Source organism: Priestia megaterium, from assembly GCF_041941685.1.
GTDB classification, from domain to species: Bacteria; Bacillota; Bacilli; order Bacillales; family Bacillaceae_H; genus Priestia; species Priestia megaterium_C.
Genome location: NZ_CP130958.1, coordinates 4,487,198 through 4,544,868, shown reverse-complemented (window position 1 = coordinate 4,544,868; position 57,671 = coordinate 4,487,198). Strand labels below are relative to the sequence as shown.

The 57,671-nt window shown below is 39.1% G+C and carries 56 protein-coding genes and 2 other annotated features (1 of these 58 cut by a window edge); of the genes, 51 read left to right on the top strand and 5 right to left on the bottom strand.

Annotated elements, in window-relative coordinates; all coding sequences use genetic code 11:
- Positions 1-9: 9 nt before the first annotated feature.
- From ilvC to yihA, 11 genes are all read left to right on the top strand, one after another.
- Positions 10-1,035, top strand: a complete 1,026-nt coding sequence (gene ilvC / locus Q5794_RS24085) for a ketol-acid reductoisomerase (RefSeq protein WP_013085141.1) — start codon at positions 10-12, stop codon at positions 1,033-1,035.
- On the top strand, positions 1,022-2,557 hold the full coding sequence (locus Q5794_RS24080) for a 2-isopropylmalate synthase (protein ID WP_374988487.1): 1,536 nt from the start codon (positions 1,022-1,024) through the stop codon (positions 2,555-2,557). Before ilvC ends, Q5794_RS24080 begins: the two co-directional genes overlap by 14 nt.
- 19 nt (positions 2,558-2,576) lie before the next feature.
- A complete protein-coding gene (gene leuB / locus Q5794_RS24075; protein WP_214984230.1) occupies positions 2,577-3,686 on the top strand; it encodes a 3-isopropylmalate dehydrogenase in 1,110 nt (369 codons plus the stop codon).
- Between the two features lie 58 nt (positions 3,687-3,744).
- Positions 3,745-5,160: a 3-isopropylmalate dehydratase large subunit gene (gene leuC, locus Q5794_RS24070; RefSeq protein WP_013059371.1), complete on the top strand. Its 1,416-nt coding sequence runs from the start codon at positions 3,745-3,747 to the stop codon at positions 5,158-5,160.
- Between the two features lie 14 nt (positions 5,161-5,174).
- The gene (leuD, locus tag Q5794_RS24065; RefSeq protein WP_013059370.1) at positions 5,175-5,765 is read left to right on the top strand and encodes a 3-isopropylmalate dehydratase small subunit; all 591 of its coding nucleotides are present in this window, start codon (positions 5,175-5,177) and stop codon (positions 5,763-5,765) included.
- Between the two features lie 101 nt (positions 5,766-5,866).
- Positions 5,867-6,868: a tetratricopeptide repeat protein gene (locus Q5794_RS24060; RefSeq protein ID WP_374988486.1), complete on the top strand. Its 1,002-nt coding sequence runs from the start codon at positions 5,867-5,869 to the stop codon at positions 6,866-6,868.
- 221 nt (positions 6,869-7,089) lie between these two features.
- Positions 7,090-8,376: a trigger factor gene (gene tig, locus Q5794_RS24055; protein ID WP_374988485.1), complete on the top strand. Its 1,287-nt coding sequence runs from the start codon at positions 7,090-7,092 to the stop codon at positions 8,374-8,376.
- Positions 8,377-8,760: 384 nt separating this feature from the next.
- A complete protein-coding gene (clpX, locus tag Q5794_RS24050) occupies positions 8,761-10,026 on the top strand; it encodes an ATP-dependent protease ATP-binding subunit ClpX (RefSeq protein WP_013059367.1) in 1,266 nt (421 codons plus the stop codon).
- Positions 10,027-10,178: 152 nt separating this feature from the next.
- Positions 10,179-11,846, top strand: coding sequence for an ATP-dependent protease LonB (gene lonB, locus Q5794_RS24045; protein ID WP_029320070.1), 1,668 nt, complete (start codon positions 10,179-10,181; stop codon positions 11,844-11,846).
- A 259-nt stretch (positions 11,847-12,105) separates the two neighbouring features.
- A complete protein-coding gene (gene lon / locus Q5794_RS24040) occupies positions 12,106-14,430 on the top strand; it encodes an endopeptidase La (RefSeq protein WP_192995683.1) in 2,325 nt (774 codons plus the stop codon).
- Positions 14,427-15,014 (top strand): ribosome biogenesis GTP-binding protein YihA/YsxC, encoded by a 588-nt coding sequence (yihA, locus tag Q5794_RS24035; RefSeq protein WP_013059364.1) that lies wholly within the window; start codon positions 14,427-14,429, stop codon positions 15,012-15,014. The genes lon and yihA overlap by 4 nt, the downstream gene beginning before the upstream one ends.
- Before the next feature lie 94 nt (positions 15,015-15,108).
- On the opposite strand, the gene Q5794_RS24030 is transcribed toward yihA, so the two are convergent.
- Positions 15,109-15,594 carry a LiaI-LiaF-like domain-containing protein gene (locus tag Q5794_RS24030; RefSeq protein ID WP_013059363.1) on the bottom strand — a complete coding sequence of 162 codons (486 nt, stop codon included), beginning with the start codon at positions 15,592-15,594 and terminating at the stop codon, positions 15,109-15,111.
- Positions 15,595-15,923: 329 nt separating this feature from the next.
- On the opposite strand from Q5794_RS24030, the gene hemA reads away from it, so the two are divergent.
- The 8 genes from hemA to ysxE all read left to right on the top strand — a co-directional run bounded on the left by hemA (position 15,924) and on the right by ysxE (position 24,534).
- Positions 15,924-17,264 (top strand): glutamyl-tRNA reductase, encoded by a 1,341-nt coding sequence (gene hemA, locus Q5794_RS24025; protein ID WP_192995685.1) that lies wholly within the window; start codon positions 15,924-15,926, stop codon positions 17,262-17,264.
- A gap of 14 nt (positions 17,265-17,278) precedes the next feature.
- Positions 17,279-18,112: an inner membrane protein YpjD gene (locus Q5794_RS24020; RefSeq protein ID WP_013059361.1), complete on the top strand. Its 834-nt coding sequence runs from the start codon at positions 17,279-17,281 to the stop codon at positions 18,110-18,112.
- A gap of 13 nt (positions 18,113-18,125) precedes the next feature.
- Positions 18,126-19,058 (top strand): hydroxymethylbilane synthase, encoded by a 933-nt coding sequence (gene hemC, locus Q5794_RS24015; protein WP_025750611.1) that lies wholly within the window; start codon positions 18,126-18,128, stop codon positions 19,056-19,058.
- A complete protein-coding gene (locus Q5794_RS24010; protein ID WP_192995687.1) occupies positions 19,058-19,831 on the top strand; it encodes a uroporphyrinogen-III synthase in 774 nt (257 codons plus the stop codon). The genes hemC and Q5794_RS24010 overlap by 1 nt, the downstream gene beginning before the upstream one ends.
- A gap of 17 nt (positions 19,832-19,848) precedes the next feature.
- A complete protein-coding gene (hemB, locus tag Q5794_RS24005) occupies positions 19,849-20,829 on the top strand; it encodes a porphobilinogen synthase (RefSeq protein ID WP_014458109.1) in 981 nt (326 codons plus the stop codon).
- 16 nt (positions 20,830-20,845) lie between these two features.
- Positions 20,846-22,135, top strand: coding sequence for a glutamate-1-semialdehyde 2,1-aminomutase (gene hemL / locus Q5794_RS24000; RefSeq protein WP_013059357.1), 1,290 nt, complete (start codon positions 20,846-20,848; stop codon positions 22,133-22,135).
- A 147-nt stretch (positions 22,136-22,282) separates the two neighbouring features.
- Complete coding sequence (gene spoVID / locus Q5794_RS23995) at positions 22,283-23,407, top strand: stage VI sporulation protein D (protein ID WP_328246073.1); 1,125 nt, start codon at positions 22,283-22,285, stop codon at positions 23,405-23,407.
- Between the two features lie 77 nt (positions 23,408-23,484).
- On the top strand, positions 23,485-24,534 hold the full coding sequence (gene ysxE, locus Q5794_RS23990; RefSeq protein WP_057245332.1) for a spore coat protein YsxE: 1,050 nt from the start codon (positions 23,485-23,487) through the stop codon (positions 24,532-24,534).
- A gap of 11 nt (positions 24,535-24,545) precedes the next feature.
- Here ysxE and Q5794_RS23985 read toward each other — a convergent pair whose 3' ends face one another.
- The gene (locus tag Q5794_RS23985; protein ID WP_013059354.1) at positions 24,546-24,743 is read right to left on the bottom strand and encodes a hypothetical protein; all 198 of its coding nucleotides are present in this window, start codon (positions 24,741-24,743) and stop codon (positions 24,546-24,548) included.
- 230 nt (positions 24,744-24,973) lie between these two features.
- Positions 24,974-25,218: a binding site (T-box leader), on the top strand.
- An 82-nt stretch (positions 25,219-25,300) separates the two neighbouring features.
- On the opposite strand from Q5794_RS23985, the gene Q5794_RS23980 reads away from it, so the two are divergent.
- From Q5794_RS23980 to pheA, 23 genes are all read left to right on the top strand, one after another.
- Complete coding sequence (locus tag Q5794_RS23980) at positions 25,301-27,943, top strand: valine--tRNA ligase (RefSeq protein WP_013059353.1); 2,643 nt, start codon at positions 25,301-25,303, stop codon at positions 27,941-27,943.
- A 96-nt stretch (positions 27,944-28,039) separates the two neighbouring features.
- Positions 28,040-29,338 carry a folylpolyglutamate synthase/dihydrofolate synthase family protein gene (locus Q5794_RS23975; RefSeq protein ID WP_214984234.1) on the top strand — a complete coding sequence of 433 codons (1,299 nt, stop codon included), beginning with the start codon at positions 28,040-28,042 and terminating at the stop codon, positions 29,336-29,338.
- 156 nt (positions 29,339-29,494) lie between these two features.
- Positions 29,495-30,052 carry a DUF420 domain-containing protein gene (locus Q5794_RS23970; RefSeq protein ID WP_013059351.1) on the top strand — a complete coding sequence of 186 codons (558 nt, stop codon included), beginning with the start codon at positions 29,495-29,497 and terminating at the stop codon, positions 30,050-30,052.
- A gap of 186 nt (positions 30,053-30,238) precedes the next feature.
- Positions 30,239-30,433 (top strand): hypothetical protein, encoded by a 195-nt coding sequence (locus tag Q5794_RS23965; protein WP_214984235.1) that lies wholly within the window; start codon positions 30,239-30,241, stop codon positions 30,431-30,433.
- Complete coding sequence (locus Q5794_RS23960) at positions 30,430-31,185, top strand: A24 family peptidase (RefSeq protein ID WP_214984236.1); 756 nt, start codon at positions 30,430-30,432, stop codon at positions 31,183-31,185. Before Q5794_RS23965 ends, Q5794_RS23960 begins: the two co-directional genes overlap by 4 nt.
- Before the next feature lie 187 nt (positions 31,186-31,372).
- Positions 31,373-32,377 (top strand): SPOR domain-containing protein, encoded by a 1,005-nt coding sequence (locus tag Q5794_RS23955; RefSeq protein WP_374988484.1) that lies wholly within the window; start codon positions 31,373-31,375, stop codon positions 32,375-32,377.
- Positions 32,378-32,487: 110 nt separating this feature from the next.
- Positions 32,488-33,057 (top strand): nucleoside triphosphate pyrophosphatase, encoded by a 570-nt coding sequence (locus Q5794_RS23950; RefSeq protein ID WP_214984237.1) that lies wholly within the window; start codon positions 32,488-32,490, stop codon positions 33,055-33,057.
- A 15-nt stretch (positions 33,058-33,072) separates the two neighbouring features.
- A complete protein-coding gene (radC, locus tag Q5794_RS23945) occupies positions 33,073-33,759 on the top strand; it encodes a DNA repair protein RadC (RefSeq protein WP_214984238.1) in 687 nt (228 codons plus the stop codon).
- A 229-nt stretch (positions 33,760-33,988) separates the two neighbouring features.
- Positions 33,989-35,014, top strand: coding sequence for a rod shape-determining protein (locus Q5794_RS23940; protein WP_013059345.1), 1,026 nt, complete (start codon positions 33,989-33,991; stop codon positions 35,012-35,014).
- A gap of 19 nt (positions 35,015-35,033) precedes the next feature.
- Positions 35,034-35,915 (top strand): rod shape-determining protein MreC, encoded by an 882-nt coding sequence (gene mreC, locus Q5794_RS23935; protein ID WP_013059344.1) that lies wholly within the window; start codon positions 35,034-35,036, stop codon positions 35,913-35,915.
- Positions 35,915-36,433 (top strand): rod shape-determining protein MreD, encoded by a 519-nt coding sequence (mreD, locus tag Q5794_RS23930; RefSeq protein ID WP_013059343.1) that lies wholly within the window; start codon positions 35,915-35,917, stop codon positions 36,431-36,433. Before mreC ends, mreD begins: the two co-directional genes overlap by 1 nt.
- Before the next feature lie 116 nt (positions 36,434-36,549).
- Positions 36,550-37,233 (top strand): septum site-determining protein MinC, encoded by a 684-nt coding sequence (minC, locus tag Q5794_RS23925; protein WP_013059342.1) that lies wholly within the window; start codon positions 36,550-36,552, stop codon positions 37,231-37,233.
- 2 nt (positions 37,234-37,235) lie between these two features.
- Positions 37,236-38,036: a septum site-determining protein MinD gene (gene minD, locus Q5794_RS23920; RefSeq protein ID WP_013059341.1), complete on the top strand. Its 801-nt coding sequence runs from the start codon at positions 37,236-37,238 to the stop codon at positions 38,034-38,036.
- 120 nt (positions 38,037-38,156) lie between these two features.
- Positions 38,157-38,939, top strand: a complete 783-nt coding sequence (locus tag Q5794_RS23915) for a peptidoglycan DD-metalloendopeptidase family protein (RefSeq protein ID WP_374988483.1) — start codon at positions 38,157-38,159, stop codon at positions 38,937-38,939.
- Positions 38,932-39,798 carry a M50 family metallopeptidase gene (locus tag Q5794_RS23910; RefSeq protein ID WP_050688563.1) on the top strand — a complete coding sequence of 289 codons (867 nt, stop codon included), beginning with the start codon at positions 38,932-38,934 and terminating at the stop codon, positions 39,796-39,798. Before Q5794_RS23915 ends, Q5794_RS23910 begins: the two co-directional genes overlap by 8 nt.
- Before the next feature lie 83 nt (positions 39,799-39,881).
- Positions 39,882-41,351, top strand: coding sequence for an Rne/Rng family ribonuclease (locus Q5794_RS23905; protein WP_214984240.1), 1,470 nt, complete (start codon positions 39,882-39,884; stop codon positions 41,349-41,351).
- Between the two features lie 78 nt (positions 41,352-41,429).
- Positions 41,430-41,501: a sequence feature (ribosomal protein L21 leader region), on the top strand.
- A 14-nt stretch (positions 41,502-41,515) separates the two neighbouring features.
- The gene (rplU, locus tag Q5794_RS23900) at positions 41,516-41,824 is read left to right on the top strand and encodes a 50S ribosomal protein L21 (protein WP_013059337.1); all 309 of its coding nucleotides are present in this window, start codon (positions 41,516-41,518) and stop codon (positions 41,822-41,824) included.
- Positions 41,825-41,833: 9 nt separating this feature from the next.
- The gene (locus Q5794_RS23895) at positions 41,834-42,166 is read left to right on the top strand and encodes a ribosomal-processing cysteine protease Prp (protein WP_214984241.1); all 333 of its coding nucleotides are present in this window, start codon (positions 41,834-41,836) and stop codon (positions 42,164-42,166) included.
- A 16-nt stretch (positions 42,167-42,182) separates the two neighbouring features.
- A complete protein-coding gene (gene rpmA, locus Q5794_RS23890; protein WP_013059335.1) occupies positions 42,183-42,476 on the top strand; it encodes a 50S ribosomal protein L27 in 294 nt (97 codons plus the stop codon).
- Positions 42,477-42,648: 172 nt separating this feature from the next.
- Positions 42,649-43,185 carry a Spo0B C-terminal domain-containing protein gene (locus Q5794_RS23885; protein ID WP_013085118.1) on the top strand — a complete coding sequence of 179 codons (537 nt, stop codon included), beginning with the start codon at positions 42,649-42,651 and terminating at the stop codon, positions 43,183-43,185.
- Positions 43,186-43,236: 51 nt separating this feature from the next.
- Positions 43,237-44,523, top strand: coding sequence for a GTPase ObgE (obgE, locus tag Q5794_RS23880; protein ID WP_214984242.1), 1,287 nt, complete (start codon positions 43,237-43,239; stop codon positions 44,521-44,523).
- A 33-nt stretch (positions 44,524-44,556) separates the two neighbouring features.
- On the top strand, positions 44,557-45,006 hold the full coding sequence (locus Q5794_RS23875; protein WP_013059332.1) for an ACT domain-containing protein: 450 nt from the start codon (positions 44,557-44,559) through the stop codon (positions 45,004-45,006).
- Positions 45,007-45,034: 28 nt separating this feature from the next.
- The gene (pheA, locus tag Q5794_RS23870) at positions 45,035-45,910 is read left to right on the top strand and encodes a prephenate dehydratase (RefSeq protein ID WP_214984243.1); all 876 of its coding nucleotides are present in this window, start codon (positions 45,035-45,037) and stop codon (positions 45,908-45,910) included.
- Positions 45,911-45,939: 29 nt separating this feature from the next.
- On the opposite strand, the gene Q5794_RS23865 is transcribed toward pheA, so the two are convergent.
- On the bottom strand, positions 45,940-46,485 hold the full coding sequence (locus Q5794_RS23865) for a transcription repressor NadR (protein ID WP_192995713.1): 546 nt from the start codon (positions 46,483-46,485) through the stop codon (positions 45,940-45,942).
- Between the two features lie 15 nt (positions 46,486-46,500).
- Positions 46,501-47,637, bottom strand: a complete 1,137-nt coding sequence (locus Q5794_RS23860) for an IscS subfamily cysteine desulfurase (protein WP_214984244.1) — start codon at positions 47,635-47,637, stop codon at positions 46,501-46,503.
- A gap of 89 nt (positions 47,638-47,726) precedes the next feature.
- Here Q5794_RS23860 and nadB point away from each other — a divergent pair, with 89 nt between their 5' ends.
- From nadB to Q5794_RS23830, 6 genes are all read left to right on the top strand, one after another.
- Positions 47,727-49,271, top strand: coding sequence for an L-aspartate oxidase (nadB, locus tag Q5794_RS23855; RefSeq protein ID WP_215054940.1), 1,545 nt, complete (start codon positions 47,727-47,729; stop codon positions 49,269-49,271).
- A 36-nt stretch (positions 49,272-49,307) separates the two neighbouring features.
- Positions 49,308-50,201 carry a carboxylating nicotinate-nucleotide diphosphorylase gene (nadC, locus tag Q5794_RS23850; protein WP_192995719.1) on the top strand — a complete coding sequence of 298 codons (894 nt, stop codon included), beginning with the start codon at positions 49,308-49,310 and terminating at the stop codon, positions 50,199-50,201.
- Positions 50,158-51,258 (top strand): quinolinate synthase NadA, encoded by a 1,101-nt coding sequence (gene nadA, locus Q5794_RS23845; RefSeq protein WP_129704900.1) that lies wholly within the window; start codon positions 50,158-50,160, stop codon positions 51,256-51,258. The genes nadC and nadA overlap by 44 nt, the downstream gene beginning before the upstream one ends.
- A gap of 214 nt (positions 51,259-51,472) precedes the next feature.
- Positions 51,473-52,753: a SafA/ExsA family spore coat assembly protein gene (safA, locus tag Q5794_RS23840; protein WP_214984246.1), complete on the top strand. Its 1,281-nt coding sequence runs from the start codon at positions 51,473-51,475 to the stop codon at positions 52,751-52,753.
- Positions 52,743-53,708, top strand: a complete 966-nt coding sequence (locus Q5794_RS23835) for a phosphotransferase (RefSeq protein WP_226897419.1) — start codon at positions 52,743-52,745, stop codon at positions 53,706-53,708. The genes safA and Q5794_RS23835 overlap by 11 nt, the downstream gene beginning before the upstream one ends.
- A 94-nt stretch (positions 53,709-53,802) precedes the next feature.
- Positions 53,803-54,462 carry a YhcN/YlaJ family sporulation lipoprotein gene (locus Q5794_RS23830; RefSeq protein ID WP_013059324.1) on the top strand — a complete coding sequence of 220 codons (660 nt, stop codon included), beginning with the start codon at positions 53,803-53,805 and terminating at the stop codon, positions 54,460-54,462.
- Between the two features lie 103 nt (positions 54,463-54,565).
- On the opposite strand, the gene Q5794_RS23825 is transcribed toward Q5794_RS23830, so the two are convergent.
- A complete protein-coding gene (locus tag Q5794_RS23825) occupies positions 54,566-55,645 on the bottom strand; it encodes a YsnF/AvaK domain-containing protein (RefSeq protein ID WP_374988482.1) in 1,080 nt (359 codons plus the stop codon).
- Between the two features lie 291 nt (positions 55,646-55,936).
- Here Q5794_RS23825 and Q5794_RS23820 point away from each other — a divergent pair, with 291 nt between their 5' ends.
- The 3 genes from Q5794_RS23820 to ruvB form a co-directional block, all read left to right on the top strand.
- Positions 55,937-56,473 (top strand): BofC C-terminal domain-containing protein, encoded by a 537-nt coding sequence (locus tag Q5794_RS23820; RefSeq protein WP_374988481.1) that lies wholly within the window; start codon positions 55,937-55,939, stop codon positions 56,471-56,473.
- 297 nt (positions 56,474-56,770) lie between these two features.
- Positions 56,771-57,382, top strand: coding sequence for a Holliday junction branch migration protein RuvA (gene ruvA, locus Q5794_RS23815; protein ID WP_013059321.1), 612 nt, complete (start codon positions 56,771-56,773; stop codon positions 57,380-57,382).
- Positions 57,383-57,398: 16 nt separating this feature from the next.
- Positions 57,399-57,671: the 5' end (the start) of a Holliday junction branch migration DNA helicase RuvB gene (gene ruvB, locus Q5794_RS23810; RefSeq protein WP_192995727.1), read on the top strand. 729 nt of this gene lie beyond the right edge of the window; only the first 273 of its 1,002 coding nucleotides appear in the window; it begins with the start codon at positions 57,399-57,401; its stop codon lies off the right edge, out of view.

Here is a 57,671-nt window from a genome sequence, read left to right as displayed (position 1 = left end):
AGATTTATTATGACAAAGGTATATTATAACGGAGATGCAAAGGATCAACTATTACAAGGTAAAACAGTAGCAATCGTAGGTTATGGTTCACAAGGTCACGCTCACGCACAAAACTTACGCGACAGCGGAGTAAACGTGGTAGTAGGATTACGTAAAGGTAAATCATGGGATCAAGCAGAGCAAGACGGTTTCACTGTATTATCTGTAAAAGATGCAGTTCAACAAGCAGAAGTAGTAATGGTATTACTTCCAGATGAGTATCAGCCAAAAGTTTATAACGAAGAAATTCTTCCAGGACTAAAACCAGGAAAATCTTTAGTATTTGCTCACGGTTTCAACATTCACTTTAACCAAATCGTAGCACCTGAATTCGTTGACGTATTCTTAGTAGCTCCAAAAGGCCCTGGTCACCTTGTAAGAAGAACGTATGAAGAAGGAGCTGGTGTACCGGCGTTATTCGCAGTATTCCAAGATGTAACTGGCGAAGCAAAAGACGTAGCGTTAGCTTATGCTAAAGCAATTGGTTCAGCTCGTGCGGGTGTGTTAGAAACAACATTTAAAGAAGAAACAGAAACAGATCTTTTCGGTGAGCAAGCAGTACTTTGCGGTGGTTTAACTTCATTAGTTAAAGCTGGTTTTGAAACGCTTGTAGAAGCTGGCTACCAACCGGAAGTTGCATATTTTGAGTGTTTACACGAATTAAAATTAATTGTTGACCTTATGTATGAAGGCGGAATGGAAGGCATGCGTTATTCAATCTCTGATACAGCTCAATGGGGTGACTTCGTTTCAGGACCACGCGTTGTAGATGAGCGTTCAAAAGAACAAATGAAAAAAGTGCTTGAAGATATCCAAACAGGTAAATTTGCAAAAGGCTGGATCCTAGAAAACCAAGCAAATCGTCCGGAATTTACTGCTATCAATAACCGTGAAAATGAACATTTAATTGAAAAAGTTGGCGCTCAATTACGTGAAATGATGCCATTTGTTAAAAAACAAAAGAAAGAAGCGGTGATCGCTAGTGCAAAAAATTAAACTATTTGACACGACGCTACGCGATGGTGAACAGTCACCTGGAGTCAATTTGAACCTACAAGAAAAGCTTGAAATTGCTAAGCAGTTAGAGCGATTAGGTATCGACATCATTGAAGCCGGATTTCCCGCTTCTTCAAAAGGTGATTTTCAATCCGTAAAAGAAATTGCGTCTATTGTCAAAAATTCTTCTGTAACAGGCCTTGCAAGGTCTGTTACAAAAGATATTGACATTGCATGGGAAGCGTTAAAAGAAAGTGCAGAACCAAGACTGCATGTTTTTATCGCTACTTCCGAAATTCATATGCAGCATAAATTGAAAAAAACACCTGATGAAGTACTTGAAACAGCAGTGGAAATGGTGAAGTACGCAAGTAAAAAATTCCCGGTTGTTCAATGGTCTGCTGAAGATGCATGTCGAACAGATTTACCGTTTTTAGCAAGAATTGTAGAAGCAGTTATTGATGCTGGTGCAAAAGTCGTTAATATTCCAGATACAGTAGGATTTATCACTCCTGGTGACTATCAATCAGTATTTAATTACTTAAAAGAACATGTGTCAAATATTCATAAAGTTGATTTGTCAGCTCACTGTCACGATGACTTAGGGCTAGCTGTGGCCAATTCAATGGCTGCTATTGAAGTAGGAGCTACTCAAATTGAAGGAACGATTAACGGAATCGGAGAACGTGCGGGTAACGCAGCTCTTGAAGAAGTAGCACTTGCGCTTCATGTCCGTCAAGATTTCTATCAAGCGAGTACAGGTCTTATCTTGCCTGAAATCAAGCGTACGAGTGACATTATCAGTAAGCTTACTGGTATGAACATCGCACCAAATAAAGCAATTGTCGGAAAAAATGCTTTTGCTCATGAATCAGGTATTCACCAAGATGGCGTCTTAAAAAATCCGTTAACATATGAGATTATTTCCCCAGAACTTGTGGGTGTTAAACAAAATCCAATTGTGCTTGGTAAACACTCAGGCCGTCATGCGTTCCGTACACGTTTAGTAGAGCTTGGATTCACATTGGAAGATACAGAAGCAAACGTGCTTTTTGAGAAGTTTAAAGACTTAGCAGATAAGAAAAAAGACATTACCGATGATGATTTATTGGCATTAGTCATTCAAAAGCAAGTTAGCAAAGACAGTGAATATAAGCTTGAAAGTCTGCAAGTTCAGTATGGTACGAACAATATTCCAACGGCTACGATTACGCTTCGCAAAGAAAACGGCGAAGAGATTCAAGAAGCAGCTACAGGATCTGGAAGCGTGGAAGCTATCTATAATACGCTGCAGCGCTGTGTTGAACAAGATGTAAAACTATTAGACTATCGTATTCAGTCTATTAACGGTGGGCCGGATGCACTGGCTGAAGTATTTGTGAAGGTTGAAAGCGAAGGAACTGAAGCAAGCGGACGCGGAGTAGCATTTGACGTATTAGAATCGTCAGCGAAAGCATATCTGAACGCCATTAATCGTTTAATCGCTATTCAGCAGCATCGTACAAAGCAAGAAGTAATGTGAACTGAAGGGAGAGACCACCATGACAAAAAAAGTCGCTGTATTACCGGGTGACGGCGTAGGAACAGAAGTAACCAAAGGCGCTGTTGCCGTTTTAAAAGCAGTTGGAGAGCGCTTTGATCATCAATTTGAGTTTACGTATGGACTAATTGGCGGAGCTGCAATTGATGAGGCGGGCACACCTCTTCCAGAAAGTACAATTGAGACTTGTAAGCAGGCAGATGCTGTATTACTTGGATCGGTTGGAGGGCCAAAATGGGATCGTAACCCTTCACATTTGCGACCGGAAAAAGGTTTGCTAGCTATTCGAAAAGAACTGGATTTATATGCTAATCTTCGTCCGGTGACGTTTTATGATAGCTTAGCGGATGCCTCTCCTCTGAAAAAAGAATACATTGAAGGTGTTGACTTCATTATCGTCCGTGAACTAACAGGAGGCTTATATTTTGGTAAGCCTAGCGAGCGCCGAACGGAAGGAAATGAAGAAACAGTTGTCGACACATTATTTTATAAGCGTACAGAAATAGAAAGAATTATTCGCCAAGCATTTGACACGGCTGTAAATCGACGTAAAAAAGTAACGTCTGTTGATAAAGCGAATGTGCTTGAGTCTAGTAGAGTGTGGCGTGAAGTAGCTGAAGAAGTAGCAAAAGACTACCCGGATGTAGAGCTTGAGCATATGCTTGTAGATTCAGCTGCTATGCAGTTAATTCGTAATCCGAAGTATTTTGATGTAGTGGTAACTGAAAATATGTTTGGTGATATTTTGAGTGATGAGGCTTCTATGCTCACAGGGTCGTTAGGAATGTTGCCATCTGCCAGCTTAACGGCTGATGGTCCGTCTTTATACGAACCGGTTCACGGTTCTGCACCAGATATTGCTGGTCAAAACAAAGCTAATCCGATTGCTGCTATTTTATCTGCAGCAATGTTGCTTAGACATTCGTTTGGATTAGAAAAAGAAGCAGCAGTGATTGAACAAGCGGTTGAAAGTGTATTACATGCAGGTCATCGAACAGCTGACTTAGCAGACGGTAATCATTATTTAGGTACCGATAAAATGGTGGAGGCGATAACTGCGGTAATTGCCAATGATTCTGCCATTTCAAGCATTATGACAGCTTACAGTTAATCATGCGTTTCTCACGTTTTGTGAGAAACGTTTTTCATAATCAGAAAGGAGGAGCAGTATGAAACCAAAAACAATTATTGATAAGCTTTGGGAACAACATGTTGTACGTCGAGAAGAGGGGAAGCCGGATTTATTATATATCGATCTTCATCTTATTCATGAAGTAACGTCTCCTCAAGCATTTGAAGGTCTTCGCGTGGCAAATCGCCAAGTGAAGCGTCCAGACTTAACGTTTGCTACAATGGATCACAACATTCCAACGGTTGACCGTTTTAATATTAAAGATCCGATTGCAAAGAAACAAGTAGACAAACTATCTGAAAACTGTCATGAGTTTGGTGTGAAGCTTTTAGATTTAACAAGTGAAGAGCAAGGAATTGTGCATATCATTGGACCGGAATTAGGATTAACTCAGCCTGGAAAAACCATTGTGTGCGGAGATAGTCATACATCTACTCACGGTGCATTTGGAGCGCTTGCTTTTGGGATAGGAACTAGTGAGGTAGAGCATGTTTTAGCAACACAAACGCTATGGCAAGCGAAACCAAAAACGCTACAAGTGAAAGTAAATGGCAAAAAGCAGCCTGGCGTTTATGCTAAGGACATTGTGTTAGCAATAATTCAAAAATTCGGCGTGAATTTTGGAACGGGTTCAATCGTGGAATTTACGGGCGAATGTATTCGCGATCTTTCAATGGAAGAGCGCATGACCATTTGTAATATGTCTATTGAAGCCGGTGCAAAAGCTGGTTTAATCAGTCCAGACGATGTCACGTTCTCTTATATTAAAGGGCGTCAGTATGCTCCTAAAGGAGAACAGTTTGAAAAAGCAGTGGAAGCTTGGGCAGCTTTAGCAACAGATGAAGGTGCAACGTACGATGAAACGCTGGAAATTGATGCAGATACAATTGAACCTGTTGTAACATGGGGAACAAACCCGGCGATGAGTTCTTATGTTAGCAAGCAAGTTCCTACATTAGAAGAGTGTAAAACAGAAGCTGAGAGAAAGTCTTTGTCACGAGCACTTGAGTATATGGGCTTACAGCCTGGCATGGCAATAGAAGAGATTCCAGTTCAGCATGTATTTATCGGTTCATGTACAAATGCTCGTTTGTCTGATCTTCGTGACGTGGCAGCCTTTATTAAAGGAAAGAAAGTGTCACCAGATGTGCGAGCGATCATTGTACCAGGTTCTCAAAAAGTAAAGCGAGTGGCTGAAGAAGAAGGGCTATCTGCTATTTTTATTGAAGCAGGTTTTGATTGGAGAGACTCAGGCTGCAGCATGTGTCTAGGCATGAACTCTGACTTAGTTCCACAAGGCGAACACTGTGCGTCCACTTCTAACCGGAATTTTGAAGGACGTCAAGGAAAAGGCGCCAGAACGCATTTAGTAAGCCCGGTAATGGCAGCAGCGGCAGCAGTATATGGACATTTTGTTGATGTACGCAAATTACAAGAACAAGCGGTGCGATAAGGAGGAGAACACAGATGAATGCTTTTACAATCCATACAGGGAAAGTAGCAGGTCTCGACCGAGCAAACGTAGATACTGATCAAATTATCCCAAAGCAATTTTTGAAAAGAATTGAGCGTACTGGCTTTGGCCAATTTCTATTTTTTGATTGGCGATATAATGAAGATGAGACGTTAAATGAAACGTTTGAATTAAATCAGCCTCAAAATCAAGGAGCAACAATTCTTGTAGCTGACGAGAACTTCGGATGTGGTTCGTCACGTGAACACGCTCCATGGGCGCTTTTAGACTACGGGTTTCGTGCTATTATCGCACCTTCATTTGCGGATATTTTTAAACAAAACTGTCTAAAAAATGGTATTTTACCTATTGTTTTACCGAAAGAAGATGTTTCCTATTTAATGAAAGAGTCTCAAAGTGCTTCTTACGCCTGTACAATCGATCTTCATCAGCAAAAAATTACCGATGAAGCAGGTTTTGAACGTACGTTTGATATCAATGGCCATTGGAAGTATATGCTTGTTAACGGATATGATGAAATTGGCTATACGCTTTCTTTTGAAGACGACATTTCTGCTTATGAAGCAAAAACGGTAAGATATTAACCAAAAATCGAGCAAAATTATGATTTTGCTCGATTTTTTTGCGTTCCGTTAATCGAATTGCTAAACTGTAAAGCAAATGGACCGCGAAGTGGGGAGAAAACATGTCGAATGAACAACAAAACAAAATTGTAGCTTTTCCTCTATTAAAAGAACGGTTGGTTGAAAAAGCTACAGATCATATGCAGCACAAGCAATTTCAAGAAGCACTTCCTTTATTTGAGCAGGCCTACGAACTTGATAATAAGCATCATGAAATTTTGCTTGGCCTTGTTATTTGTCACGTGGAGCTCGGTGATGCAGGCATAGCTAAGGAATTATGTGAGCAAATGCTGAAAGAAGATATTGGCGATTATTATCATAATTTGCAAATGTACCTCATGGTGTTAATTCAGCTTGGTCACTATCATGAAGGATATGTCACTCTACAAGCAGTTATTCAAGAACACAAACTCCCTTTTGAACATGCTGAACAGCTTTATCAGCTATTGGAGTTCTGCAAGAATAGAATGAATCAAGAACAAGTCATAGAAGAACAAACAGAAGAAGAACAGCTAGAGCAGTTTAAATCATTCACAGCTCTAGACAATATTCAAGATCAGCTTGAATGGGTTCATTCATTAAAAACAAAAAGAATTGAAAAGCAGCGCTTCTTTCTGGAACAGCTATTTTCATCTGAAGCTGTTCACCCTATCGTAAAAACAGTCGCTTTAAAAACAGTCATGGAAGAAGAAGTAGACATTGATTTTATGATTACTAAGTTTGGAGAGACGAAAAAAGTAAATGCGCTTCAGCTTCAACGAACAACACCGTATTTGTTTGCTGAGCAAGTAGAAGCGCAGCTGACGGAAAAGCTGGAGCATGAAAATCCTACATTGCTGCAGGTTGCCGTTGAGATATGGCAGCGTCATTTATTTATTACATTTCCGTTTTTACCGGGTGATAATGTAAAACTTTGGACAGAAGCGGTGTATGCTGTTAGTCTGATGATGCAAGGAGAAGAGTCAGATGCAGCTGTAGCAGAGGAAGACGGAAGTTTCTCCGCAGCTGAATTAAGAAAGGCAATTAAAGAGCTAAAAGAAATTGAAGAAATTTCTTTTATATAAAATGTGGTGTTTAGTTGAAACGTCATTGTTGTATGTTATAATATAATGGTTGTAAAATGCACTTAAATACGTATAGTAGAATTTCATCTTTACATTACATTCCTACTTACTTTAAAGTAATAGGGAGTTAAATAGATAATGATTGAGGGTTGAACTGATAGGCTATCTGCATTATCTAATTTAGAAATCACTACTTAAAATGATTTTGGAGGGAAACATTCATGTCTGCAAAATGGGAAAAACAAGAAGGAAATCAAGGCGTTTTAACAGTAGAAGTTGAAGCTGCTGAGTTTGATAAAGCCTTAGATAAAGCATTCACAAAAGTTGTAAAACAAGTAAACGTACCAGGGTTCCGTAAAGGTAAAATGCCTCGTCCACTTTTCGAAAAACGTTTTGGCGTAGAATCTTTATACCAAGATGCACTAGACATCTTATTACCTGAAGCTTACAGCAATGCAATTGTTGAAGCTGGTATCGAGCCGGTTGATCGTCCAGAAATCGATGTTGAAACAATCGAAAAAGGACAACCTCTAGTTTTCACTGCTAAAGTAACTGTTAAGCCTGAAGTTAAATTAGGCGAATACAAAAACTTAGAAGTAGAAAAAGTAGATACAACTGTAACAGATGAAGACGTTGAAGCTGAATTAAAAACACTTCAAGAGCGTCACGCTGAACTAGTTGTTAAAGAAGAAGGAACTGTAGCTGAAGGTGATACAGCTGTAATCGACTTTGAAGGTTTCGTTGATGGCGAAGCATTCGAAGGCGGAAAAGGTGAAAATTATTCTTTAGAAATCGGTTCTAACACATTCATCCCTGGCTTTGAAGAGCAACTAGTTGGTCTTGAAGTAGGCGCTGAAAAAGAAGTGGAAGTAACATTCCCTGAAGAGTATCACGCTGAAGAGCTAGCTGGTAAAGCTGCTAAATTCAAAGTGAAATTACACGAAATCAAATCTAAAGAGCTTCCAGCTTTAGACGATGAGTTTGCAAAAGACGTAGATGAAGAAGTAGAAACTTTAGAAGCGTTAAAAGCAAAAACAAAAGAAAAATTACAAAGCGATAAAGAGAATCAAGCGGAATCAGCTCTTCGCGACACTTTAGTAGAAAAAGCTGCTGAAAATGCTGAAGTAGAAATTCCAGAAGCAATGTTCAACACTGAAATGGATCGTATGATGCAAGAGTTTGAACAACGTTTACAAATGCAAGGTCTTAACCTTGAACTTTACTTCCAATTCTCAGGTCAAGATGAAAAAGCTCTTCGCGACCAAATGCGTCCGGATGCTGAAAAGCGTGTGAAAATCAACTTAACGCTAGAAGCAATTTCAAAAGCTGAAAATCTTGAAGTAAGCGAAGAAGAAGTAGAAAAAGAATTAGAAAACATGGCAGGAATGTACAACATGCCTGTCGAAGAAATTAAGAAAGTGCTTGGCAATCTTGATAGCATTAAAGAAGACATGAAAGTACGTAAAGCAGTTGAATTTCTTGTAGAAAACAGCAAAGCTGTTGCATAATAGTAATTAAGAAACAAGGCGCGACTTGATCGTGCCTTGTTTTATAAACTTCAATAGTTTTTTTATATCATAACCAACACCGTAGAAGCAGCTTTAACCCATTGTTTGAAATCCGTGGTTATGAAATAGGCCCAATAAGAGGACACTATATAATAGCAGATCTCCATTCTGTTATGCTCATCAACAACATATACATAAAACGTTTTAGTATCTATTCAAGAAAATGTATGGTAAAATGCAATACAAATCTTTTCATAGCGCTTTTACTATGTGATAAAGAGGGGCATTTACCTACAAATAGATGAGTTGTTCATGTTGTTGGGCTATAGCGCGGATAGAAATCAGCTTCGAGCACTTTAGTAAATACTACAAGGGGTGAAAATTATGTTTAAATTTAACGATGAAAAAGGGCAGTTAAAATGCTCATTTTGTGGTAAAACACAAGAACAAGTACGCAAGTTAGTTGCGGGTCCAGGTGTTTACATATGCGATGAATGTATTGAACTTTGCACGGAAATCGTAGAAGAAGAGTTAGGTACAGAAGAAGAAGTAGAATTTAAAGATGTACCAAAACCAAAAGAAATTCGTGACATTTTAGATGAGTATGTAATTGGTCAAGAGGATGCGAAAAAATCGTTATCCGTTGCGGTATACAACCATTACAAACGAATCAATTCAAACAGTAAAATTGATGACGTTGAGTTATCAAAAAGTAATATTGCATTAATTGGACCTACAGGAAGCGGTAAAACTTTACTAGCTCAAACATTGGCTCGTATTTTAAACGTACCGTTTGCGATTGCAGATGCAACATCTCTAACAGAAGCGGGTTATGTAGGAGAAGATGTTGAAAACATCTTATTAAAATTAATTCAATCAGCTGATTACGATGTGGAGAAAGCTGAAAAAGGTATCATCTACATCGATGAAATTGATAAAGTAGCGCGTAAGTCTGAAAACCCATCTATTACACGTGATGTATCAGGTGAAGGTGTGCAGCAGGCTCTTCTTAAAATCTTAGAAGGTACTGTAGCAAGTGTTCCTCCTCAAGGTGGACGTAAACACCCTCATCAAGAATTTATTCAAATTGATACAACAAATATCTTATTTATTTGCGGTGGTGCATTTGACGGAATCGAACCTATTATTAAGCGTCGTCTAGGTAAAAAAGTAATTGGTTTCGGTTCAGAAACAAAACAACAAGACTTTACAGAAAAAGAGTTACTAGCAAAAGTATTACCGGAAGATTTATTAAAATTTGGTTTAATTCCAGAGTTTATCGGTCGTTTACCGGTTACTGCTAGCTTAGTGCCTCTTGATGAAGAAGCGCTAGTTGAGATTTTAACAAAACCGAAAAATGCACTAGTGAAACAATATCAAAAAATGCTTGAACTTGATGACGTTGAACTTGAGTTCGAAGACGAGGCTTTAGTAGAAATTTCTAAAAAAGCAATCGAGCGTAAAACAGGTGCTCGTGGTCTACGTTCAATCATTGAAGGTATTATGTTAGATGTAATGTTTGATCTTCCTTCACGTGATGATATTACAAAATGTATTATCACAGGTGAAACTGTTCGTGATCAAGCGGCTCCTAAGTTCGTATTAGAAGACGGATCTACTATTCAAGAAGGCAGCAAAACATCAGCATAAAAAAAGCCGGGTACTCAAATTGAGTACCCGGCTTTTTTCTGGTGATGAAGCATAACTAAATTTTACTTTTTACTAGAATCTTGTTTATTCCTACTGCTGCAGGGAGATAATAACTGATAATTATCTTACTAAACTGCGCAGGAGGTTTATCTATGAACTGGACGAATATTGCCTTAATGGTCCAACTCTTTTTTGGTATCATCATTGGCTTATATTTTTGGAATTTATTACGCAATCAGCGTACGCAAAAAGTCTCAATTGACCGGGATTCAAAGAAAGAAATGGAGCAATTGCAGAAAATGAGAGCCATCTCTTTGACTGAGCCGCTTGCCGAACGTGTGAGGCCGTCTAGCTTCTCCGATATTGTCGGACAAGAGGATGGAATTCGGTCACTAAAGGCTGCCCTTTGCGGTCCTAATCCACAGCACGTGATTGTATACGGGCCGCCTGGAGTAGGAAAAACCGCAGCAGCACGTTTAGTGTTAGAAGAAGCAAAAAAAAATAAAAAATCACCTTTCAAACAATCGGCTGTATTTGTAGAGTTAGATGCAACTACGGCGCGTTTTGATGAGCGAGGCATTGCTGATCCTTTGATTGGGTCTGTTCATGATCCTATTTACCAAGGAGCGGGTGCCATGGGCCAAGCTGGAATTCCGCAGCCAAAACAAGGAGCGGTTACAGATGCACACGGGGGAATTTTATTTATTGATGAAATTGGAGAGCTCCATCCTATTCAGATGAATAAGCTGTTAAAGGTTCTAGAAGATCGAAAAGTGTTTATGGAAAGCGCCTATTACAGCGAAGAAAACACACAAATCCCGACACATATTCACGATATTTTTCAAAATGGTTTGCCAGCAGACTTTCGTTTGATTGGTGCGACGACTAGAACGCCTAATGAAATTCCGCCTGCCATTCGTTCCAGATGCGTAGAGGTATTTTTCCGTGAGCTTGATCGCGACGAAATTATTACAGTTGCAAAAAAAGCAGCAAATAAAGTAAGAATGGATATATCAGAAGAAGGTTTATCTCTGTTTTCTACATATGCACGCAATGGACGTGAAACGGTTAATATGATGCAAATTGCGGCTGGATTAGCGATATCAGAGGAACGAACGGACATTAAAAATGAAGATATTGAATGGATTGTTCATTCTAGTCAACTATCTCCAAGACACGATCCGAAAATTGCAGATGAGGAAAAAGTGGGACTTATTAATGGATTAGCAGTGTACGGGCCTAACTCTGGAGCACTTTTAGAAATTGAAGTCAAAGCGATTCCTGCAAAGGAGAAAGGGAACATTATTATTACAGGTATCGTTGAAGAGGAAAGTATAGGGACTCAAGGGAAGTCTATTCGCCGTAAAAGTATGGCTAAAAGCTCAATTGAAAATGTCATAACGGTTCTTCGTTCAATGGATGTTCCAGCCGATGAGTATGATATTCATGTAAACTTTCCGGGAGGCGTGCCAATTGATGGACCTTCTGCTGGTATTGCTATGGCAACAGGTATCTACTCAGCGATTTATGAAGTTCCAATCAAACATACGGTAGCAATGACAGGAGAAATTGGTCTGCACGGCAACGTAAAGCCAATTGGCGGTGTGATTCCAAAAATCAAGGCAGCAAAACAAGCAGGCGTTCAGACGGTGATTGTGCCAAAGGAAAATATGAATGCAATGGTAGAAAAGGTAAAAGGTATCGATATTATTCCTGTCCATCATTTAACAGAGGTGTTCGAACAAGCACTATTGTCTGTACATGAGCATGTTGCACATTTGTCGGTAGATCCAGCTATTTCAAATAGAGAATCTAGCTAATTCTATCATGATAATTAAAAATTAATGGTCAGATGAATATTCATCGCCTTTTTCGCGTATAAAACCTTTATACACAGCCAACGAAAAAGGCGTTTTTTTATGAAAAGAGCTTAAAAAGATATATTTTGCCTTTTAATTCTTTCTCATGGTACAATTAGTAATTACTATTGTTAGACATGTGTATACAAATGAGATAAAATTGTTAAAAGAATTCACACTTTACATACTTTAATTGACGAGCATTGGAGGTGTTCATTGCATGGCAGAAAAAGAAAAATTGACAATGCCGCTATTGCCTTTACGAGGTTTGATCGTCTATCCGACAATGGTGCTTCATTTAGATGTTGGGCGAGATAAATCTGTGCAAGCATTAGAAAAAGCAATGATGGATGATCACTTAGTTTGTTTAGTATCACAAAAAGACATGGGTATCGATGAACCAACAAAAGAGGATTTATATAGAACCGGTACGTTAGCAAAAATTAAACAAATGCTAAAGCTGCCGAATGGAACGATGCGCGTCTTAGTAGAAGGACTAAATCGCGTAACCGTTACAGAATTTGAAGACAGCGAAGAATATTTTGTTGTGCAAGTGGAAAAGCAAAACGAAGAACATCAGGTTGATGTAGAAGATAAAGCGCTGATGCGCACGCTTTTAGACTATTTCGAACAATACATAAAACTTTCCAAAAAGGTGTCCGTTGAAACCCTTTCAACCGTAAGCGACATTGAAGAACCAGGAAGATTAGCGGATATTGTAGCCTCTCATTTACCAATAAAAATTCAGCTTAAACAAGAAATTTTAGAAATAACTGATGTGAAAGAAAGATTAAATACGATCATTTCTCATATTCAAGACGAGCAAGAAGTTTTGCAACTGGAGAAAAAAATTGGACAGCGTGTAAAGAAATCAATGGAACGCACTCAGAAAGAGTATTATCTTCGTGAGCAAATGAAGGCGATTCAAAAAGAGCTTGGAGACAAAGAAGGAAAGACGGGAGAAGTAGCAACACTTCGCGAAAAAATTGAAGCAAGTGGGATGACGGACCATGTCAAACAAGTGGCGTTTAAAGAATTGGATCGCTATGAAAAAATTCCTGCTACCTCCGCTGAAAGCTCAGTCATTCGAAATTATATCGAGTGGTTGATTGCGCTACCTTGGACAAATGAAACGGAAGATACGCTCAATATTCATAATGCTGAACAAGTGCTGAACGATGAGCACTATGGCCTTGAAAAAGTGAAGGAACGCGTATTAGAATATCTAGCTGTGCAGCAGTTGACAAAATCTCTTAAAGGCCCTATTTTATGTTTAGCAGGACCTCCTGGCGTAGGGAAAACATCCCTAGCCCGTTCAATTGCTACGTCTCTAGATCGTCATTTTGTACGAGTGTCTCTAGGCGGCGTGAGAGATGAGTCAGAAATCCGCGGTCATCGTCGCACGTACGTGGGAGCTATGCCTGGACGCATTATTCAAGGAATGAAAAAAGCAGGAACGATTAATCCGGTATTTCTGCTTGATGAAATCGATAAAATGTCAAATGATTTCCGTGGAGACCCGTCTTCTGCTTTGTTAGAAGTATTGGATCCTGAACAAAATCATAATTTCAGCGATCACTATATAGAAGAAACGTATGATTTATCAAAAGTGATGTTCGTGGCTACAGCTAATAACTTAGCTACGATTCCGGGGCCGCTGCGCGATCGAATGGAAATTATTCAAATTGCTGGTTACACGGAGCTGGAAAAGCTTGAAATCGCGAAGCGTCACCTATTGCTGCGCCAGCTAGAAAATCACGGATTGCAAAAGGGCAATTTGCAGATTCGCGATGACGCGTTAACAGCAATCATCCGTTTATATACGAGAGAAGCTGGTGTTCGTAACCTTGAACGCGAAATTGCTTCAATTTGTCGAAAAGCAGCTCGTATCGTAGTCTCTGGCGAGAAAAAACGCGTGGTGGTGACGGCCAAAACGCTTGAAGAATTCCTTGGTAAGCCTAGGTTCCGTTACGGACAGGCTGAGACGGAAGATCAAGTCGGCGTTGCTACAGGTCTTGCTTACACAACTGTAGGAGGAGACACGCTAGCCATTGAAGTAAGCTTATCCCCTGGTAAAGGAAGACTAGTGCTAACTGGAAAGCTTGGAGACGTGATGAAAGAATCAGCTCAGGCAGCATTTAGCTACGTGCGTTCAAATGCAGAGAAACTAGGAATTGATGAAAAGTTTTATGAAAAACATGATATTCATATCCATGTTCCAGAAGGAGCTGTACCAAAGGATGGACCTTCTGCAGGAATTACCATTGCCACTGCTCTAGTATCAGCACTAACGGGTAAACCAGTGCGTAGAGAAGTAGGAATGACAGGAGAAATTACACTAAGAGGTCGCGTATTACCAATCGGCGGTTTAAAAGAAAAGTCACTTAGTGCACATCGTGCCGGATTAACTAAAATATTAATCCCTCATGATAATGAACGTGATATTGAAGATATCCCTGACAGTGTACAAGAGGAATTAGACATCGTTCTTGTGTCACATGTGGACCAAGTATTGGAACATGCGCTAGTAGGAGAGGTAAAATGAAAGTAACTCAAGCCGATATTGTCATCAGTGCGGTACGCCCTGAACAATATCCTAAAGAAAACCTGCCAGAGTTTGCGTTAGCAGGCCGTTCAAATGTAGGAAAATCATCTTTTATTAACAAGATGCTCAATCGCAAAAGCTTAGCGCGTACGTCGTCTAAGCCGGGAAAAACTCAAACGCTTAACTTCTTTTTAATTAATGAAATCCTTCACTTTGTAGACGTACCTGGCTACGGATTTGCAAAAGTGTCTAAAAAAGAGCGTGAAGCATGGGGGAAAATGATTGAAACGTATTTAACAAATCGTGAGCAGCTTAAAGCTGTGTTAATGATTGTTGATCTACGCCATGCCCCTTCAAAGGATGACGTTATGATGTATGAGTTTTTGAAGCACCATGACCTTCCCGTTATGGTTATTGCGACGAAAGCTGATAAAATTCCTAAAGGAAAATGGCAAAAGCACTTAAAAGTAGTGAGAGAAACGCTGGACTTAGATCCAAATGATGAATTAATTCATTTCTCATCTGAAACAGGTGAAGGAAAAGATAAGGCGTGGAAATCTTTGCAGTATCGCATGACTCACTAAACAAAGGAATAGAATCTGAAAAAAATGGAACGTTTATCATCACTCTAACAGGAAGTGAGTCAAACGTTCCATTTTTTTAACTTGTTTACATAGATTACTTTCGTTTGAAAAATAATAAATATAGCCCAACTAGTAACAATAAAATAGGCCAGAAGGTTGTTAAATAATTTACGCCGTCTTCAACTTTTGGCAAAAATAGTTTAAGACGGTCTGAAAACATCATTAAAATGGCAATAATTAAAAGGGTGCCGCCTTGGAAAAAGCCTGATTTGGCTTTTCTAGCACTGAGTAAAAAGCTAATGGCCACCATAAAAACGACCATGCTAATATTCGTAGGCCAAAAGGGAATTTGTTCACTTACATAGAAATGAATACCTAAAGTGATTAATATGTAGCTTGCAAGCAAGTTTGAATGATCTTGAGATAAAGCAGACTCAGTTAACAGGGCTGCTCCTATTAAAATTAACAGTACAGGCCACGTGTATACCTTTGCTGCAATGCTCATATGTAGTTCATTCAGTAAGAAAAAGATTCCAAATCCAACTAGTAAGACACCAAAAAACATTGATTGCTTTTTCATAGTAACCTCCAGGTGTTTCAAAACAGAAAACGTGATAAAACGCTGCTTTTTTGATACAATTTATTACGGAATAACAGTTAATATCTTAACACATGTTTTCAAAGACTGTTCACATTTTTTTTTCGAATGACTTATAGAACATGTTATAATAGTTAGAGATAAGGCGAAGCTTACACCTGTGTAATGTCCGCCGCTTTTTACGAATAGTAGAATGAAGAACGCCGGATTTTACGGGCAGTTATCTCACTGTAGCTCTTTGGGAATTTAGGGGTTACTGCCCGTCAAATTCGGATAAATAAGCACATTTCAATTATAGGGGGTATGTACAAATGCATATTATAGCAGTCGGCTTAAACTTTCGAACAGCCCCTGTTGAAATAAGAGAAAAGCTTAGTTTTAATGAGCAAGAACTAACATCTGCCATGAAAACGTTAAGCGGCCAAAAAAGTATTTTGGAAAACATCATTGTTTCAACATGCAATCGTACGGAAATTTATGCTGTTGTTGATCAATTACACACGGGCCGTTATTATGTAAAAGCATTTTTAGCTGAATGGTTCGGAATAGATAAAGAAGAGTTTTCGCCTTATTTAACCATCTATGAAAATGATGGAGCCATCGAACATTTATACCGAGTAGCATGTGGATTAGATTCAATGGTAATTGGTGAAACACAAATTCTTGGACAAGTGCGTTCAAGCTTTTTGCTTGCTCAAGAAGAAGAAACAATTGGAACGGTTTTTAATCAGCTGTTTAAACAAGCTGTGACATTAGCCAAAAAAGCTCATCATGAAACAGAAATTGGTGCGAACGCAGTTTCTGTCAGCTATGCAGCTGTAGAGCTTGCTAAAAAGATTTTTGGAGACTTATCATCCAAACATGTGTTGATTCTTGGTGCGGGAAAAATGGGTCAGCTTGCCGTACAGAATTTATATGGCAGCGGAGCTAAAAAAGTAACGGTAGTGAATCGAACATTTGAAAAGGCACAAGAGCTAGCAAACCGTTTTTCTGGAGAAGCCAAACCATTTGCTGATCTTCAACATGCTTTAAGCGAAGCAGATATTTTAATTAGTTCAACAGGGGCTAATGACTATGTAGTAACGAAACAAATGATGAGTGAAGCCGAGCGTACGCGTAAAGGTCGTCCATTGTTTATGGTAGACATCGCCGTTCCGCGTGACTTAGATCCAGAACTAGATGAGCTAGAGACGGTCTTTTTATATGATATCGACGATTTAAACGGGATTGTAGAATCCAATTTGCAAGAACGTCAAAAAGCTGCGGATGAAATTGAAATTATGCTTGAAGCTGAAATTGTTGCTTTCAAGTCTTGGCTTGGTACATTAGGCGTTGTGCCTGTTATTTCTGCGCTTCGTCAAAAGGCACTTACCATTCAAGCTGAAACGATGAAAAGCATTGATCGTAAGCTCCCAGATTTATCTGAGCGTGAGCGCAAAGTTTTAAATAAACATACAAAAAGTATAATTAATCAACTTCTTCGCGATCCAATTTTACACGCGAAAGAATTGGCTGGAGAGAAACATGCTGAAGAGTCTTTAGAGCTGTTCATGAAGATTTTTAATATTGAACAGGAAGTTGCTTTGCAAAAAGAAAAAGAAGAGCAGCTTCATACATCGATTACGTCTCATTCAGTAGCTTATCAGTCTTAAGTGAGGATTGAATAATGGTTGATATGGAATTAACCAGAATCTATGAATTGATTGTGATTTTATACGCGGTGAGCGTTTTATTATATTTTATTGATTTTGTACAAAATAACCGGAAGGCAAACTCGATAGCCTTCTGGTTACTTTCTATTGTGTGGGTTTTGCAAACAGCCTTTTTAATTTTACGAATGTTTGAGACGGGAAGGTTTCCTATTCTTACCGTTTCTGAAGGGCTGTATTTTTACGCGTGGGTCTTAATTACTCTTTCACTTGTGATTAATCGCCTGTTCCGCGTTGATTTTATGGTGTTTTTTACAAATGTGATTGGTTTCTTAATTATGGCTATTCATACGTTTGCTCCACTTGAAACATACACTGCTGTCCAGTCGGAGCGCCTTGTGTCAGAATTATTAATCATTCATATTACCATGGCTATTTTATCTTACGGCGCTTTTTCAGTTTCTTTTGTTTTTTCCGCTCTGTATCTTGTTCAGTATAATTTATTGAAAAAGAAGAAATGGGGCAAGCGCTTGCTAAGAATTGAAGATTTAACAAAGCTAGATTACATGTCCTATGTATTAATTTTAATTGGTGTACCGCTGTTATTGCTTTCGTTAATCTTAGGAATCATATGGGCTTATATTAAATACGTAGATTTTCATTGGTACGATACAAAAGTGTTAGGTTCATTTTTAATGTTTGTTGCATACAGCGCTTACTTGTATGCTAGACTGCGTAGAGGTATTCAAGGAAAGGCAATCGCAATGTGGAATATTGGATTGTTCTTAGTCTTACTTATTAATTTCTTTTTATTTGGCAGTTTATCGAATTTTCACTTTTGGGGTTCGTAATTAGGAGGACAACATGCGAAAAATTATTGTCGGCTCTCGTCGAAGCAAACTTGCGTTAACACAGACCAAGTGGGTCATTGAACAGTTAAAAAAACAAGGTCTTCCTTTTGAGTTTGAAATTAAAGAAATGGTTACAAAAGGGGACCAAATTTTAAATGTAACGCTGTCCAAAGTAGGCGGTAAAGGTCTCTTTGTAAAAGAAATTGAACAAGCCATGTTAGATAAAGAAATTGATATGGCCGTTCATAGTATGAAAGATATGCCGGCTGTTTTGCCAGAAGGATTAACGATTGGATGTATTCCTTTACGAGAAGATCATCGTGATGCGCTTATTTCAAAAAATGGTGAGCGATTTGAGGAGCTACCAAGCGGTGCTGTGATTGGGACAAGCAGCTTGCGTCGAGGGGCACAGCTTCTATCTATGCGTTCAGATATCGAAATTAAATGGATTCGAGGAAATATCGACACACGCCTAGAGAAATTAAAAAATGAAGATTACGATGCGATTATCTTGGCAGCTGCAGGGTTATCTCGTATGGGCTGGTCGAGAGATACGGTCACTCAGTACCTAGAGCCGGAAATAAGCGTTCCCGCTGTAGGACAGGGAGCTTTAGCTATCGAATGCCGAGAAAATGACCATGAATTATTATCGCTTCTTCAAGCTCTAAATCATGATGAAACCGCTCGTGCTGTTAGAGCTGAACGCGTATTTTTAAAAGAGATGGAAGGCGGATGCCAAGTGCCGATTGCGGGTTATGGGCGTATATTGGACGGCGGAAACATTGAGCTAACGTCGCTAGTCGCGTCTCCTGATGGCAAAACGATTTACAAAGAGCAAATTACGGGAAAAGACCCTGTTGCTATTGGTTCAGAAGCTGCTGAGCGCTTAACATCTCAAGGAGCTAAGCTTTTAATTGACCGTGTAAAAGAGGAGCTGGACAAATAATGAGTCATGAGGCTCCTCTTTTTTTAAAAAAAGTTTTGATTACAAGAGAAGCGAAGCAGGCTCATCCATTTGCAGCACAGATTAAAAAGCTTGGAGGCATACCTTTAAGCTTACCAGTCCTCACGTTCGCACGTTCTAACAATGAAAAAGAAGTGGAAGATGTCCTGCTGTCGATTGACTGTTTTGATTGGATTGTTTTTACAAGTCAAAACGGCATTTCTTTTTTCTTTGAATGGCTAAAAGAGTTAAATATCAGTTGGAGTGCTTTAAAAAGATTAAAAGTGGCTGCGGTTGGAGAAAAAACCGCAAAATTGCTAGAAAAACATGATGTTAATGTGCAACTTGTTCCAAAAGAATACGTTGCGGAATCACTTCTTGAGTCGTTAAAAGCAAATGTGTCACATCACGAGCGAGTTCTCCTTGTACGAGGACAATTAGCCCGCTCTGTTTTAAAAGATGGGTTAAAAGAGTGTGAGGTAACGGATTTAGTTGTATATCAGACCATTCGAAATCAAGACTCTGAACGCTTGGTTAAGCAACATTTAGAAATAGGAATTGATGCCATTACTTTTACAAGTTCTTCTACAGTGAGATTTTTTGTCGAGTCAGTTAAAGATATTCCGAATTGGCTTGAGCTTATAAATAGAACCAAAGTTGTTTGTATCGGTCCTATTACGAGTCAGACAGCGAGCGAATATGGAATTAAGCATCTTGTTCCTAACACATACACAATAAATGGTATGATAGATATGTTGGTTAGTTGTTTTGAATAATAAAGGAGGATTTTAACATGAAAGATTTACAATTTACACGTCATCGTCGTCTTCGTAATTCTGTAAATATGCGTGCGCTTGTACGCGAAACACATTTACATCCTGAAGACTTTATATATCCTATTTTTATTGTAGAAGGTGAACAAAAAAGAAATGCTGTAAAATCAATGCCAGGTGTGGATCAAATTTCTTTAGACTACTTGAATGATGAAATCCAAGAGTTAGTCGATTTAGGAATCAAGTCAGCTATGGTATTTGGTGTTCCCGCTGAAAAAGATGCGGTCGGCTCACAGGCATACCATGACCACGGAATTGTCCAAAAAGGTATTCGTCAAATTAAAGAAAATTTTCCAGACTTTGTTGTTATCGCAGATACATGCTTATGTCAATACACAGATCATGGCCACTGTGGTGTAATTGAAGACGGAAAAATCTTAAACGATCCTAGCCTTGACTTATTAGCGCGTACAGCGGTTAGTCAAGCTAAAGCAGGAGCGGATATTATTGCGCCTTCAAACATGATGGACGGTTTCGTGGCAGCTATTCGCCACGGTCTAGACGAAGCTGGATTTGAAGATGTGCCCGTGATGTCTTATGCTGTTAAATATGCATCTGCTTTTTACGGACCATTCCGCGATGCAGCGCATTCTTCTCCTCAATTTGGAGACCGTAAAACATATCAAATGGACCCAGCCAATCGCTTAGAAGCACTTCGAGAAGCAGAATCTGATGTCGAAGAAGGAGCAGATTTCTTAATTGTAAAACCAGCTCTATCTTATTTAGATATTATGCGCGATGTGAAAAATACGTTTAATTTACCGGTAGTGGCTTATAATGTGAGCGGTGAATATTCGATGATTAAAGCGGCAGCTCAAAACGGCTGGGTAAATGAAAAAGAGATTGTTCTTGAAAAATTAATTAGCATGAAGCGTGCAGGAGCGGATTTAATTGTAACGTATCATGCTAAAGACGCAGCACGCTGGTTATCTGACAAGTAATTAAGGAGGCTTACACATGAGAAGTTATGAAAAGTCAAAAGCAGCTTTTTTAGAAGCGCAGCAATTAATGCCGGGTGGAGTAAATAGTCCTGTTCGTGCATTTAAATCAGTAGATATGGATCCTATTTTTATGGAACGAGGAAAAGGCGCTACGATTTACGATATTGACGGCAACAAATATATTGACTACGTCTTATCATGGGGACCTTTAATTCACGGACATTCCAACGATCAAGTAGTTGAAGCAGTAAAAAAAGTAACGGAATCTGGTACAAGCTTTGGTGCGCCAACATTAATTGAAAATGAGCTTGCTAAGGTTGTTATTGAGCGCGTTCCTTCAATCGAAATCGTCCGTATGGTGAGTTCAGGTACGGAAGCAACGATGAGCGCACTGCGTTTAGCACGTGGCTATACGGGCCGCAACAAAATTTTAAAATTTGAAGGCTGTTACCATGGACACGGTGACTCTCTTCTAATTAAAGCTGGCTCAGGCGTTGCAACGTTAGGCCTACCAGATAGCCCGGGAGTGCCTGAAGGAATCGCTAAAAACACGATTACAGTGCCGTACAATGATTTAGAAAGCGTACAATATGCTTTTAAAGAATTCGGAGATGACATTGCCGGAGTAATTGTTGAACCGGTAGCAGGAAATATGGGTGTGGTACCGCCTCAGCCAGGTTTCTTACAAGGGCTTCGTGATATCACATCAGAATATGGCTCACTGCTCATTTTTGATGAAGTAATGACAGGGTTCCGCGTAGCGTACAACTGTGCACAGGGCTACTATAACATTACTCCTGACTTAACTTGCTTAGGAAAAGTAATCGGTGGTGGTTTACCAGTAGGTGCTTACGGTGGTAAAGCTGAAATTATGGAGCGAGTTGCACCAAGCGGCCCGATTTATCAAGCAGGTACATTATCAGGTAATCCGCTTGCGATGACAGCTGGATACGAGACGTTAACGCAGCTGACACCTCAATCCTACGATGAGTTCATTCGTAAAGCAGATCGATTAGAAGAAGGATTGATGGCAGCAGCTGAAAAATATGATGTACCGTTTACGGTAAACCGAGCTGGTTCAATGATCGGTTTCTTCTTTACCAACGAACAGGTAATAAATTACGAAACAGCGAAAACATCGAATTTAGATTATTTTGCAGCTTACTATCGTGAAATGGCTAATGAAGGCGTGTTTTTACCTCCTTCTCAATTCGAAGGAATGTTTTTATCAACTTCTCATACAGATGCAGACATTGAACATACAATTGCAGCAGCTGAAAAAGCTTTTTCGAAGTTACGTGGATAAACAGATAAATAAGATTGACTTTTATATCAAAGCTTACGGAGGATTCCGTAAGCTTTTTTAGTTTTAAAGACATATTTTAATTTATTTGTTCATACATCTTTAATGACCGCGCTATTACCTGGCGGGTGTTGGAAGGGGGAGAACAATTTGTCGCAGGATAATTTATCATGTCTGCGTTTTTCCGTAGAAGAATCAGTATGGTTTCAAAAAGGACAGGAAGTCTCACAACTTTTGTCTATCTCCTTAGAGCCTCAAGTATCTATTCAAGAATATGACCAATACGTGTCTATTCGAGGAGCATTACAATTAACAGGTGAATACGAAACGTACGAGGGAGAGCACTCGTTACGCGAATATACAAATGAGAATCAAGTGCAATCTATCTCTGTCCGTGAAGACGGAACGGCTGAATTATCACATCAATTTCCTGTTGATATTACCATTCCTAAAAATCGTATTCAAAGTATTGAAGACGTATATGTATCTATTGATTTATTTGATTATGAATTGCCAGGCACAAATCAGCTGCAGCTAATGGCTGACTTGTCCATCACAGGATTGTACGGAGAACAGGATGAAGAACGAGAAGAAGAGGAAGAGTTTTCAGAGGAACAGCACATCGTCTCCTATGAAGAAGTGGACGATGCTGAAGAGGTATATACTGAAAACTTTGCTCAAGAAGAAGAGGAACAAGAGTTTGACGTAAGCTATCGTGAAGCTCCCGCACTTTTAGAGGCAGAGGCTATTGAAGAAGATCATTCAGAAGAGCCCCCTAGTTATTTTTCATCTGTATTTAAAAAAGAATCTCGTGCTGAGCAGGTCGTGGAATATGAAGAGGAAGCATATGAACCATTTGAAGTTGAAGTGAAAAAAGAAGCGCAAATCGAGGAAGAAAGAGAAGACAACGTGATTGAGCTCTTTCAGCTTCGTCAAGAGCAAGAAAGTTTCGAAGAATCGCAAGCTAGTGAATTGAATACGTATGCTGACGTTCAACAAGAGGCTGAGCAAGAAGAGGAAAAGATTATTGTTGAATTTCGGAAAGAAGAAAATGAAAGCGGCCGAAATGAAAACGCCCTTTATTTAACAAAGCTCTTTTCGCGGGAAGAAGAAGCTTTTTCAACGTGGAAGCTTTGTATTGTTCAAGACGGAGATTCGCTTGATACGATAGCAAACCGCTATAATACGAATGTACAAAACATTTTACGAGTGAATAATTTAGAAGATGAATATGAGCTGGAAGAAGGAAGCATCTTAAATATCCCCGTTCGTTAAAGTCGGAAAGAAAACAGTTTTGACGCATATAATGTCTTAACTGTTTTCTTTATTTTTTACGAGGAAGGAGAATGCAGATGCAGCGGACAGTAGCAGACTACAAAGTATTGTTAAAAGAATATGACTTAGATGTTGACTTTATCGAAGACTACGGAAAAGTAAAAAAAGTCTATACGAAAACCGGCGTGTTTGCGCTTAAAGAAATGGCGAATCATCAAGAGCGAAATCAAAACTTTATTCAAAAGCTGCAGAACGTGTATCAAAAAGGATGGATGGGATTTGTCCCTATTTATCAAACGAAGCGTTCTCAGCCCATTGTTTCAGATGAAAGCGGCTCGTATTACTTAATGCCGTGGCTCCCAAATAACCCGACCGAAGAGCGTGATATTCGATATCATAAATTATTTCAAGAGCTTGCTAAGCTTCACGGCGCTTCGGCGCAGGAAGTAGAAGTGAAAAAAGAAGATATAGAAAATCATTATACATCGATGAAAGAAACGTGGGAAAAACGTCAGGAAGAGATGAAGCAGTATGTAGTAGAATGCGAGAAGAAAGTTTATATGTCCCCGTTTGAATTGCATTACTGTACATTTTATTATGAAATGACAAGAGCGCTTGAATTTGGTTTTGGAAAGCTCGATCAGTGGAACGATGAAATGGAAGAAAAAGAAAAGATCCGGCTGGTTACGTCTCATGGAAAGCTATCGGCTAAACATTTTATCTATGACGAACGGGGAAATGGTTTTTTTATTAATTTTGAACATGCAAAAGATGCTTCACCGATTTATGATTTGGTCTCATTTTATTTCCGTACTCTTCGCACATACCCAGTAACTACCTATGACAGCTATGAGTGGTTTAGTACGTATGAAAAACATTTTGCTCTCAGAGAAGAGGAACGGCTGCTTTTACACAGTTATTTGGCGTTTCCAGAACCCTTGTATCAGTGTATCGTTCAATATAGACAGCATAAAGAAAGTAAAACAGAACTTGAACATATGCAGTCATTTATTCGAGCATACTGGCTGACGAAAAACATTGAACAGCTCAATATTAAAATATTTGAAGTAGATCAGCAAAAAAAAATGGCAGCGGAAGCAGCTGCACAAGCCCAAGCGAACGAATAGCGCTTGGGTTTTTAAATCCAGTCGGAATATAAAGCAACCGCTAGTATGGCAAGCAGTGCCAACAACAGTACATCAAAGGTTGTAGGGAAAAATAGTGTACGTATACCTTGAAAAATTGTTAAAGGAACAATAAACTGTCCACAAGCCGCTCCTGCTGTTTTGAGCCACCGCTGCAGCTGATACGAATTTACATTTATTCGTTTCTTCATTTGTACATGCCCCTTTCAATCCACGTGCCCAGGTTAAAGTCAGTATATGAAAAAAGAAAGAAATGGTGCCATTTTTTTGAGTGGGCTCTTCATTTTATTTCCAAAATCAGCGAGTGAATGAAAAAATAAAGAGCAGAACAAAAAAATTATGAATATAATCATAAAAAAGTGGAGAAGATTATTGACGATTCAACATTTTTTCATATAGTATAATTAAGAGAAATTCATACATAAATACAGTGAATAGGAAGAGTACGGGATGTTCGTCTTTCAGAGAGAGAAATCAGCTGCTGTGAGATTTCTTAAGAATGTGCACTCGGAATGTCGCCTATGAGTAGCTTTTTTGAACAGCTGCATAGCTCAGTAGAAAAAGCCGGTTAATCAACCGTTATGAAATGAAGTGTATAGGCTTATCAAACGGGATACGTCTATAAAAAAAGGTGGTACCGCGAAATCAACTCCTTTCGTCCTTTTATTAGGAAAGGAGTTTTTTTATGTTTATAAAAGCTTTACACAGTTTCTAAAGACTGAAACTTTATATTATGGAGGTATACATTATGTCTGAAAAAGAAGTGACTCTTCCAACGAAGTATGATCCAAAAGCCGTTGAAGAAAATCGTTATCAGTATTGGTTAGACGGGAAGTTTTTTGAAGCAACAAATGACCCTGAAAAAGAGCCATATACAATTGTAATTCCACCCCCAAACGTAACGGGCAAGCTGCATTTAGGCCACGCTTGGGATACAACGTTACAAGACATTTTAACGCGTATGAAGCGCATGCAAGGCTATGACGTTTTATGGCTTCCTGGCATGGACCATGCGGGGATTGCAACGCAGGCAAAAGTAGAAGAAAAGCTTCGCAGCGAAGGAAAAAGCCGCTACGATCTAGGCCGCGAAAATTTTGTAGCCGAAACGTGGAAATGGAAAGAAGAATATGCAAGCTTTATTCGCCAGCAGTGGTCGAAGCTAGGACTTGGCTTAGACTATTCACGCGAGCGCTTCACGCTTGATGAAGGCCTTTCTAAAGCGGTGCGCGAAGTATTCGTAACGCTTTACAAAAAAGGGTTAATCTATCGCGGAGAATATATTATTAACTGGGATCCTGCTACAAAAACAGCTCTTTCAGACATCGAGGTTATTTACAAAGATGTACAAGGTGCGTTTTATCATATGCGCTATCCGTTGGCAGATGGTTCTGGACATATTGAAATCGCAACAACTCGTCCTGAAACAATGCTAGGAGATACGGCTGTAGCTGTTCACCCTGAAGATGATCGTTATAAGCACTTAATCGGCAAAAAGGTTGTCCTTCCGATTGTAGGTCGTGAAATTCCAATCGTAGGCGATGATTATGTAGATATGGAATTCGGTTCTGGTGCGGTGAAAATTACGCCTGCTCATGACCCGAACGATTTTGAAATTGGAAACCGCCATAATTTAGAGCGTATTTTAGTGATGAATCAAGACGGTACGATGAATGACAAAGCAGGTAAATATGAAGGAATGGATCGTTTTGCTTGCCGTAAGCAAATTGTTAAAGACCTTCAAGAAGACGGTGTATTGTTCAACATTGAAGACCACATGCATTCAGTAGGTCACAGTGAACGAAGCGGTGCCGTTGTTGAACCTTATTTATCAACTCAATGGTTTGTAAAAATGCAGCCGTTAGCAGATAAAGCAGTAGATCTTCAAAAACAAGAAGAAAAAGTAAACTTTGTGCCTGATCGTTTTGAAAAGACATACTTACACTGGATGGAAAATATTCGCGACTGGTGTATTTCGCGTCAGCTTTGGTGGGGACATCGCATTCCAGCTTGGTATCATAAAGAAACTGGAGAAGTATACGTAGATCATGAGGCTCCAGCAGATATCGAAAACTGGGAACAAGATTCAGATGTATTAGACACATGGTTCAGTTCAGCGCTATGGCCATTCTCAACAATGGGCTGGCCCGATGTGGATGCAGCTGATTTCAAACGCTACTACCCAACGAACGTGCTTGTAACAGGCTACGATATTATTTTCTTCTGGGTATCTCGTATGATTTTCCAAGGTCTTGAATTTACGGGTAAACGTCCGTTTGACGATGTACTCATTCACGGTCTTGTACGAGATGCTGAAGGTCGTAAAATGAGTAAATCACTTGGTAACGGTGTAGATCCAATGGAAGTAATCGAGAAATACGGTGCAGATTCTCTTCGCTACTTCTTATCTACAGGAAGCTCACCAGGACAAGATTTACGCTTCAGCTTTGAAAAAGTCGAAGCGACATGGAACTTTGCAAATAAAATTTGGAATGCTTCTCGTTTTGCATTAATGAACATGGACGGCATCACATTTGAAGAGCTTGATTTATCAGGCGAAAAGTCAGTTGCTGATAAATGGATTTTAACGCGCTTAAATGAAACGATTGAGCACGTAACAAAATTAGCTGACAAATATGAATTCGGTGAAGTTGGACGTATTCTTTATAACTTTATTTGGGATGATTTCTGCGATTGGTACATTGAAATGGCTAAACTTCCTCTTTACGGAGAAGATGAAGCAGCTAAAAAGACAACTCGCTCAATTTTAGCTTATGTACTTGATAATACAATGCGACTTTTACATCCATTCATGCCGTTTATTACCGAAGAAATTTGGCAAAGCTTGCCGCATGAAGGCGAATCGATTACAGTAGCTAAATGGCCGGAAGTACGCCCTGAGCTTTCTGATAAAGAAGCTGCTAACGATATGCGTTTACTTGTAGATATTATCCGCGCTGTTCGTAATATTCGTGCTGAAGTGAACACGCCGATGAGCAAACAAGTAAAATTATTTATCAAAGCTAAAGATGAAAATATTCAAAGCCAGCTCGAAAAGAACCGTGCGTATGTAGAACGTTTCTGTAATCCAAGTGAGCTTGTGATTTCAACAGATGTTTCATTAGATGAAAAAGCGATGACTGCTGTTGTAACAGGCGCAGAATTAATTTTACCTCTTGAAGGTTTAATTAATATCGAAGAAGAAATCGCGCGTTTAGAAAAAGAATACGACAAGTTAAACAAAGAAGTAGAACGTGTACAAAAGAAGTTAAACAACCAAGGCTTTATTGCAAAAGCGCCTGCTAAAGTAGTAGAAGAAGAGCGTGCAAAAGAGCAGGATTATGTTGAAAAACGTGAAGCTGTTCAGTCTCGTATTGCTGAATTACGCGGATAATCAATGGGTTAATGAACCAACAGAAAAAGCGTGGCTTGTATAGCGACGCTTTTTCTTTACATAATAATAGCGATGGAAAAGAAAGGTGAATAAAAGATGATAACGACATATGAAGAAGCGCTTGATTGGATTCATAACAGACTTCGCTTTGGAATCAAGCCGGGGTTAGAACGAATGGAATGGATGCTAGAGCAGCTTGATTTTCCCCAGCAAAATCTAAATGCTATTCATGTTGCTGGGACGAATGGTAAAGGTTCTACCGTTTCTTATTTGCGAAACATGTTAGAAGAAGCAGGGTATAAAGTTGGAACGTTTACTTCTCCTTATATCGAAACATTTAATGAGCGGATCAGCGTGAATGGACAGCCTATTTCAAATGAAGCAATGACCGCTCTTGTTCAGGAAATAAAGCCTGTTGTGGAGCGACTAGAACATACAAGCTTAGGATCAGCAACGGAATTTGAAGTGATTACAGTCATGGCTTTTCTTTATTTCGGCTATCATGAGTCAGTTGACTATGCTGTGTTTGAAACAGGTCTTGGAGGACGGTATGACTCAACAAACGTTGTGAATCCTATGGTGAGTATTATTACAAACATTGGATTTGATCACATGGCAATACTAGGTGATACGGTAGAAGAAATTGCAGCAGAAAAAGCGGGGATTATTAAAAGAGAAGTCCCTATTATTACTGGTGCAGAGCAAGTAAAGGCGCTTGATGTCATTACTGAAGAAGCACAGTCAAAGCAGGCTTCGTTATTTGTGTTAGGAAAAGATTTTGACATTAAAAACTATGAGCCCTTAGCAAATGGGGAAAGCTTTGCGTTAAACACGCCGTATGGCATATTTGAAGACTTGAAATTAAATATGCTTGGCTATCATCAAGTGAAAAATGCAGCTTTGGCTCTCATGGCCGTTGGTTATTTAAAAGAAAAGAAAAAGCTTTCTATCTCCAATGAGCAAATGATAAAAGGGATTCAGCATACAAAGTGGAACGGCCGCTTTGAGATAGTAAATGAGCATCCTTTAACGATTATTGATGGGGCTCATAATGCAGAAGGCATTGATAGCTTGTTATCTACTTTACGCCTTCATTATGAAGATCGAAACATTCATTTAGTTTTCAGCTGCTTAAATGATAAAAGCGCTGATCGAATGGTCCAAGAACTTGAAACAATCGCTGCAAGTATTACATTTACGTCGTTTGACTTTCCTCGTGCTCGCGCAGCTCAAGAGCTTTATGAGATGAGTACTCATCATAATAAGCATATGGACGAGGAGTGGAAAAAAGCAATTGCTTACGTAAAGGAAAAGGCGACAGGTGAACAAGACATGGTCGTGATTACAGGGTCTCTGTATTTTATATCAGAAGTGCGGGCTTTTCTTCTAAAATGAGCAAAAGCAGCAAGTGAAATCTTGCTGCTTTTAACATAATGTGAGGAAAGGATACGGATAATAAGGAAGCATTAAGTTCAAAGTATTGTCACTTTAACCCCCTAGGTAAGTGATATATAATAAACAAGTACATCACTAAATAAGGAGATTGTTAACATGAGTAAGAATAATGAAAAAATTGTACCGAAAAGTAATAAAAACTTTACCGGTATTATTCTTACCTTTTCAGTGATAGCAAATGTCATTATTTTACTGCTATTCTTTTCGAATATCGGCTATCAAGGAAAAGTAAGTTTTGATTTGACTATCTTTCCACGGTTAAATGCTATTTTGAATAGTTTTACGTTTATTTTTTTAGTTGCAGCGTTAATTTCAATTTTCAGGAAAAATATTAATGCTCATAAAGGTTTTATTTTAGCAGCATTCACTTCCACACTGCTCTTTTTAGTTTCATATTTAACGTTCCATTACATTTCCACAGAAACAGCTACGTTTGGTGGAGAAGGAATCGTTCGTCCCATTTACTTCTTTATTTTGATCACACACAGTTTCTTAGCAGCGATTATTGTTCCGCTGGCACTGTTTGCACTTGTGTGGGGCTGGACAATGCAAGTTGAAAAACACAAAAAAATTGTGCGATGGACAATGCCAATCTGGCTTTATGTAAGTCTTACAGGTGTAATTGTCTACTTATTTATGGCTCCTTACTATTAAAAGACGTCTGATTTTGCAGACGTTTTTTTTATGCTGTTTTTGTTTTTTAGTGGTATAATCCTTATTACCTATAAAAAGTGTGTTTTAAGGAAGGAGGCATACAAAATATGACTTTTATGGGTATTATGATTCAGTTTATTAATGAAGAAGCTGTTTGATACTAATCAATAAAGGAGAGATATTGAAATGAATAAACTGTCAACGAGGAATAAAGGAATTTCTCTAATGAAAGTGATCATACTGGTTATCGTAATAGGTCTTCTAGCAGCTTTTCTCATTCCGTTTATTGGCAGCTATTTAAGAGAAAGAGATACACTTCTTCACTCAAAAGAAAACCTACAATTAGTAAGCAGCACGCCTGAGATGGAAGAAATATTATGAGTTTAATTTCCCTCTATGCATTTGTTTCAGGTATCACGTTAGGTTCATTTTATAACGTAGCAGGCCTTAGAATTCCTCAGAAAAAATCTATTTTATCTCCAAGATCTCATTGTCCACACTGTTTATACGTTCTTTCTCCAGAACAATTAATTCCGATAGTCTCCTACATTAAAAATGCAGGAAAATGTAGTATATGTCGCAAAAAAATCTCCTTCATCTACCCATTCATAGAATTTTCGACAGGAAGTTTATTTGTATATGCTTTTTTTAGATTGAATATGACGTTAGAACTGATTGTCATATTAACCTTTGTTTCTTTTTTAACAATTATAGTTGTCTCAGATATAGCCTATATGATTGTCCCAAATAAGGTGCTGCTTTTCTTTTTGCCTATCTTTCTACTTGAGCGTCTTTTCATTCCATTAACTTCGTGGAGTGATTCATTAATGGGAGGAGGAATCGCATTTTTTCTCCTCTTTCTAATCGCATTTCTCAGCAGAGGAGGGCTTGGAGAAGGAGATATTAAATTGTATGGTTTGATTGGTATTGTGCTTGGAGTAAAGCTTGTTTTGCTATCGCTTTTTTTATCTATATTAATAGGCGGAACCGTTAGTATAGGAGCGTTATTAATGAAAAAGGCAAAGGTAGGTGAACCAATTCCGTTCGTTCCATTTATTTTTATAGGCACAATCGCTGCTTATTTTCATGGAAACGAATTGATAGATTGGTATGTTAGCAACTATTTTTATTGAGCTTCACGTCTTCGACAAATTTAAAATTTCTGTAACTAAATAGCGAAAACCTTTTGTAACAAGACGACAAATGTCTTGTTATTTTTTTTTTCTTCTATGATAGCATGGAAAAAAGTGTATGTTTTATGTCGGTTGACCTCAGCTTGCAACCGATACTAAGACTACGTTAACTAAAGGCGGTGGGGCAGTGGACAAGCAGGAACGAAAAATTTCAATTAAAATCAACGGTGAATCCAAGGAAGAACAAGCGCCAGAAAAAGACGAATTTACGTGGGTTCTTCCGGAACCGGCATCCACAGATTCTCATGTGGAAGAAAATAAAGTGGTGTTTATTGAAGATGTAAGAAATGAAAAAAAGAAAAAGCCGCGATTACATCCTAAAAATGTTTCGATTAAAACGGTAAACGGCGGTGTGATCAAACGAACAGCTGTGATTGTACTGCTAGCAGTCGGAATAGGCAGCGGCATCGGTATGGTTGGTGTGAAAATGATGACAGGAAGCGAACAGCCTGTCGGCAAAGCACAAACAAGTGAGCAAACGAAAGAAGAAAAAGCTGCTCAAACAGCGTCTACCACTGAAAGTGTTGGTAAAGCTGAAAAGAAAAGCGAACAGGAATCGAAGGGGACATCAGCTGCTGCTTCTACTTTAGAACCTTTTTCCTTTTACATTGTTCAAGCAGGTGCTTTTTCATCAAAAACTGCTGCAAATAAAGCAATGGATAAATGGAAAGAAGAGAACGAAGCAGGCGAGATCTTTTCACCTAAAAGCTATTCTCTTGTCGTTGGTGCTGCCACTGAAGAAGAAAAAGCGAACGCACTTAGTAAAACGTATAAACAACAAGGTAAAGATGTATATGTAAAGTCTTATGAAATTAAACCCACTAGCGAATTAGGGAAAAAAGATCAAACGGTTATAACAACAGCGCAGCCGTTTATGGCTAATCTCTTAGATCAATCTGTTAAAGCGATTGAAGGACAGCGGGTAGCCGATATCAAATCTCTGAAAAAAGAGCTGACAAAAGTTCAGAAAGAAGCGTCAAATGAAGACATTAAAACCATATTGAGCACCCTTCAAAAAGCTGCGGCTTCTCTGTCTTCATATGAAGACAATAAACGCAGTAAAGATGCTTGGCTTGCTCAGCGATACGTGTTAAAAGCTCTTCAGCAGTATGAAAGCCTTGTAACGTCTTAACAAGTGAGGTAGTGTAATGCTGCCTCACTTGTTTATTGTCATTTGGAGATGAAATTGCTAAAATAACGGTGTGTCCTTCTTTTTTAAATCAAAATGCAAAGGTGAGATGTATGAAACAAACATTAATTTTAGCCTCAGGCTCTCCTCGTCGAAAAGAATTACTTCAGCAGCTTCACATTCCCTTTACCGTTCACGTTAGTACAATTGAAGAAATCGTCAATCCATCATACACTCCGTCCGAGGTAGTAATGGATTTAGCTAGGCAAAAAGCAGTGGACGTCGCTTCGCATCATAAAGAGGATATTGTCCTAGGTGCCGATACAGTTGTCGTATATGGCAATCGTATTTTAGGAAAGCCAAAAACGAAACAAGAAGCGATTGAAACACTTATGATGCTATCAGGTCAAAAGCATCAGGTATTAACTGGAGTAGCGTTCGTATCAAATGCAAAAGTTCATACGTTTTATGAACAAACAGATGTAGAGTTTTGGCCGATTGAACAAGATGAAATCGTACAGTACGTAGAGTCAGGAGAGCCTATGGATAAGGCTGGTTCTTATGGAATTCAAGGTCTCGGTGCTGCGCTAGTTAAAAAAATTGAAGGAGACTATTTCTCCGTGGTGGGGTTGCCGCTCTCCCGAACAATACGTGAGCTAAAACAATACGGTTTCGTCTACTAAAAAGGAGTGACGCAATTGGATCAATCATTGTTAATTAAAGATTTTCCTCAAGATGAAAGACCTCGAGAGCGCCTTGTTTCAATGGGTGCTTCTAGTCTTTCTAACCACGAGCTTATTGCTATTTTGCTGCGCACTGGAACCAAAGATGAATCTGTTCTTCAGCTGTCCAATCGCATATTAACGCATTTTGAAGGTCTTCAACTTTTGCAGCATGCATCGCTTGATGAAATGATGAATATTAAAGGTATCGGACCTGCAAAAGCAATTCAAATTATAGGGGCTATTGAAATAGGTAAGAGGATTGTACAGGGGAAATCTAGTCAGCGATATACCATTCATGGCCCTGAAGATGGAGCTAATTATGTGATGGAAGAAATGCGCGTGCTGTCTCAAGAGCATTTCGTCTGTTTATACCTCAACACAAAAAATCAAGTTCTCCACAAGCAAACCATTTTTATCGGAAGCCTCAATTCATCTATTGTCCATCCAAGAGAAGTATTTAAAGAAGCCTTTCGTCGTTCAGCTGCATCCCTTATTTGTATTCATAATCATCCCTCCGGCGACCCTACTCCCAGCAGAGAAGATATAGAGGTAACGAAGCGCTTAAAAGAGTGCGGATTTATTATAGGAATTGAATTGTTAGATCATTTAATTATCGGAGATCGAAAATATATTAGTTTAAAAGAAAAAGGATACATGTAAGGCTATGCTTTTTAAAATCCTTGGGTTATAATAGTAGTCATGATTTTAAATGACAAGTTCTTTACAATCATTCGTTATTAATAGACAAAGTATGACTTTTTATCATACAATATTTGGCGTTGACATCTATGAAAAAAGTATAGAAAATAAAAAATGTTACTTATGAAATGAAGAAATTGAATTATGGAATTTTTACCTTTGCATTTTGGTAAGAGAAAGGAAGAGACACATGTTTGGAATCGGTACTAGAGACCTTGGAATAGATTTGGGTACTGCAAATACGCTCGTTTATGTAAAAGGAAAAGGAATTGTTGTGCGTGAGCCGTCTGTTGTGGCTTTGCAAACTGATACAAAACAAATCGTTGCGGTAGGTAACGATGCAAAAAATATGATTGGTCGTACACCTGGGAACGTAGTAGCCCTTCGTCCAATGAAAGATGGAGTTATTGCAGATTACGAAACAACTGCGACGATGATGAAATATTACATCAATCAAGCTCAAAAAACAAAAAGTTTGTTTGCGGGTAAGCCGTATGTAATGGTTTGTGTACCTTCTGGCATTACAGCTGTTGAGAAACGTGCCGTTATTGATGCGACTCGTCAGGCTGGAGCGCGTGATGCGTATACAATTGAAGAACCGTTTGCTGCAGCAATCGGCGCCAATCTACCGGTTTGGGAGCCAACGGGAAGTATGGTAGTAGATATTGGCGGAGGAACAACAGAAGTTGCGATTATTTCTTTAGGAGGAATCGTAACATGTCAGTCAATCCGTATCGCTGGGGACGAGATGGATGAAGCGATTATTCAATATATTCGCAAGAATTACAATTTAATGATCGGTGAGCGTACGTCAGAAGCATTAAAAGTAGAAGTCGGTTCTGCCGGAATTCCAGAAGGTATTGAAAACATGGAAATTCGCGGACGTGATTTACTAACAGGTCTACCGAAAACAATCGAAATTTCAGCAGAAGAAATTGCAGAAGCGCTAAAAGATACAGTGGCTTCTATTGTAGATTCAGTAAAAAGTACATTAGAAAAAACACCACCTGAACTTGCGGCAGATATTATGGATCGCGGTATTGTATTAACAGGCGGTGGCGCATTGCTACGTAATTTAGATAAAGTTATTAGTGAAGAAACAAATATGCCGGTTGTCATCGCAGAAGATCCGCTTGACTGTGTTGCAATTGGAACTGGTAAAGCGTTAGAACACATTGATTTATTTAAAAATCGTACAAGCGATTCATATCGCTAAATATTAAGAGGTGTAGATCGTGCCACAATTTTTCTTAAATAAACGTTTAGTTATTTTATTAGTCAGTATTATTGTATTAGTGGCATTGATTGGTTTTTCGTTAAATGGTCGTAAAAATGTAACGTGGCCTGAACAGTTTGTCAAAGATACGGTTGGTCTTGTTCAGGCTACCTTTAATGAACCCGCACAATTTGTAGCGGGTTTCTTTCAGAATGTAGGTGACTTAAAGCGTACATACGAAGAAAACGAGGTATTAAAAGCCCGTTTAGACGAACGCATGCAATTAGAAACGAAAGCCAACGCTTTGCAGCAAGAAAATAAAAAATTAAGAGCACAGCTCGACAAAAAAACGGATTTAAGTCAATACAACCCAATCGAAGCAACAGTTATTGCTCGTAATCCAGACCGTTGGCATGAGGTAATTGCCATTGATAAAGGGACGGTTCATAATGTGCAGGAAAATATGGCTGTTATGACTCCTGAAGGGCTGATTGGTAAAGTGAAGCATGCATCTAAGTTCACATCTACTGTGCAGTTAATTAGTTCATCAGATCGTACAAACCGTGTATCTGCTAAAATTCAGGCTAAAAAAGAAGTGTTTGGTTTAATTGAAGGCTATGATGATAAAGAACAGGCGCTTGTTATGCGTCGTATTCCATTTGATGCTGATATTAAAGAAAAGCAAAAAGTAGTAACGTCTGGTCTAGGACAAGAAGACGGCATTTTCCCTAGCAATCTTCCAATTGGCGTTATCACAAAAATTGAGCCTGATGAATATGGATTAACGAAAAAAGCTTATATCAAACCTGCTGCTGACTTGTATGACTTAGATAACGTAGTTGTAGCTAAAAGAAGTGCGCCCGCTGCTGAAGACGATTTAGGGGCGGAGGAGGCTAACTGATGAAGCGGTTTGTCCTTCCTATTCTCGTGCTTGTCGTTTTTATGTTTGAAAGTATCTTTGTTAATTTTGTCGCCATGGCATCACCATGGCGAGACTGGATTCTATCGCCTCACTTTGTTGTAGTGGTACTGGCTTTTATGTCAGTGTATTATCACCCAAAGCAAGCGATGCTATATGGGGTAATCCTTGGATTCATGTACGATATTGCCTTTACGGATGTCTTGGGAGTATACGCGCTTGGGTTACCGGCCGTATGCTATATCGTATCAAAACTAATGAAGATTTTTCAGCAAAATACGCTTATCGTAATCTGCATGTCGCTATTAGCTGTAGCCATTATTGAGTTTTATGTATATGGAATTAATAGCATTATTAATATATCCGATATGACCATTGGTCGCTTCTTGCAAGAGCGATTTTACGCAACCATCATTTTAAATGCCATATTTGCACTCATTTTTGCATTTCCGCTTCAAAGATGTTTTCAATATTTCGCTAAATTTATCGATGAACGCTGATCGGAACATATATTACGCTTCTCGTTCATGATAGGATAAAAATGCTGATTGAAGAAACGAAAAAAAGGAATTGAGTAAGTCTCTGTCGAAATTATATATTCGTTGAGGTGAGCGTCTTGAATAAACAAAAGCAACAAAATGTGACAATTAAAGGAACAAAAGATGGATTAACGTTGCATCTCAATGATACATGTTCATTTGCAGAGCTTTTGACGGAACTTAAGACGAAGCTTTTGACAAATAAGCATGGCGATGCCGATCAGATCGTCACAGTGTATGTCAAAATCGGAAATCGTTATTTAACTACAGAGCAGGAAACCGAATTGAAGGCGCTCATAGAAGAAAATCAGTATTTAGTAGTTAAACAAATTGATAGTAACGTTATTTTAAAGCAAGATGCAGTCCGAGTAAGAGAAGAAAGTGAATTAGTATCTGTTACAAAGGTAGTTCGTTCAGGACAGGTTCTCCATGTAGAAGGCGATTTGCTTCTAGTCGGAGACGTAAATCCGGGAGGAACCGTTGTAGCTGGCGGAAATTTATTTGTATTAGGTGCTTTAAAAGGGATTGCTCATGCAGGATATCGCGGCAATAAAAACGCCGTTATTGCTGCATCGTTAATGAAACCTTCACAGCTGCGCATTGCTGATATCATTACCCGATCAGAAGAAGAGCGCAGTGAGAAGGAAGAGAATATAATGGAATGTGCATACTTAGATGATAATGATCAAATGGTGATAGATCGCGTGCAAACTTTACCGCATCTAAGACCGAATTTGACCAGGGTAGAAAGGAGAATTTGACAGTGGGAGAGGCTATTGTTGTTACGTCTGGTAAAGGTGGAGTTGGAAAAACAACGACATCAGCCAATTTAGGTACTGCTCTAGCATTAGCTGGAAAGCGCGTGTGTCTAGTTGACACTGATATCGGCTTACGCAACTTGGATGTTGTAATGGGGCTTGAAAATCGTATTATTTATGATCTTGTAGACGTGGTAGAAGGTCGATGCCAACCGCAAAAAGCCTTGATTAAGGACAAACGTTTTGAATGTTTGTACTTACTTCCTGCTGCTCAAACGAGTGACAAAACAGCTGTTCAACCAGAACAAATGCGAGAGTTAGTTCTTCAGTTAAAGCAAGACTATGACTATGTGGTTATTGATTGCCCAGCTGGTATTGAACAAGGCTATAAGAATGCCGTAGCTGGCGCTGATAAGGCACTCGTTGTGACAACACCGGAAGTTTCAGCTGTTCGTGATGCTGACCGTATTATTGGATTATTGGAGCAAGAGGATATCGAGTCTCCAAAACTGGTTATTAACCGAATCCGTAGTCATATGATGAAAAATGGAGACATGCTGGACGTGGAAGAAATTTCTCAGCTTCTGGCTGTTGATTTAATTGGAATCGTTGCTGACGATGAAAATGTTATTCGTGCTTCTAACAACGGTGAACCAATTGTCATGGACCCATCAAGCAAAGCATCAATTGCATATCGTAATATTGCAAGACGTATTCTAGGTGAAACGGTTCCTCTTCAATCGTTAGATGAAGAAGATAAGGGAATGTTTGCACGTATTAAACGATTCTTTGGTGTTCGTTCTTAAAAAGCTTCCGATAGAGGAAGCTTTTTTTATTTGTGTGATTTTGTAGAGTCAAGCTGTCATAAGCTCCACGGACAAGTCATATAGTTGATTATACGATAAGAACAAGGAGAATGATGAATCATGAATCGACGTGCTGATGAAATCCGTAAACGAATTGCTGAGCGTAAGCGAAAACAATTAAATACAACGAAGCGTCTTCCTCAAGAACCTCTTCATACGTCCTTAATGAGTGAAGAAGAAAAATATGGATCGATGGATTATTCTACGGTTGAATACACACCATCAGCAAAGGAATATCACCCGTTATTTCGAAAAGAACGCTTTTTATTTAAAATTTTAGCTTCAGCCTGCTTAGTGTTAATTGTAGGGATTATGTTCAAGAACGCTTCTCCTACTTTTGAACAGGCCAGAGTGGCGGTTCAACAAACAATGGATAAAGAATTTCAGTTTGCAGCTGTTTCCTCCTGGTACGAAGATAAGTTTGGGAAGCCGTTAACGCTATTGCCGAATAAAGAGTCTAGCAAAACGGAGCAAAGTGTAAGCGGAGAATATGCTACTCCAGCTTCAGGGAAAGTAACGGAAACATTTGCTCAAAGTAAGCAAGGCGTGACGGTTCAAACAGGAGTGGATTCGGTTGTAGAAGCAATGAGTGAAGGTATCGTAAGGTATGTAGGAAAACGTGATGATACTGGGAATACCATTATTATTCAACATGCCGATGGAACCGAAACTTGGTATGGACAGCTCAAAAAAATCAATGTTAGTATGTATGATTTTGTGAATAAAGGCAAAGAAGTAGGAATTGTGGAAAACAGTAAAAAAGGCGATGCTGGAACATTCTATTTTGCTATTAAAAAAGGCGATAAGTTTGTGGATCCTAGTCAGGTGATTCAATTTGAATAGTGCTTTTTCGTTATTGATGAAAATTCACATTCATCCATTGTTTTGGGGGATTTTCGTAATTGGTATCTTAACGGCTACGGTAAAGCAGCTTTTTTTGTTATTTATTATTGTAATTATTCATGAACTGGGCCACGCCGTAGCGGCTCAGTGTTTTTCTTGGCGGATTCGCAGAATTATGCTCTTACCTTTTGGAGGAGTAGCAGAAGTAGATGAACATGGGAACCGTCCATTTCGAGAAGAGTTTATTGTGACAATAAGTGGACCTCTTCAGCATCTCTGGATGTTTGGAGCTGCTTTCTTATTAATGAAAATAAATGTGTTGTCTTTGGAAACGTATGAGCAATTTATGTTTCAATGCACGGTGATTTTACTGTTTAACCTTTTGCCCATTTGGCCATTGGACGGAGGGAAGCTGCTTTTTTTAATTTGCAGTCGGTCTTTACCATTTTTAGAAGCGCATAAGCTTGCGCTCCGGTTATCAACGTTTTTTTTAGCTGTCGGTATTATCTACGCCGTCATTATGCATCCTTTTCAGCTGCACTTATGGATTGTTATTTCATTTTTAATTATATCCGGATATTTGGAATGGAAGAGCAGGCAATTTGTCTACATGCGCTTTTTGTTGGAGAGATATCATGGCAAAGAGCATCCAATTGGAGCTTTAAAAACGCTAAGTGTATCAACCAGTGAGACGCTCCATCAAGTCCTGCAAAAATTCCAAAGAGGTTGTAAGCATATGATTATTGCTACATCTCAAACAGGCGAGCATGTACAAATTGATGAAAATGAACTTTTACACGCTTACTTTGTAGAAAAAAGAACAAATAGCCAACTAGACGAACTTGTAACAGTTTACTGATTTCTAGTAACATAGAATAGAATGAAAAAAGTTCGGTTGCACTGACCGAACTTTTTCCTATGAATTTAGATTAAAGTGAGGCAATGTATGTGAAGGCATGTATTATTAACGCGGCTACTTCTTCAAAACGTATAGCCGTGATAAACGATAAAGCACTAGAAAAAATCTATTTACAAGAACAAAGCGAGAATCAAATTATTGGTGATATATATTGGGGTAAAGTAGTAAAAGTACTGCCGCATATGCAAGCAGCCTTTATCGATATCGGTTTATCAATGAACGGATTTATTCATCGAAATGAACTTGTATCCTATCAGCAGTCAGAGAATCCTCACAAAGATCAGCAGCCGATGTCTGCTTTTATTCGTGAAGGAGAAAAAGTATTGGTTCAAGTTGTAAAAGAAGGCATTGGGACAAAAGGTCCCAAGCTGACGGGTATCATTGAATTTTCTTCCGATGAGCTTGTATATTTACCGCACGGAAACTATGTGGCTGTATCCAAAAAAATAGCTGAGCCAAAACGACAACAGTGGAAGCAGCTTGGTGAGCGGTTAAAGCAAGGTATGGAAGGCTTTTTATTTCGAACAGCGATTGCAGAAAAATCAGAAGCCGCGGTCCAACATAAAATAAAAGAGCTACAGAAAAAATATGAGCGCCTTGAACGACAGACACAGGGAATGAAAGTTCCTGCCCTAGTCAGCAAAGGACAAGATTTTCTCGAAACAAGAGTGCAAGCTGCACTTCAACAAGGAATTGACGGGATAGTAGTAGATGACTTCGACCTATATCAGCATCTTCAAACTACCTACCCTAACTCGTCAATAGAGTACTATAAAGGAAATGAAAATATTTTCTCTTTTTACGATGTGGAACGGCAAATAGAGAAGCTTTTAAAGCGAATCGTGTGGCTCAAAAGCGGAGGCTATATCGTTATTGACGAAACGGAAGCGATGACGGTCGTGGACGTGAACACGGGGAAGTTTTCAGGAAAAGATAATATTCGAAAGACAATGCTTCAAACAAATATGGAAGCTGCGTATGAACTGTCCAAACAGATGAAATTACGTCACTTAGGCGGCATGATCTTAATTGATTTTATAAATATGCCTCATAAAGAAGATCGGACAGAAGTAGAAAGATACATGAAAAAGCTATGTGAACAAGATGAAGTGCGGACCAATGTAGTTGGCTTTACAGAGCTTGGCATATTGCAATTAACGCGGAAGAAAGTGCGCAATAGTATTGGATCAACATTAACTATGCCTTGTGAAGTATGTGAAGGAACCGGTAAAATGATTGATTCCAAAACGGCTGCTTTTCAAATTGAACGTGTAATTTGGGAACATCGCGGCGCGGAAGAAGAGGCTATTTGGATTGAGACGCGAAGTGATGTTATAAATGAAATGAAGGCTCAAGGGTTTCTCAACGCTTTAGAGAAAATGGTAAAAAAAACCGTATATCTTACGCCAAGCGATGATTATACAAACGCATTTGTTTTGCGTCAATTGGGGTCGAATGAGCAGATCCAAAAAAGGGTCTCTGCTTCTATATAAAATTTTAGAAGAAAACATGAATTCCAATTGACACTAACCTTTGATTTGTAGTAAGATTTAATATGTTGGTTTGTAGCACCCGTGCTACAACCGCTCAGAACAGGTTTTAAGTTCACTTGAACACCTGTGATGGCGAGTCTTAGTTTTTAGAGGAGGTGCAGAGAATGTACGCAATTATTGAAACTGGTGGTAAGCAAATTAAAGTAGAGGCTGGTCAAGCAATCTACGTTGAAAAACTTGCTGGTGAACAAGGCGAAACAGTTACTTTTGACAAAGTATTATTTGTAGGTGGCGACAGCGTGAAAGTTGGTGTTCCTTTCGTAGAAGGTGCAACAGTTACGGCTAAAGTTGAAAAACAAGGTCGCGCTAAAAAGATCACTGTATTTAAATACAAAGCAAAGAAAAACTATCGTCGTAAGCAAGGTCACCGTCAACCTTACACAAAAGTTGTAATCGACGCTATCAACGCGTAATTATAACAAATGATTAAGGTGACGATTTCTCGTGATGCAAATAAGAAAGTTGACGGGTTCACGATGAGTGGACATGCTGACTTTTCCGAACACGGAAAAGATCTTGTTTGTGCGGGAGCATCTGCAGTTTCATTTGGGACAATTAATGCTATCTTTTCAATAAGTGGGGTTGAACCGCACTTAGAGCAAGGTGGAGATGGTGGGTATCTCCGTTGTGAGATCCCAAAAGATGTGGATTCGTTCATATTGGAACAGATTCAATTGCTATTAGAGGGTATGGTTGTTTCACTGAAAACGATCGAATTAGATTACAGTAATTATATAAAAATTAACGACAACTAAACAGGAGGTGGATGTCATGTTAGTAAGATTAGACCTTCAATTCTTCGCTTCTAAAAAAGGAGTAGGTAGTACTAAAAACGGTCGTGATTCAATCTCGAAACGTCTTGGTGCTAAACGTGCTGATGGCCAATTCGTATCTGGTGGTTCAATTTTATATCGTCAACGCGGTACTAAAATTTACCCAGGTGCAAACGTAGGTCGTGGTGGAGATGATACTTTATTCGCTCAAATCGACGGTATCGTTAAATTTGAACGTTTCGGTCGTGACCGTAAAAAAGTATCTGTATACCCTGTTGCTCAAGAAGCATAAGATACAAAAAGAAAACTCTAACCCAAGTAGGTTAGAGTTTTCTTTTTTGTAGAATATTTCACCTATTACCCATTGGAATTTGTTATAATCGAACATATCTAAGAAGATTGATACGAGATGTTTGTCAGCGTTGTGAAATACTTATGCTCGAGTCAAAGTTAGGAGTGCTAAGATGGAAAAAGAATGGGATGTCGTAGAGGTATTAAGATACGCGCGGCATGATTGGTTAAATAAGCTGCAATTAATCAAAGGCAATCTGGCGTTGAATCGGCTTGATCGAGCGAATGAAATCATTGAAGAAATTGTAAATGAATCCAAACATGAATCCAAGTTAACAAACATCAATATGCGACTGTTTGCGGGCTTTGTTATGACCTATCATTGGAATAACCATGCTGTTCGCTTAGATGTGGAAGTGCTCGGAGAATTGAAGGATTTATCACAATACGATGAGTTCGTATACAACTGGTGTTGCTATTTGACAGAAGCACTCGAAAAGTATGTTGATTATCATGCAGAAAACTATTTAAGTATTTCAGTATGCATTGAAGAACAGGGAATTCGTTTCTTTTTTGACTTTAGTGGAATACTAACAGATATACAGAAGCTACAAAACAAGCTACAATGTTATGAGTGCGCTCAAGGAGTTGCATTGGTTGAACAGCATATGTCTGAAGATGAATTTAGCCTTATGCTCACAATAAGTTAACAGCGCTTTTGCTATTGCAGGAGCTAAGATATAGAACGGAGTGGAAAAGAAATGTTTGTAGATCAGGTCAAGGTATATGTAAAAGGTGGCGACGGAGGAAATGGAATGGTTGCCTTCCGTCGCGAAAAGTACGTACCAAAAGGAGGCCCTGCAGGTGGTGACGGTGGTCACGGTGCAGATGTCATTTTTGAAGTAGAAGAAGGATTACGTACGCTGATGGATTTCCGCTATAAGCGTCACTTTAAAGCAAGCCGCGGTGAACATGGAATGTCAAAAGGGCAGCACGGACGTAATGCTGAGCCGATGATTGTAAAAGTTCCACCAGGTACGGTTGTGTTAGATGAAGATACGAACGAAACGATTGCTGATTTAGTTGAGCACGGCCAGCGCGCAGTGATTGCTAAAGGTGGACGCGGAGGGCGTGGGAATACGCGTTTTGCTACACCTGCAAATCCAGCACCGGAGCTTTCAGAAAATGGAGAGCCGGGTAAAGAGAGAAATGTAATTCTTGAATTAAAAGTATTAGCCGATGTAGGATTAGTTGGTTTCCCAAGTGTTGGAAAGTCAACGTTATTATCCGTAACGTCTGCTGCAAAGCCAAAAATTGCTGAATATCATTTTACAACAATTAATCCGAATTTAGGAGTAGTTGAAACAGAAGATAATCGCAGTTTTGTGATGGCCGATTTACCAGGGCTAATCGAAGGTGCACATGAAGGGGTAGGATTAGGTCATCAGTTTTTACGTCACATTGAACGTACTCGCGTTATTGTCCATGTAATCGATATGTCAGGTTTAGAAGGCCGTGACCCATATGAAGATTACTTAACCATTAATGAAGAGCTGCGTCAATATAATATGCGTTTAACAGAACGTCCGCAAGTAGTGGTAGCAAATAAAATGGATATTCCGCAAGCTGAAGAGAATCTAGCTGCATTCAAAGAAAAAGTAGGAGACGAAGTGAAAGTCTTTCCAATTTCTGCGGCAACGCGTGATGGAATCCGCGAACTGTTATTTACAGTAGCTGATCTTGTAGAAACTACCCCGGAATTCCCAATGCAAGAAGAGGAAGATCTATCTATGCACCGCGTATTGTACAAGCATGAAAAGAAAGAAGTGGAATTTGTTATTACGCGTGATAGCGATGGTTCATACGTATTAAGCGGTGAAAAAATCGGAAAATTATTCAAGATGACTGACTTCTCACGTGAAGAATCAGTTCGTCGATTTGCGCGCCAGCTTCGAGGCATGGGCGTCGATGAAGCCCTTCGTGAACGAGGAGCAAAAGATGGCGATATTGTAAAGCTGTTTGAATATGAATTTGAATTTATTGACTAATTGTTGTTCATAGGATAAGGGGAGGGGCTTTACTTGCATAAGAGCGATAAGCAGTTTTATTTAGTTCGCGAAGATGTATTACCAGAAGCGATGAAAAAAACATTGGATGCGAAGCTGTTAATTGAACGGGGAAAAGCTGAATCGGTAGCAGATGCTGTACAAGCCGTAGACTTGAGTCGCAGTGCTTTTTATAAGTACCGCGACACGGTCTTTCCGTTTCAGACGGTTGTCAAACAGCGAATTATTTCACTATTTTTTCATATTGAAGATCGATCAGGAACTTTATCACATTTATTGAGCACCGTTGCATCATCGGGATGCAATGTGTTAACGATTCACCAAACCATCCCTTTACAAGGGCGTGCCAACGTAACTCTTTCATTAGATACAGCAAGCATGAATGTTGAATTAAATGAAATGCTGCGAAGACTGAAAAGCTTAGAGTTTGTAGATAAAGTGGACGTGCTTGGTTCAGGGGCATAATGGTAAACAGATATAGATAAGGAGAGACATGATTGTGGGGAAAGTAGGATATTTAGGACCAAAGGCAACATTTACACATGTAGCCGTCCAAGGCGTATTTAAACAGCACGACGACCATATTCCATACAAAACAATTCCAGCATGCATTGATGCAGTGGATAACGGAGAAATTGAGTATGGAATTGTACCGTTAGAAAATGCACTTGAAGGATCTGTAAATTTAACACTTGATTATCTTATTCATGAACGTCGTCTGCCGATTGTTGGGGAAATTGTGCTTCCAATTCGTCAGCATTTAATGGTTCATCCATCTCGTGCAGAACAGTGGAAAAACATTGAAACGATTTATTCTCATCCTCATGCAATTGCGCAGTGTCATAAATTTTTACACGGAGAATGTACGTCAACTGCAGTAGAAGAGATGACATCAACGGCGTTTGCTGCTAAGTATGTAAGCGAACACCCTGAGCTTAATATTGGAGCTATTGCGAATGGGTTAGCAGCCCATGAATATGGATTACATATTGCCTGCCCGAACATTCATGATTATGATCATAATACAACAAGGTTTGTTATTTTGCATAAAGATGGAGCGCAAGAGGTGCCATTTTTAGCTGGAAACGGATGCAAGACAACGTTAATGATCACACTTCCATCTGATCAGGCAGGAGCGCTTCATCAAGTGCTTTCAGCTTTCTCCTGGCGTAAGCTAAATCTGTCTAAAATTGAATCCCGTCCTATGAAAACAGGGCTTGGAAACTATTTCTTTATCGTTGATATTGAACAAAAAATGGATGAAGTATTAATCCCTGGGGCTATGGCTGAACTTGAGGCACTAGGCTGTAGCGTAGAGCTTTTAGGAAGCTATCCCCATACACTACTTGAAACAGAAATCCCGCTTTAAAGCGGGATTTTTTTTGTTATAACACCTTTTTATTCATTCGAAACTAAATAGCCTTCTGCTTCAAGAGCTAAGCAGGCAGCATTCAGTTTTTCAATTGTATCTGCTTCAATCGTATGAAGGTGAATCCCATCTGTTAGCTGAGATAAATAAGTTGCGTTTGTTTCTTGAATTTTTTCTATGAACGTTTCTACTTCTTTTCGGGTTTGAATCATAACGGAAGCTGTTAATTCACCATACACAGGGTGTTCAACGGTTACATCTTTTACGAGAATGCCGTGATCAACAAGCAGAAGAAGCTCCTTTTCAGCATCTTCTGGCGTGTGCTGACAGGCAATAATTCGCTGATGCACGGTAGTTTGAGATGGATTTTGAATATAAATATATCCTTGGCTTGTTGCGATAATGGGCTCATTTTTAGCTTTAAGCAGCGAAATATCTTGTACAATGACTTGGCGGCTAACGTTTGTTCGTTTCGAAAGCTCACTGCCTGTCATTGGTTTATTCTCTGTTTTTAACCATTGTAGAATAAGTTCTCTTCTTTCTTCTCCAAGAATTTTCTTTTGAGTTCCTGGCACCTTTAATCCCTCCTTTTACACTGTCATAAATTCTTGCTGTAATAAACGAAAAACGGATATGAGTCGATCAATATGCTTAAACGTTGAATGTTGACTGAATGAAATACGTACAAAGTTCTTAGCATTCGCAGTCGATTTGCCAATCGCAAGTAGAGAAGCTAATGGTTCCTGGTGATTTACATGACAGGCACTTCCCGTAGAGATAGCAATTCCATGACGATTACATTGTAACATAACATATTGACCCTGTATGTTTGAAAACGTCAGTCCAATAATTCCAGGAAAATGAGAGTTCCCAAGGCCTTCTACTTCTATAAACGAAGCAAGAGGCTCTAGGTTTTCCAGTAAGTACGATTTTAAGCGCTCATAATGGCTTCGGGCGGTCTTCATTTCTGCATATGCGCATTCAGCTGCTGCAGTAAAGGCAGCAATGCCCGCTGTATTTACAGTCCCAGGGCGAAAGCCTTTTTCATGAGTTGCTTTATGGTAAATAGGCTTCCAAGAAGAACTTGAATTCATGTATACCATTCCTACACCTTTTGGTCCGTAAATTTTATGACTAGAGACTGAGATGCTATCAGCTTTCAGCTTTTTAACATCAATAGGAAGCTTACCGAAAGATTGAACACAATCACAGTGAAAGAGAATTTCTTTTTCAGATAAAAAATGGCCAATATCCTCAACTGGCTGGATTGTACCGAGCTCATGATTGATATGCTGAATGGCTACTAGCACAGTGTCAGGGCGAATAGTCTTCTTTAAGTCGTCTACAGACACAACTCCGTTTTGATCTACAGGTACGTAAGATAGGGAAAATCCTTCTTTTTCAAGCTGCTGCAACGTATGAAGAACCGAAGAATGTTCAAGCTTCGTTGTCACTACATGTTTTCTTTTGTCATTTTTTCCTTTTAAAAGAGAATGAATAGCTAAGTAATTAGCTTCTGTTCCCCCGCTTGTAAAAAAAAGATCATCCTCTCGACAATTTACTAACAGGCTTAATTTTTTTCTGCATAGCGTAAGTAAATTCTCTGCTTGTGTTCCAAGCGTGTGAAGACTGCTGGAGTTTCCATAATAGCTTGTTGCCGCTTCAGTATATACCTCAATTGCTTCTTGTCTCATTGGCGTTGTTGCTGCATAGTCCAGATAAATCATTTTCTCCCTCCGATAAAAAAACTTCTTGTCTTTCATTTAATAATATGTAAATATAGGTGTCAAGACACATGTAAATAAAGAGGTGTAAAATGTTAGAGACGGATGTTTTAATTATTGGAAGCGGATTAGCAGCGTTTTCTGCAGCTTATGAACTGTGTCGTCATAACAGAGTTGTAATGGTAACGAAAGGGAAACTTGACCGCAATAACTCAGTTCTTGCTCAAGGCGGAGTAGCAGCTGCTATTGGAAGCAACGATCACTGGAGTGAACATCTCTATGATACGTTGGTTGCAGGCAATAAGCATTGCAATGGACAAGCGGTACGTACTTTAGTGGAAGAAGGTGCGGCTGTAGTAAATGAATTGATTCATAAAGGAATGAAGTTTGATAAAAATCCAGATGGTACGCTGCATTTTGGAAAAGAAGGAGCCCATCGTATGAATCGTATCCTGCATGCAGGTGGGGATGCAACAGGACAAGCGCTGTTCGCTTTTTTGAAAAAAGAAGTACTGCCATATATTACAGTGATTGAAAACGAAATGATTCAGCATTTAATAACTGTAGATGGAACGTGCAGAGGTGCTATCGGACAAGGTAAAAACAACAAAATTACTATATATCATGCTCGTCAAACGGTTATTGCTACCGGAGGAATCGGCGCTTTGTACAAGCATACATCTAACCAGCCGCTTGCGACAGGAGATGGGCTAGCGCTAGCGTACAGGGCTGGAGCAAAATTAGCGGACTTAGAATTTGTTCAGTTTCATCCGACGCTTTTGTATCAAAAGGAAGCGAAAGGTCTAGTGTCCGAAGCGGTTCGAGGTGAAGGTGGCGTACTGGTAAATGAATGGAATGAACGCATAATGGAAGGCGTTCATCCCTTTAAGGATTTAGCACCGCGAGATGTTGTAGCAAGGACAATTTTTAATGAAATGAAAAAAGGAAGATCCGTATTTTTAGACATTGAAAAAGTGGCTCATTTCCAACAAAAATTCCCTACGATTACGGCACTGTGTCGGAAGTATAAAATTCAACTGGACAAAAAACAAATACCTGTTACTCCCGGCGCACATTTTTTAATGGGTGGAATTGAAGTAGATGGTTACGGACAAACAAGTGTTGAAGGATTGTATGCCGTGGGGGAAGTTTCTTCTACAGGCGTTCATGGAGCAAATCGTCTAGCAAGCAATTCATTGTTAGAGTGTCTTGTATTTGGAAAACGGACAGGGCGTCATATTTTACATAAAGCGAGAACGGTATCTCGTTATACACCCGTCCGTTACGTCTATAAAGATATGCCTAAAATACTGCCTGCCACAAGACAAATTCAGCATAAAATGATGGATTGTGTAGGAATCGTTCGTCATGAAAACGAATTGGCTACTATTGTGCATGAATTCACAAATTATCTGGGTGGAATACCTCTTGATCAAGAAGTTATATATTCGAGGGAAGCTGCGACCATCTGTAATATGCTAACTGCGGGTCTGCTTATTGCAGAGTCCTCTCTTGCAAGAAAAGAAAGTAGAGGAGGTCATTACCGAAGTGACTTTCCGCATGAAAAGCAAGAATGGGAGCATAAGCGAATTATTAAGCAGTCTACTGCTTCAACAAAACAATCATTGATTTTATAAGCAAGGAAATCTAAAAGGAAAGGTGAAGGTAGCACAATGAACATGTTGAAATTACAAAAACTATTGCAGTCTTTTTTTATAGAAGACATTGGAGATGGAGATATAACCTGTGAAGCTATTTTTTCTCCGTCTGATCAAGGGAAGGCTGTGTTCACAGCAAAGCAATCAGGTATTATCGCAGGAGTGGAATTGATTAAAGAAGGATTTCATTTAATAGACCCTGACGTGAAAGTGAATTTCGAGAAAAAAGATGGAGATGTTCTTAAGCCTGGAGATAAAATAGCTACCGTTTCAGGACCCGTGCGATCTATTTTGACCGGTGAACGGGTAATCTTAAACTTACTTCAAAGAATGAGTGGCATTGCCACGATAACGCACAAAGCCGTAGCGCTGCTTGGCAGCTCACATACGCGCATATGTGACACGCGAAAAACAACGCCTGGTATGCGAATGTTAGAGAAGTATGCCGTTCGTGCTGGAGGAGGTTATAATCATCGTTTTGGATTGTACGATGGCGTCATGTTAAAAGATAACCATATTGCACATGCAGGATCTATTCTAGACGCTGTTGTGAGAGTAAGAGAGCAGGTTGGACATATGGTTAAGGTGGAAGTAGAAATTGAAAACAAAAGTCAATTGCTAGAAGCAATAGAGGCAGGAGCAGATGTCATTATGTTCGATAACTGTTCTCCAGAAGTCATTAAAGATTGGATACCACTGGTTCCGGCTCATATTGTCACAGAAGCATCCGGTGGAATTACGCTTGGCACGCTCCATTCTTTTAGAGACAGCGGAGTGGACTATATTTCACTTGGAGCTTTAACGCATTCAGCAGGGTCTATCGATATCAGTTTGGACTTATTAACAGAAAGGGGAACAGAAAACGATGAGTTTATTACAAACGCTTCAGCAGCAAACGCTGCCCGCTAAATATACGCAGCTCACAGAAAATGAAATGAAAAGAAGAGTACTAGAAATTAAGAAAAAGCTCGGAAGCAAATTGTTTCTGCTCGGCCATCATTATCAAAAAGACGAAGTGTACGAGTTTGCAGATGCGGTAGGAGACTCCTTACAGCTGGCTCAAATAGCAGCTGAAAATAGAGAAGCTGAGCATATTGTGTTTTGCGGCGTTCACTTCATGGCAGAAACAGCTGATATTTTAACAGCTGAAAATCAAAAAGTCATTTTACCCGATATGCGAGCTGGCTGTTCAATGGCTGATATGGCTACTATTCAGCAAACAGAAAAGGCATGGCCTGTCTTACAGGATCTTTTCGGAGATACGATTATTCCGCTTACGTATGTGAACTCTACAGCTGCAATTAAATCTTTTGTAGGCGAACATGATGGTGCAACGGTAACATCTTCAAATGCAAAAAATATGGTGGAGTGGGCATTTTCTAAAAAAGAGCGCATTCTCTTTTTGCCAGATCAGCATTTAGGCAGAAACACTGCTTATGATTTAGGTGTTGGACTAGATGAAATGGCCATTTGGAATCCTATTGAAGAAATGCTTGAATATGAAGGGGATATAAACAACATCAAGGTGATTCTGTGGAAAGGTCACTGTTCTGTGCACGAAAATTTCACGGTTAAAAATATTAATTATTTACGCGAGAAGCAGCCTGAGATGAATATTATTGTTCATCCAGAGTGTTCTTATGAAGTGGTGCAAAAATCAGATTATGCAGGTTCTACAAAATATATTATTGATACAATTGAAAAAGCTCCTTCAGGCTCTAAATGGGCCATTGGCACGGAAATGAACTTGGTGAAACGGATTATCAACAGTCATCCGGATAAAGAAATTGTTTCGCTTAATCCCTATATGTGTCCTTGTTTGACGATGAACCGAATTGATTTGCCTCACTTGCTGTGGGCTTTAGAAAGCATCGAAGAAGGAACAGAAGTGAATCAAATCAAGGTGGATAAACATACAGCACAAGGGGCGATCAAAGCGCTAACGAATATGTTAGAACGAGCATAAAGATTTTTAAGACAATTAAAAAGAGAAGGTCTAAAAGAAGACTTATTGACATATTGTTTGTGTTGATAAGTCTTTTTTTCTTTATCATAAAAACTTGAACCAAACTGTGGGCAAAATGAATAAAAAAATGGTTCAAGGCATATCTTGTGATGAACAAACAGAACTTACTTTGATTTTGCACATATAGATGGCAGAGACTCTACTCGGGAGGGGAATGACGTTGAAAATCCATATCGTTCAAAAAGGGGATACCCTTTGGAAAATCGCTGAAAAGTATGGGGTTAATTTTGAAGAGTTAAAAAAAGCGAATTCTCAATTAAGCAATCCAGACATGATCATGCCTGGAATGAAAATTAAAGTGCCGACAAGCGGAGTGCCTGTTCAAAAAGAAGGAGCTCCTTCACCTGGTATAAAAGAAATGCCTAAAGTTCAACACCCTTATAGTGACCAATCCACAAAAGCTTATCCAGTAACGGAAATTGATGAAAGTCCAGATGAGAAAAAGTCCGCTAATCAGCCTGCTCAAACACCGTTTATGCAGCCGATAAAAGAAGCACCAATTGCGCAGCCAAAGAAAGAAGCACTGATTGTTCAACCGGAAAAGGAAGCGCCGATTGCGCAGCCAAAGAAAGAAGCACCGATCGCACAGCCTAAAAAAGAAGCACCAATTGCGCAGCCTAAAAAAGAAATGCCAGTTGCGCCAAAGCTTCCTAAATTAAAGCCAATTGCACCTGAGATTGATATTAACAATTATTACACCGTTAATATGGCGATGCAGGCTCCCAAAAAAGAAGCACCAAAAGAACTACCCAAGCATGAATCGCCAGAAAGTCCTGAGATGGAGAGTATAGAAATGCCTCCTCAAATGCCATGTTACCCAATCATGCCAATATCGCCTGTGATGCCAGGCTGCGGATTTAATTATATGCCGTGTCATCCGCCAATGTATGCACCGCAGCCATATCCAATGCCAATGTATCAACAGGCTCCAATGTATCATCACGGTTATGAAAACGAATCGTTTGAAGAACATGCGATGGGCGCTCACATGGCACCGATGCCAATGTATCCAATGCTGCCACACAGCTGCTATGGACCGGTACAATGTTCTCCTTGTCCGCCTCCATGGGGATATCAGCAGCCCGTTTATCCGGCCTATCATCAAGCGCCAATGTATCCACAAGTACAAGGAGCTATGATAGGTGGCCATTATGAAAGTTCTTCCGATGGTTTTGGAAACGCACCTTACCATTATGGGCAGCAATATGCGCCACAGCAGCAAGGAGACTGCGGATGCGGTGAACCAAGACCTGACGACTATGCACCACAGCAGCCTTATCCACAGTACCAACAGCAGGTACCTTATGGCTTTCAGGACCCAAGGGCACCCTATCCAGCCCCATATGGCATGATTGGTGTACCTTCGTATCCTGCGTTTGACCCAAATGCATTTAGTATTCCAGAATATGATGAGTACGACGAAGATGAAGATTGATTATTATACACGAGACGATTTTAATTTAAATCGTCTCTTTCTCTATTTGAAAAAAAGAGATATTCACGTTGAGACCTACCGTATGAAAAAGCCTCATGTCATCATAGCGGATACGAATAAAGGAAAAAAAGTAATAAAAGCATACAGAGACAAAGGTAAAATTGAACATGTTTATCATTTTTTATCTCAGATTCAACAAGGGTACGCTGTTAATTTCGAAGCTTACCCAGAAGGTGAACTTTATATAAAGGACCGTCATTTGTATTGGGCGATGATGCCTTTTGTTAAGCAAGTAAAAGAGGTAACGTATGAAAGTTTTCAGGATCGCGAAGAAGTATTACAAGCATTGATCCGCTATCATGGAGAAGTTCATAAAAAGAAAATAGCCGCGTATACAAAGCTTTCTGAGTATGATCTTATTTTAAAATGGAAAAAGCGGCTTTCCTCTTTTCGAGAAACCTCACATATATTTAGGGAATTTAATCAATTTCATGTATATAAAGATATTGTGACTTGGGGAGAAAAAGCTTTAGTCTTAATGGAACGTTTCAAAGATAGTGGGTTGAACTGTTCCATTATTCACGGTGACGTTGCTTCACATAATTTCTTGAAAACAAACCACTTGGGTATTGTTATGATTGATTTTGACTTATCGGCTAAAGCTCCTGCTCTTTATGACTATGTTCAGCTTGTCCAGCGCTTTTTGCCTTACGTCCAGTGGTCGATGAAAGAACTACTTCAACACTCGAAAATAAAAGAATTAAGCAAGCAGCGTTTTTTTCTTGCTTCTTTACTATTTCCATCGATGCTGATGAGAAACTGGAATATAAATGCCTCTGCTTTATCATGGGCAAATCGCCAAAGGTTAATGCAGCAATCAGTCGAAGAATGGTCACAGCGTACACGTTTTTATCGAGTGATTTACCAGCACTTACAAAACCTACATGACATGTAAAGAGTTTATAAACACTTCATCGAATAAGAAACGGCTCGTCTTTTAATCCTAATAGTAAGCTCAGAGTAAATAGAGCTTAAATTAGGGGGCGATTATGTTGAATAGGTATGTAGCAACTTCTTTAGCTTTTGCATGTATGATGGGACTTGGCGCTTGCAATAACAAAGACCAAGGTATGGAACAGCGCTATACAGATACGACACAGCCTGTTGGGTATCATACAAATGAAAAAGCGAATGAACATCGCGTAGATAATCCGAAAGGTCCAATGACTGAAGTTTTAGATGGGAATGGAACACCTAATTATCCGTTAAACGTAAGTGATGGACGTTTTGACAATCCGACAAACCCTTATGGAAACATCAATAATACAAATGATCGTACAAATGGCGTTGCTAATATGTATTATGGTGAAGATTATCCAAGAGACTTTACGGAAAAAGTGGCTGATCGGGCTGCAAGCGTTAAAGGTGTAGAAAATAGTCGCGCCGTTGTCCGTGGAGATCAGCTATTAGTTGCTGTAGATCCGGCCAAAGACATAAATAACGGCCGTTTAAAACAAAACGTGCTCGATAAAGTAAAGCCTATTGCAAAGGACTACAATGTTCAAGTAAAAGTAGATCATGATGTATTTATGAACGCTCGCTCTCTTGATGACGATATTCGAAATGGAAAAGACCGAAATACGATTCAAACTAATTTCAATGGTCTATTTGAATCAGTCGATGAGAATGTCAATCATAAACATCGTTAAATGAAGAAGCAGCTGTCTGTGAAGGACGGCTGTTTTTTTGATGAGAAGACATATAAAAAAGCTGCCATTGAAGCCAGGCAGCTTTTCCTCGAACATGTAACTATTAATTTTTCTTGTTAGAAGCAGATTTGTTTGTTGTTTTGGATTCCGCTTCTTCCTTTTGAGCGTTAGTTTCATTTTGTTTGAGGCGACCTTCTCTTTTTTTCGTATCTGCTGGTGCCGTAGCGACACTCTTTGTATTTTTTACATTTTTTGCAGAAGAGCTTGTCTCATTAGCTTGTGTGTTTGGCTTCTCGTTGTTAGTTGTCTGACTATTTTCGTATTCAGCTTCCACGTCGCTTGCTAGAGCTGCAGAAACTTGAGCGTAAGTATGGTCTGTATAGTTCATCATATTTTCGTATACTTCAGGGCTCGCAAGTCCATCAGGTTCTACGCTTGCTTCTTCTTTCTTAATTGTTTCAGTCCATTCTTTTGTTTCTTGAATAAGTTTTTTTCCTATAATTACTTCTTCAACAATAACTGGTCTTTTGGTTATTTCCACTCGTTCTTCCATGATTGGAACACGAATAATTTCATCTTCTGTAAGTGGCCCAGCGTTATAGTCTCCGTCAACTACAGGGCGACGTTCAATATAAAACTCTTCTCTCGTAACAGGAACGTGTACAGTTCTTTCTTCCTCTATTACTTTTTTGTGGAGTTTTACTTCACCGACTTGGACGCGTTCTTTTAAGACATCTAATTTTTCTTCACGTAGTTGGACGGCTCTATGCTCGTTGTGTTCCGTATAGGTTCCGTACGCTGGAGTTTGTTCAGAGCTTACGACATCTATCAAGATTAGAATTTTACCAGCAGCTACATCTGTCTCGCACTGCACGGCTGAGAAGTCTGGTATGCCCATGCGGATTAATTTTGATTTCAAGCCGTTTCCTTGTTTGAGGCCCATGCCGCCTGTCATCATGGTAAAAAAGTTATCCATCATGACGCCAGCTAATGAACTTACGGCAGGTGAACCAGCTTCAATAATTACATTTGTATCGTGACCTATTTGAAATGTATTGCTTTTACTGTTAGAAATAACCATAATGTCTGTTTCTCGATAACCTTGACGCTTTAAATTATGGATAACATCTAAAGCTTCTTTCTCTGAAAAAAAAGTTCCGACTACACGTTTATTCATTCTCATTACTTCAGCTCCCTTTTTTGTGAAAATAGATAATAGAAGTCCTTACAATTACTTCCACTATGTACATACCCTGCGAAAATTTAATTAAAACGTTCAAGAGAAAATTTTACAAAAAGTGTGCAAATGTAACAAATACTCCATGTTTTCTTAACATAATATCGTAAAAGGGATTTGCTTCATAAAATAAGAGGATAAAAGAAAATAAGTAGGTCAAACTATTAGTGTAGATTTTCACAAAACCTTTTTAGATAATACTAAAAAGAGTATGATTAACGTGTGAGGTGAAGGTGAGTGAAGAAAGTCATTCATCAAGCAGCTTTTTTAATGCTAGTAAGTATTGTGCTTTGTATAATGCCATACCGTGCAGATGCGAATGAAAAGGAGCCGATGACATTATTTCTTGAGCGCGTGTACGTGGATGGAGTCGTAAGTCAAGAGATGATCAAAAGCCCTTCTATGACGAAAAAACAATTAATAAAAAAATATAAAAATTGGCGACTGCTTAAAGAAACGGATCAAGAGCTAGTTTTTAGAACAAGCATAGACGATATTTCACCTATTTTAAAAGAAAACGGTTATGTAGGGCTTTCTGTTAACGGTATTCTCTCAGCATTTGAAGGCAAACCAGCTTCGTCGCAGCACATTATACAATCGTTTTTTCAAATTGACATCAAAAGGCTTGAGAGCTATCAGCATGAACAATTAAAGAAAGGTATTCGCGTTCAATCAAAAGATGAATATCTTTCCCTCATTAATTTCTATAAAATCTATCAGCTCCAGCAGCGGCCGCTTTCAATCAAGCAGCCGTTTTTTAGTATGGTAAAATAATTATTGAATTCAACATTCTAAATTGCTTCTATTTGCTTTTGGCGATATGTTAAAATGGTATTCAGCAGTCTAGTATTGTATATATTTTAAAAGGTCATTCATCAATAGAAGTGTGCGGTTCTGTTTTTTGCAGATATTGTAAAGATAGGTTGACAAAGATGAAAAGAGGCAAACGTTCTCTTGAACGTCTTTTTAAAAAGCAGCTTTAAAGGAAAATAGAGAACGATGCGGGCAGGATTCTTCGTAGGCAAAGTTGAAGATCACTGCCCGCGCGTACGTGATTAAGGAGAGAGCTTATTGTTTGATTATATCAAAGGCACTGTTACATATATAAATCCTGAGTATGTAGTAATCGAAAACAACGGGATAGGCTATCAAGTCTTTACGCCGAATCCATATGTATTTTCAATTGATGAACAACCCAAGACGGTTTACACCTATCAATATGTAAGAGAAGACGTAATTGCACTTTACGGGTTTGCTTCCCGAGAACAAAAGGATTTATTTATGAAGTTAATTAGCGTGTCAGGAATCGGCCCAAAAGGCGGTTTAGCTATTTTAGCGTCAGGTAATCCAGCGCAGGTTGTCCAAGCTGTGGAAGAGGAAGACGAGAAGTTTTTAGTTAAGTTTCCAGGAGTAGGTAAAAAAACAGCTCGACAGATGATTCTAGATTTAAAAGGAAAGCTGCATGATATTGTACCAGATGCCGTTCCTTCTTTATTTGCAGATTTGGACGCACAAGAAGTCAAATCTCAAAGTTCAGAAGCACTCGATGAAGCGATTGAAGCACTTAAAGTATTAGGTTATGCAGAAAGAGAAATCAAAAAAATTGTGCCGGCTTTAATGAAGGAAACGATGACAACGGATCAGTATATTAAAGAAGCGTTAAAACGATTATTGAAACAATAAGTAAGGGAGGAGTAAAATGGACGATCGTATTGTAACGGGAGATGTTCTTGGTGAAGAAGAAATCATCGAGCAAAGTTTGCGGCCGCAAACCTTACAGCAGTACATTGGTCAGCATAAAGTGAAATCCCATCTTGACATTTTTATTAAAGCTGCCAAAATGCGAAGCGAAACGTTAGATCACGTGCTTTTATATGGTCCTCCAGGATTGGGGAAAACAACTCTTGCTACTATTATCGCTAATGAAATGGACGTGCAAATCCGAACGACCTCAGGACCAGCTATTGAGCGT

Excerpts from the sequence above, each read along its gene's own strand:
- Q5794_RS24020 (WP_013059361.1), top strand. The coding sequence starts at position 17,279 with ATGGTTGATATGGAATTAACCAGAATCTATGAATTGATTGTGATTTTA.
- Q5794_RS23860 (WP_214984244.1), bottom strand. The coding sequence starts at position 47,637 with ATGATTTATCTGGACTATGCAGCAACAACGCCAATGAGACAAGAAGCA.
- ilvC (WP_013085141.1), top strand. The coding sequence starts at position 10 with ATGACAAAGGTATATTATAACGGAGATGCAAAGGATCAACTATTACAA.
- Q5794_RS23825 (WP_374988482.1), bottom strand. The coding sequence starts at position 55,645 with ATGAGAATGAATAAACGTGTAGTCGGAACTTTTTTTTCAGAGAAAGAA.
- Q5794_RS24060 (WP_374988486.1), top strand. The coding sequence starts at position 5,867 with ATGTCGAATGAACAACAAAACAAAATTGTAGCTTTTCCTCTATTAAAA.
- Q5794_RS23905 (WP_214984240.1), top strand. The coding sequence starts at position 39,882 with ATGTATGTGAAGGCATGTATTATTAACGCGGCTACTTCTTCAAAACGT.
- Q5794_RS23835 (WP_226897419.1), top strand. The coding sequence starts at position 52,743 with ATGAAGATTGATTATTATACACGAGACGATTTTAATTTAAATCGTCTC.
- rplU (WP_013059337.1), top strand. The coding sequence starts at position 41,516 with ATGTACGCAATTATTGAAACTGGTGGTAAGCAAATTAAAGTAGAGGCT.
- hemA (WP_192995685.1), top strand. The coding sequence starts at position 15,924 with ATGCATATTATAGCAGTCGGCTTAAACTTTCGAACAGCCCCTGTTGAA.
- Q5794_RS23975 (WP_214984234.1), top strand. The coding sequence starts at position 28,040 with ATGATAACGACATATGAAGAAGCGCTTGATTGGATTCATAACAGACTT.
- Q5794_RS24030 (WP_013059363.1), bottom strand. The coding sequence starts at position 15,594 with ATGAAAAAGCAATCAATGTTTTTTGGTGTCTTACTAGTTGGATTTGGA.
- Q5794_RS23950 (WP_214984237.1), top strand. The coding sequence starts at position 32,488 with ATGAAACAAACATTAATTTTAGCCTCAGGCTCTCCTCGTCGAAAAGAA.
- hemC (WP_025750611.1), top strand. The coding sequence starts at position 18,126 with ATGCGAAAAATTATTGTCGGCTCTCGTCGAAGCAAACTTGCGTTAACA.
- leuD (WP_013059370.1), top strand. The coding sequence starts at position 5,175 with ATGAATGCTTTTACAATCCATACAGGGAAAGTAGCAGGTCTCGACCGA.
- Q5794_RS23895 (WP_214984241.1), top strand. The coding sequence starts at position 41,834 with ATGATTAAGGTGACGATTTCTCGTGATGCAAATAAGAAAGTTGACGGG.
- tig (WP_374988485.1), top strand. The coding sequence starts at position 7,090 with ATGTCTGCAAAATGGGAAAAACAAGAAGGAAATCAAGGCGTTTTAACA.
- lonB (WP_029320070.1), top strand. The coding sequence starts at position 10,179 with ATGAACTGGACGAATATTGCCTTAATGGTCCAACTCTTTTTTGGTATC.
- Q5794_RS23830 (WP_013059324.1), top strand. The coding sequence starts at position 53,803 with ATGTTGAATAGGTATGTAGCAACTTCTTTAGCTTTTGCATGTATGATG.
- Q5794_RS23970 (WP_013059351.1), top strand. The coding sequence starts at position 29,495 with ATGAGTAAGAATAATGAAAAAATTGTACCGAAAAGTAATAAAAACTTT.
- pheA (WP_214984243.1), top strand. The coding sequence starts at position 45,035 with ATGATTGTGGGGAAAGTAGGATATTTAGGACCAAAGGCAACATTTACA.
- yihA (WP_013059364.1), top strand. The coding sequence starts at position 14,427 with ATGAAAGTAACTCAAGCCGATATTGTCATCAGTGCGGTACGCCCTGAA.
- Q5794_RS24010 (WP_192995687.1), top strand. The coding sequence starts at position 19,058 with ATGAGTCATGAGGCTCCTCTTTTTTTAAAAAAAGTTTTGATTACAAGA.
- Q5794_RS23885 (WP_013085118.1), top strand. The coding sequence starts at position 42,649 with ATGGAAAAAGAATGGGATGTCGTAGAGGTATTAAGATACGCGCGGCAT.
- leuB (WP_214984230.1), top strand. The coding sequence starts at position 2,577 with ATGACAAAAAAAGTCGCTGTATTACCGGGTGACGGCGTAGGAACAGAA.
- Q5794_RS23915 (WP_374988483.1), top strand. The coding sequence starts at position 38,157 with ATGAATCGACGTGCTGATGAAATCCGTAAACGAATTGCTGAGCGTAAG.
- hemL (WP_013059357.1), top strand. The coding sequence starts at position 20,846 with ATGAGAAGTTATGAAAAGTCAAAAGCAGCTTTTTTAGAAGCGCAGCAA.
- Q5794_RS23980 (WP_013059353.1), top strand. The coding sequence starts at position 25,301 with ATGTCTGAAAAAGAAGTGACTCTTCCAACGAAGTATGATCCAAAAGCC.
- leuC (WP_013059371.1), top strand. The coding sequence starts at position 3,745 with ATGAAACCAAAAACAATTATTGATAAGCTTTGGGAACAACATGTTGTA.
- nadB (WP_215054940.1), top strand. The coding sequence starts at position 47,727 with ATGTTAGAGACGGATGTTTTAATTATTGGAAGCGGATTAGCAGCGTTT.
- safA (WP_214984246.1), top strand. The coding sequence starts at position 51,473 with ATGACGTTGAAAATCCATATCGTTCAAAAAGGGGATACCCTTTGGAAA.
- nadA (WP_129704900.1), top strand. The coding sequence starts at position 50,158 with ATGAGTTTATTACAAACGCTTCAGCAGCAAACGCTGCCCGCTAAATAT.
- rpmA (WP_013059335.1), top strand. The coding sequence starts at position 42,183 with ATGTTAGTAAGATTAGACCTTCAATTCTTCGCTTCTAAAAAAGGAGTA.
- ysxE (WP_057245332.1), top strand. The coding sequence starts at position 23,485 with ATGCAGCGGACAGTAGCAGACTACAAAGTATTGTTAAAAGAATATGAC.
- lon (WP_192995683.1), top strand. The coding sequence starts at position 12,106 with ATGGCAGAAAAAGAAAAATTGACAATGCCGCTATTGCCTTTACGAGGT.
- mreD (WP_013059343.1), top strand. The coding sequence starts at position 35,915 with ATGAAGCGGTTTGTCCTTCCTATTCTCGTGCTTGTCGTTTTTATGTTT.
- Q5794_RS23985 (WP_013059354.1), bottom strand. The coding sequence starts at position 24,743 with ATGAAGAAACGAATAAATGTAAATTCGTATCAGCTGCAGCGGTGGCTC.
- Q5794_RS23965 (WP_214984235.1), top strand. The coding sequence starts at position 30,239 with ATGAATAAACTGTCAACGAGGAATAAAGGAATTTCTCTAATGAAAGTG.
- clpX (WP_013059367.1), top strand. The coding sequence starts at position 8,761 with ATGTTTAAATTTAACGATGAAAAAGGGCAGTTAAAATGCTCATTTTGT.
- obgE (WP_214984242.1), top strand. The coding sequence starts at position 43,237 with ATGTTTGTAGATCAGGTCAAGGTATATGTAAAAGGTGGCGACGGAGGA.
- nadC (WP_192995719.1), top strand. The coding sequence starts at position 49,308 with ATGAACATGTTGAAATTACAAAAACTATTGCAGTCTTTTTTTATAGAA.
- Q5794_RS23940 (WP_013059345.1), top strand. The coding sequence starts at position 33,989 with ATGTTTGGAATCGGTACTAGAGACCTTGGAATAGATTTGGGTACTGCA.
- Q5794_RS23960 (WP_214984236.1), top strand. The coding sequence starts at position 30,430 with ATGAGTTTAATTTCCCTCTATGCATTTGTTTCAGGTATCACGTTAGGT.
- hemB (WP_014458109.1), top strand. The coding sequence starts at position 19,849 with ATGAAAGATTTACAATTTACACGTCATCGTCGTCTTCGTAATTCTGTA.